Source organism: Streptomyces sp. NPDC111606 (genome assembly GCF_055656945.1).
The window spans coordinates 1-57,551 of the sequence record NZ_JBVKBY010000014.1; the positions used below are offsets into that span (position 1 = coordinate 1).

The window sequence follows — 57,551 nt, forward strand, 5'->3', positions numbered from 1 at the left end:
CTTTGTACTCACCCTCTCGGGCTTTCCTCCGGGCGCTTCCCTTCGGTCTTGCGTTTCCGACTCTATCAGACCTTTTCTCGATCCGATTTCCTCGGCGCTTTCCAGGTTTCCGCTCTCGCGTTTCCCTTTCCGGCGACTCCGACTTTATCAGAAGTTCCGGGCCGGATTGACCAGCCACTCTTTTCCGAAATCATCGGGAGGGGCTTCTCGGGAATCGAAGTTCCACGGAAGCAGATAGATAGTCAATCTGCCCGGCTGGACTCGCATCCACTTCCAGGCAACTGTTCAAATCTACCTCCCCGCCAGCTCCGCGTCAACGGCTCTTGTGGGGCGAAGAGGAGACTAGCAGCTCAGCGGGCGTACCCGCACATCAGGCCGCGGTCGGAACGGCGGCGCTGCGCTCGGCAGCCTCGACGTCGCCCGTCTCCCCGGCACGGGCGGCACGGCCGCCGAGGACATAGACGTATGCGAGGAAGGCCAGCTCAGCGGCGACGCCGATGCTGATGCGCGCCCAAGTGGGCAGGCCGGATGGGGTCACGAAGCCTTCGATGGCGCCGGAGATGAAGAGGACCAGAGCGAGGCCTATTGCCATGCCTATTGCGGCTCGGCCCTCCTCGGCGAGGGCTGAGCGTCGCGTACGAGGGCCTGGATCGATGAGGGTCCAACCGAGGCGTAGGCCGGTGCCTGCGGCGACGAAGACGGCGGTCAGTTCGAGGAGACCGTGCGGCAGGACGAGGCCGAGGAAGGTGTCGAGGCGACCTGCTGAGGACATCAGGCCGAAGCCGACACCGAGGTTGAGCATGTTCTGGAAGAGGATCCAGAGGACCGGAAGGCCGAGGAAGACGCCGAGGATCAGGCAGAGGGCGGCGGCCCAGGCGTTGTTCGTCCAGACCTGGGCTGCGAAGGAGGCCGCGGGGTGGCTGGAGTAGTACGTCTCGTACTGGCCACCGGGGCGAGTGAGCTCGCGTAGTTCGCTGGGGGCGGCAATCGTGGCCTGTACTTCGGGATGGGTGCCGATCCACCAGCCCAGGAGGGTCGCGACCAGGGTGGACAGGAGCGCCGTGGGCACCCACCAGTGGCGCGACCGGTATACGGCGGCCGGGAATCCGTAGGCGAGGAAGCGGGTGACGTCACGCCAGGAGGCGCGTCGAGTGCCTGTCACCGCGCTCCGCGCGCGTGCCACCAGCTGGCTGAGCCGGCCGGTCAGGTGTGGGTCGGGCGCGCTGGACTGGATCAGGGAGAGATGGGTGGCGGTGCGCTGGTAGAGCGCGACGAGTTCGTCGGCCTCGGCGCCGGTGAGACGGCGCTGGCGTCCTAGGAGGGAGTCGAGGCGGTCCCACTCGGCTCGGTGGGCGGTGACGAAGACGTCGAGGTCCATCTGGTTTTCTGCTCCTCGGCTGTTCGTCGGCGACTCGTCGTAGGTGTCAGCTTGTCGTACTGCGGCGTGATGCGCCCTCAGCTTGGCAGACTGGCCATTTCAGGGGCAGATCAGGGGAAGGACGGTCGGCGTGAGTGAGCTGGTGACGGGCGAGGCGGTGGCGCTGGAGTTGCGCCCCGCGAAGCTGCCCAGCAGGGCCTTGGCCGTGCTGCTTGATCTGGCCGTGGCTGTGATCGCCTACATCGTCGTGACCATTGGCGTCGTGGCTGCCACCGCTTCCCTGGACGAGGCGGCGCAGACCGCGCTGTCGATCGCGATGTTCGTTCTGCTGCTGGTCGGCGGGCCGATCGCGGTCGAGACGCTCAGCCATGGGCGCTCGCTCGGGAAGATGGCGTGCGGCTTGAGGGTCGTACGTGACGACGGTGGGCCGATCCGGTTCCGGCACGCGCTGGTGCGTGGCCTCATAGGCGTGATCGAGATTCTGATGACGCTCGGTGTCGTCGCGGTCATCGCCTCGCTGGTGTCCGCGCGCGGGCGGCGGCTCGGTGATGTCTTCGCCGGGACTCTCGTCGTGCGGGAGCGGGTGCCCGTCGCTCGGGCGGGGTTTGTGCCGCCGCCTCCACCGTGGTTGGCCGGGCGGTTCTCGGGGCTTGATCTGTCGGCGGTTCCCGATGGTTTGTGGCTGGCCATTCGCCAGTACCTGACGCGGATGCAGCAACTCGACCCGCAGGTCGGCTGGAGCATGGCGGAGCAGCTGGCCACGGACCTCGCGGCGCGTACGGGCACTCCGGCGCCGCAGGGTGTCCCGCCGGCGGCGTATCTGGCGGCGGTTCTGCAGGAGCGGCAGGCGCGGGAGGCACGGCGGGCCTTCAGTCACGGGGTGTTCGAGGGTGGTGCGCCCACTGTGAGTGATGCGGGGGCTGGGACTGGTGGGGCTGGTGCGTACGGTCCACCGATTGTGGCGACCCCTGCTGCGGCGCCTCCGCCTTCCCCGTACGGCGTGGAAGGGGATGGTTCCTCGGCGCCGCGTGACGCAGTGCGGCAGCCGCCGGCGCCGCAGGATGCGCCGGCGGACGACCGGCCCTCCACGGGCTTTGCCCCGCCGGCCTAGCTCCTTCCAGGCCGGGGGCCGTCGCTCAACTGAACGTCGACGGCGGCGATTCCAGGTCCTCGAGCTCGATGCCGGGGGCTGCGAGGACTACGTCGCCCGTGATGTGCACGGCGTGCTGCTCGCCGGTGTCCAGGGCTGTGACCTGGTACTCGTCCACGGTCAAAGGGCCGTTGTCAGTGGCGTGTGTTTCTCTGTTCACCAGGGCCCAGGACTGGTCCACGGTGCGGGCGGCGAGGACCGGGTCCGTGAAGGCCAGGAGGCGTACGCGAGTTGCCGAGGCGGAAGGGGTGAGGCGCAGGAGACGAGTGGTGGCGATGAGGAACGCGGGGGAGGTTCCGGAGAAGGCATGGGCGCGCACATTGCCTTCTGTGGCCTGAACCCCGGTGGGGTCGGTACGGACCCAGGTGACGCCGTCGATGGCGGCACCGCGTACCTGCCAGCCACCGGCGTGGAGTTCGAGGCGGATGGGGCGGCCGAGTTCGTCCAGGGCGAGGTCGACGGAGCCGCTGTGATCGCCCGCAGGGGTGGTCAGCTGGGAGACGTAGCGCCAGCCGGACGGGCCGGGGGCGCAGTGGAAGTGCTCTTCTGCGAGGGGGGTGTGATCGTGCGGATCGTGGAGCGAATAACGGCCGCGGGGCATCGGGGTCCTGGGTGTTGACGGGCTGGTCCGCCCGGGCGGGCCACGGGGGTCGCGCGGGCTGAGAGGGCCGCACGGGCCAAAGGGGCAGGCCCCCGGCACGGGGGTGCGGGGGCCTGCCTCGGAGGATCTGCTGCCGACGGAGCGCGTCGCCGGCTGAGCAGCCACCCGGTTCGGCAGCGGCTCAGCGGCGGCTCGGCTCAGTAGCGGTAGTGGTCCGGCTTGAACGGGCCCTCGACCTCGACGCCGATGTACGCGGCCTGCTCGGGGCGGAGCGTCGTCAGCTTCACGCCGAGCGAGTCCAGGTGCAGGCGGGCGACCTTCTCGTCCAGGTGCTTGGGCAGCGTGTACACGCCGGTCGGGTAGGCATCCGGCTTGGTGAACAGCTCGATCTGGGCCAGCGTCTGGTCCGCGAAGGAGTTGGACATCACGAAGGACGGGTGACCGGTGGCGTTGCCCAGGTTCAGCAGGCGGCCCTCAGAGAGGACGATCAGCACCTTGCCGTCGGCGAACTTCCAGGTGTGGACCTGCGGCTTGACCTCGTCCTTGACGATGCCCGGGATCTTGGCGAGGCCGGCCATATCGATCTCGTTGTCGAAGTGGCCGATGTTGCCGACGATCGCCTGGTGCTTCATCTTGGCCATGTCCGAGGCCATGATGATGTCCTTGTTGCCGGTCGTGGTGATGAAGATGTCGGCCTTGTCGACGACCTCGTCGAGGGTCGTGACCTGGTAGCCGTCCATCGCCGCCTGCAGGGCGCAGATCGGGTCGATCTCGGTGATGATCACACGGGCGCCCTGGCCGCGCAGGGACTCCGCGCAGCCCTTGCCCACGTCGCCGTAGCCGCAGACGACCGCGGTCTTGCCGCCGATCAGGACGTCGGTGGCGCGGTTGATGCCGTCGATCAGGGAGTGGCGGCAGCCGTACTTGTTGTCGAACTTCGACTTGGTGACGGCGTCGTTCACGTTGATCGCCGGGAACAGGAGGACGCCGTCGCGCTGCATCTCGTACAGGCGGTGGACGCCGGTCGTGGTCTCCTCGGTCACGCCGCGGATCTCGGAGGCGAGCTGGGTCCACTTCTGGGAGCCGTCGGTGATGGTGCGGTTCAGGAGTTCGAGGATGACGCGGTGCTCGTCGTTCTCGGCGGTGTCGACCGAGGGGACCTTGCCGGCCTTCTCGTACTCGACGCCCTTGTGGACGAGGAGGGTGGCGTCACCACCGTCGTCGAGGATCATGTTCGGGCCGCCGGTGGGGGTGTTCGGCCAGGTCAGGGCCTGCTCCGTGCACCACCAGTACTCCTCCAGGGTCTCGCCCTTCCAGGCGAAGACGGGGATGCCCTGCGGGTTCTCAGGCGTGCCGTTCGGGCCGACGGCGATGGCGGCGGCCGCGTGGTCCTGGGTGGAGAAGATGTTGCAGGACACCCAGCGGACCTGGGCGCCGAGGGCGACCAGGGTCTCGATCAGGACGGCAGTCTGCACGGTCATGTGCAGCGAGCCCATGATGCGGGCGCCGGCCAGCGGCTGGGTGGCGGCGAACTCCTTGCGGATCGCCATCAGGCCGGGCATCTCGTGCTCGGCGAGGGTGATCTCCTTGCGGCCGAAGTCGGCCAGGGAGAGGTCGGCGACCTTGAAGTCCTGTCGGTTCTCGACAGTCGTCATTACGAGCTGCTCCTCGGGGTTGGGTCGAGGGTGGGTACGGCTGGTCTGCACGGCGGCGGACACCGGGGTGCCCGAAGAGGACACAGGCATGCCCGCGTACGCGCAGCGCAGTCCGTCGGAGGCCCTCTCTCCCTCGGCCGGTCCGTGTCGGGACCGCCCGACCGCCATCAGCAGCGACGTCTGGCTCTGTCCCAAGCTACACCGGGACGCCCGGGAGCCACAGCGGGAGGCCTGGGCGTTCCCGGTCTGGCTCGTCCGGCTCCGTACGGATCCCGCCATCGAGGCGGCCCGGAGTCGGGAGGGCAGCGGCAAGTTCACCGGTCGGCAGGCGGGGCCGGTGGCCGTCGTGGGTGGGGAGGTGCTGCGCGGGAGCGATAACAGGACACCAACGAACCGTACGCAGGAGGGAGCAAACCGGGGCGAAGAGCCACTTTCGCCACTTTGAGGCTGTGGCGAGGTGGGGCAGGATGCCCGGGAGATCTGAACAACTGATCGATCTTGCGGGCTGTCCGGGACGGTGGTCCGCACGAACAAAGGCGTTAGGAGATCGACGTGACCAGTCCGGCCGGCCCTCCCCCCACGGGCGGCGGCAGCGACGAGCAGAAGCGGTTGAAGCTGCTCGCGGTGACCGCATGCCCGACCGGCATTGCACACACGTACATGGCGGCGGAAAAGCTCGCGCAGGCTGCCGAGAGCCGCGGCATCGACATGAAGGTGGAGACGCAGGGATCCATCGGGGCTGAAAACGTTCTCGATGACAACGATGTCAACACCGCGGACGGCATCATCGTCGCCGCGGACAAGGACGTGGACCTGAGCCGTTTCGCGGGCAAGCGGGTCCTCGCGGTCGGGGTGGCCGAGGGCATACGCCACCCCGAGCGGCTGATCGAGCAGGTGCTGTCGGCGCCCGTCCACGAGGCGGGGGCGGTCACCTCGGCCTCGGGGGCCGGCGGTGGCAAGGAGCGGAGCGTCGGGTACAAGGCGCTGATGAACGGGGTCAGCTACATGATCCCGTTCGTCGTGGTCGGCGGGCTGCTGATCGCGATATCGCTCTCGCTCGGTGGGCACACCGACCCGTCGGGCGGTCTGGTCATCCCGAAGGACTCCTTCTGGATGGACGTGAACAACATCGGTGTCATCGGCTTCACGCTGATGGTGCCGATCCTGTCCGGTTACATCGCGTATGCCATCGGGGATCGGCCCGCGCTCGTGCCGGGCATGATCGGTGGCTGGATCGCCAACACGGGGGAGTTGTACGACTCCAAGGCGGGCGCCGGGTTCATCGGGGCGATCGTGACCGGGTTCCTCGCCGGATATCTGGTGTTGTGGATCAAGAAGATCAAGGTTCCGAAGTTCGCGCAGCCGATCATGCCGATCATCGTCATCCCCATCGTGGCGACGACGGCGCTCGGGCTGTTCTTCATCCATGTCATCGGCAAGCCGATCTCCTGGGTGTTCGAGAGCCTGACCGACTGGCTCAGCGGGATGACGGGCACGAGCGCGATCCTGCTCGGCGCGATTCTCGGGCTGATGATCGCGTTCGACATGGGCGGGCCCGTCAACAAGACGGCGTTCCTGTTCGGCGCCGGGCTCATCGCGACCGGCAACCAGACGGTCATGGGCATGTGCGCGGCGGCGATCCCGGTCATGCCGTTGGGGCAGGGGCTCGCCACGCTGATGCGCAAGCGGCTGTACACCGAGCAGGAGCGGGAGACGGGGCTCGCCTCGCTGTTCATGGGCTGCTTCGGCATCTCCGAGGGCGCGATCCCGTTCGCCGCGGCACGGCCCGCGCAGGTCATCCCGGCCAACATGCTCGGCGGCGCGGTCGCCGGTGCGATCGCCGGAGTCGCCGGCGTGGAGGACGCGGTGCCGCACGGCGGGCCGATCGTGGCGGTGCTGGGCGCGGTGAGCGGCGTACCGATGTTCTTCGTGGCCGTGGCCATCGGCACGGTCGTCACCGCGCTGACGACGGTCGCCCTGGTCGATGTCAGTGAGCGCAGGAGGCGCGGGGAGGCTCTCGTCAGCGCCGGCACGGGTACGGGTACGGCCGGGCTCGAGCCCGCGCTGGTCGGTGCGGGTGCGGGAGTGCCGGGCGCCGGAGCAGCTGCGGTCGTGGCGCAGGCTGCCGTACGTGAGGCGGCGGCGACCGGCTCGAGTGCGTCGCCGACGGGGTCGCTCGCAGCGTCCACGGGTGCCGCGGACGAGCCCGAAGCCGACGATTCCCCTGCCGAGGTTCTTTCCGGTTACCTCACCGAGCAGACCGTGAAGGTGCGGCTCGACGCCGCCGGCAAGGAGTCGGCGATCCGTGAGATGGCCGAGCTGCTGGCGGGGACCGGCAAGGTCGCGGACGTGGACGAGCTGGTGGCGACCGCGCTGCGGCGGGAGGCGCAGGGTACGACCGGGCTAGGTGAGGAGATCGCGATCCCGCATGCCAAGACCGATGCGGTCACCGCGCCGGTCGTCGGTTTCGCGCGGTCCGTGCAGGGCGTCGAGTGGGACTCGCTGGACGGTACGAAGGCGAGGCTGGTGTTCATGATCGCCGTACCGGAGGCGGCCGCGGGCGACGAGCATCTGCGGATTCTGTCGCTGCTGTCGCGGAAGTTGATGGACGCCGGGTTCCGGGAGCGGCTGCTGGCCGCGCCGGACGAGTCGGCCGTCCTCGGGGTGCTGCGCGAGGTCGGGTAGCCGGGACAACTGACAGCGGGGCCCGCCGAGCGACTCGGCGGGCCCCGCTGTCAGTTGTGCGTTGTCCTACGAAACGTCAGTGGTCGGTGCCGTCGGGCGTCGGGCCGCCCGGCGCTGCCTTGCGGTCGGCGCCCTTGGCTGCTTCGGCCTCGCTGTAGATGTCGGGCTCGAGGTAGATCACGCGGGCGATCGGGACCGCCTCGCGGATGCGGGCCTCGGCGGCGTCGATGGCGGAGGCGATCTCGGCGCCCGTGTCGCCCTGCGGGACCGCGATCTTGGCGGCGACCAGGAGCTCCTCGGGGCCGAGGTGGAGCGTGCGCATGTGGATGATGCGGGTGACCACGTCACCGTCGACGATGGCGGCCTCGATCTTCTGCTCGTCCTCGGCGCCCGCGGCCTCACCGAGCAGCAGCGACTTGGTCTCGATGGCCAGGACGACCGCGATCAGGACGAGCAGGACGCCGATGCAGATGGTGCCGATGCCGTCCCAGACGCCGTCGCCGGTGAGCAGGGCGAGGCCGACGCCGCCCAGGGCGAGGATCAGGCCGACCAGCGCGCCGAGGTCTTCCAGGAGGACGACGGGCAGTTCGGGCGCCTTGGCGTGGCGGACGAACTCCTTCCAGGACTTCTTGCCCCGCAGGACGTTGGACTCCTTGATGGCCGTACGGAAGGAGAAAGTCTCGGCGATGATCGCGAAGACGAGAACACCGACCGGCCAGTACCAGTGGTCGATCTCGTGCGGGTGCTTGATCTTCTCGTAGCCCTCGTAGAGGGCGAACATGCCGCCCACGGAGAACAGGATGATCGAGACGAGGAAGGCGTAGATGTAGCGCTCGCGGCCGTAGCCGAAGGGGTGCTGCGGGGTCGCCTCGCGCTTGGCCTTCTTGCCGCCGACCAGCAGCAGGGCCTGGTTGCCGGAGTCGGCGAGCGAGTGCACGCCTTCGGCGAGCATCGACGACGAGCCGCTGAACGCGAACGCGACGAACTTCGCTGCCGCGATCGCGAGGTTGGCGGCGAGTGCCGCCACGATCGCCTTGGTACCGCCTGACGCGCTCATGTGTCGCGTTGTCCCTTCGCCTTCGTCTTCGTACGCCTGTACGCCCGCACGTCTGCACGTCCGTACGCCGTTCAGGGCGTCGCCGAGGGAGGCGTGCGGCCCCCGTTCGGCTTTGCCCGTCCTTTGCCGGTGGGCCATTGTTGCAGCCCGGTCCGACAACGGCGCGCCGGGTCTTCGGATGCCCTCGGTCAGGCGACGACCGTGGCGCGGAAGACCGTACCGGCACCGGACACTTCGGCCTCTTCGCCTGCCGGTACGAAGACGGACCGACCGGGCGTCAGGTCGTGCTCGCCGATGCGGACGGAGCCCGCCGTGCAGAGCAGGATCTGCGGGGTCGCGCGCGTGACGTCGTGGGCGGTGGTGCCCTCCGGGAGGACGTACCGGGACAGCCGGAACTCGTCGATCGGGGTCTCGTAGACCTCCTCGCCGTCCGGGGACGCCTCCGGGCGCAGCACCCCGGGGTCGCCGGCCTCGAAGCGGACGACGCGCAGGAGTTCGGGGACGTCGACGTGCTTGGGGGTCAGGCCGCAGCGCAAGACGTTGTCGGAGTTGGCCATGATCTCGACGCCGAGGCCGCTGAGGTAGGCGTGCGGGATGCCGGCGCCGAGGAACAGAGCCTCGCCGGGCTGGAGGCGGACGTAGTTCAGGAGCATGGCGGCGATGACGCCGGGGTCGCCGGGGTAGTGGTGGGCGAGTTCGGCGTACGGGGCGTAGTCGCCGCCGAGGCGGGCGCAGGCGGCCGCGGCGTCAGCGACCGTGCGGGCCATCTCGTCCGGGTCGGCGGTGAGGACCGCGGTGAGCACCTCGCGCAGGGCCGCGTCCTCGGGGTGGGCGTGCAGCAGGTCGACGTACGGCTTGAGGGAGTCGACGCCGAGGCCGTCCAGCGCATCGGCTGCCGCGATGGGGTCGCGGAAGCCGCACAGGCCGTCGAACTCGGTGAGCGCGCAGATCAGTTCGGGCTTGTGGTTGGCGTCCTTGTAGTTGCGGTGGCCCGCGTCCACCGGGATGCGCCGGCGCTCCTCGTCCTCGTAACCCTCCTTCGCCTGCTCCAGGTTGGGGTGCACCTGGAGGGAGAGCGGGGCGCCGGCGGCGAGGATCTTGAGCAGGAAGGGCAAGCGAGGGCCGAACTTCGCCACGGCCGCCTCGCCCAGCTCACGCTCCGGGTCGGCCTCGATGACCTCGACCAGCGTGCCGCGCTCGGTGCGCGAGGGTGCGCCCGGGTGTGCGCCCATCCACATCTCCGCCTGCGGTTCGCCGGTCGGCTCGGCCCCGAGGAGCTTCGGGATCGCGGTGGTGGAACCCCAGGCGTAGGGGCGGACGGTGTTGTCGAGGCGGTCCATGCGGTTGTCTGCCTGCTCTCTGCGGGTAGGCGGGTTCTCTTCGTGGGGGCCGCCGGTTCGCCTTGTGTACGCCTGCCGGTTTCTGCTGCGTACGGCTGCCAGGGCCCCCTGGGACAGATCAGGCTCCCGAAGCGAGCGCCAGGTAAACGGCGGCGAAATCGGTGATGGCGATCAGTTCCGCGAGGGTCTCCAGCTCGCCGCCTGTTTCCGGCTCGAGTTCGCTGATCGGCGTGTCATGGCTCAGGGCCAGGTCGCGCGCGGCGGGCGCGGCGGTGAGGCCGCCGATCGGGCGGTCGCGCAGCAGCACCACGCGCGCGTGCAGGGCCGGTGTCTCCTCCACGCGGTCGCGGAAGAAGTCGTCGGGGTCGGCGTTCGCCGCGAGTCGGCCGGCGAGCAGGGCGCTGTGGTCGGCGAGTGCCTCGGGCAGTTCGGCGACGAGGGCGGGGTGGCCGGATAGCTCGGCGAGCGCGGCGGCGAAGCGGCGGCCGGCCGGGCCGGCGGAGACGCCCTCGGTCCAGATCAACGGGAGCGAGTCGGCGAGTTCCGCGGCGAGGGTCTTGGCGGGGTTGCTGTAGGTCGCGATGGCGGGCCCGCAGCGTTCGGCGATGTGGTCGAGGCGGTCGGCGACCTTCTCGACGGCGTCGGGCGGAGCGGTGAGCATGCCGGTGCGGTCGAGGAGCGCCAACAGCGGGGTGAGCAGGGCCCACAGGACGCCTGGCGCGGAGGCGGCGAGGACTTCTTCCTCCCCCTCGTCGTACGGGGCGGTCGCCATCGGCACGAACAGGCCGTGGTTGTTGTGCACGGCTTCGGTGAGCGGGGAGCCGGCGGGGGCCACGGCGACGACCGTGAGGCCGCGGCGGTAGGCCTGCTCGGCGAGGAGCGACAGGCCCGGCTCGCTGCCGTCGGGGGTGGTGATCAGCAACAGGTCCACGGAGCCGGCCCAGCCCGGGAGCTCCCAGCGCAGAGCACCCGCGGCGGGGGCGACGCCGGCCGGAGCCAGCCGGGTGACGGGGCTGGTGGCGCCTGCGAGGGTGCCGAGGAGGTCGGCGACGCAGATGGCGGCGGCGCCGGGGCCCGCGATGAGGATGGCGCGGGGGCGGCCGTCGGGTTTGAGGTCGTTGATGCCGGCCTCGGCTGCGTGCCGGGCGGCGGTGCGGACACGGGCACCTGCTTCGGCCGCGCCGCGCAGCAGGGCACGGCGGTCGGCCTCGGCGAGCGCCTCCGGCGTGTCCAGCAACGATTCGTCGAGCATGGGCGGCAGCCTCCGATCGCCGGTTCTTTTGAGGGCGGGGGTCTTGCGCGGGGGCGGGGTGTGCGTCGGGGGGCTTGCTCGGTCCGGGGGGCGCCGGTGGGGGCTTGGTTCCGGGTGGTGCTGGGTTCCGGGCGTCCTGGTGGCGGCATCCGCCGGCGGTCGTCTGCTGGCGGTGGCCGGAGTCCGTGCGCCGCGGGCCGGGACGGTGCGCCGCCGGGGGCGGCAGCGGAGGCCGGACGTCTGTACGGCGGGGGCTGCTTGGTCCCGGACGGTGACCGGTCGTTCCGTCGCCCTTGCGCCAGTGCCGGGGCGGCCCGTTACGCGGGGCGGCGGGCCTCGTCCACGAGCAGGACGGGGATGCCGTCGCGGACGGGGTACGCCAGGCCGCAGCCCTGGCCGGTGCAGATCAGCTCGGCGTCCTGCTCCTTGAGAGGGGCGTGGCAGGCCGGGCAGGCGAGGATCTCCAGGAGGCCGGCTTCCAGCGGCATGAGGTGTCCCTTCTGGGGCGGGTGGGTGCGGTTACGTGCGTGTGTGCGGATGTGCCTGGTCAGCGTACCGCCGGTGGGGGCGGGGTGCCGGGGTTGGGCGGCGGTGGGGGTGGTGGGGGTTGTTTCGCCCCCGCCGCCCCTACCCTTCCCGTCCTTGAAGGGGCTCTGCCCCTTCCACCCGGGTCCCTGGGGGCTGCCGCCCCCAGACCCCCGCTTCGGCCTGAACGGCCTCGTCCTCAAACGCCGACGGGCTGAGTTGCCTGGACCGGCGCCGAGATGGCAGAGCCGGTGTACGTGCGCAACCCTCGCCCCCCCCCGGCGCGCCCCTCAACCTCTGATGATCGCCAACGCCTCGTCCCGCACCTTCGCCATCGTCGCCTCGTCCCGTGCCTCCGCGTTGAGGCGCAGCAGCGGCTCCGTGTTGGACGGGCGGACGTTGAACCACCAGTCGGCGGCCGTGACGGTCAGGCCGTCGAGTTCGTCGAGTTCGACGCCCTCTCGGGCCTCGTAGGCGGACTTGATGGCCGCAAGGCGGCCCGCCTGGTCGGCGACGGTGGAGTTGATCTCGCCGGAGCCGGCGTAGCGGTCGTACTGGGCGACCAGGCCAGACAGGGGGCCGTCCTGGCCGCCGAGGGCAGCAAGGACGTGCAGGGCGGCCAGCATGCCGGTGTCCGCGTTCCAGAAGTCCTTGAAGTAGTAGTGGGCGGAGTGCTCGCCGCCGAAGATCGCGCCGGTCGTGGCCATCTCGGCCTTGATGAAGGAGTGGCCGACGCGGGTACGGACCGGCGTGCCGCCGTTCTCCTTGACGACCTCCGGGACCGACCAGGAGGTGATCAGGTTGTGGATGACCGTGCCCTTGCCGCCGTGCTTGGCGAGCTCACGCGAAGCCACCAGGGCGGTGATGGCGGACGGGGAGACCGGGGCGCCGCGCTCGTCGACGACGAAGCAGCGGTCGGCGTCGCCGTCGAACGCGATGCCCAGGTCGGCGGACTCCTCGCGGACCCGCTTCTGAAGGTCGACGATGTTCGCCGGGTCCAGCGGGTTCGCCTCGTGGTTCGGGAACGTGCCGTCCAGCTCGAAGTACATCGGGACGACGTCCAGCGGGAGGCCGCCGAGCACGGTCGGCACCGTGTGGCCACCCATGCCGTTGCCCGCGTCGACGACGACCTTCAGGGGGCGGATGGAGGTCAGGTCGACGAGGGAGCGCAGGTGGGCCGAGTAGTCCTCCAGCGTGTCCCGCTGCGTGATCGTTCCCGTCTGCGCGGCCGGTTCCGGGGCGCCCGACTCGGACCAGCCCTCGACCAGTTCGCGGATCTCCGTGAGGCCGGTGTCCTGGCCGACCGGGGCCGCGCCCGCGCGGCACATCTTGATGCCGTTGTACTGGGCCGGGTTGTGCGACGCCGTGAACATCGCGCCCGGGAGGTTCAGCGCGCCCGACGCGTAGTACAGCTGGTCGGTGGAGCACAGGCCGATCTCGGTGACGTCGACGCCCTGGGTCGCCGCTCCGCGCGCGAAGGCGCGGGACAGACCGGGGGACGAGGGTCGCATGTCGTGCCCGATCACGATCGCGCTCGCGCCGGTCACCCGCACGAAGGCGGCTCCGAAGAGCTCGGCCAGGGACTCGTCCCATTGGTCCGGGACGACCCCGCGCACGTCGTACGCCTTCACGAGCTGTGACAGATCAGCAGCCACGGCCAACCCTCCTGAAAGTCCTATCGGTCACCCCAAACTACCCGCCCGGACTGACACTGCGCTGGGTGACCGCTGAGTGGACTCCCAGCCGTAACCTCAGGTCAGCGCGGAGGTCAGGGCAGCATCCAGCCCAGCACCGGTGAACTCTGGCCGATCACGATCAGGCACATCACCAGCAGCAGGCCCAGACTCCACGGCAGCACGCGTCGCAGCAGGTCCCCCTCCCGGCCCGCGAGCCCCACGGCGGCGCACGCGATGGTGAGGTTCTGCGGCGAGATCATCTTGCCGAGCACACCACCTGAACTGTTGGCGGCGGCCAGGAGTTCCGGCGACAGCCCCGACTCGCGGGCCGCCGTCACCTGCAGGGCGCCGAACAGCGCGTTGGCCGAGGTGTCCGACCCGGACACGGCCACTCCGAACCAGCCCAGCACCGGCGACAGGAAGGCGAGCCCGGCGCCGGCCGCCGCCACGAAGTAGCCGATGGTGGCCGCCTGTCCGGAGAGGTTCATGACGTAGGCGAGCGCCAGCACGGACGTCACGGTCAGGATGGCGAACCTCAACTCGTGCACGGTCGCGGCCCACTCCCTGACCGCCACGCGCGCGTGCACCCCCAGCACGACCGCAGCGCACACTCCGGCGAGCAGCACGAGCGTGCCGCCGGTGGACACGATCGGCCAGCTGAAGACATTGCCGCTGACCGGCTCCCCGTCCGGATTGGCAACGTTCAGGAAGGGCCAGTCGAACGTCCGGGTCGCCTCGGCCAGCCAGTCCTTGACGACCGGAATCTGCGCGATGGAGAAGATCACGACGATCAACGCGTACGGCGCATAGGCCCGTACGACCTCGCGCCGCGGATCGTCCTCGTCCAACTCCTCGCTCCGCGACCCGGTCAGCACCGACGCGCGTACGGCCTCCGTGGCGGGCACGCGCGCGTGCGGTACGGCGACCAGGGCGCCCGCACCGGCCAAGGCGGCGCCGATGTCGGCGAGTTGTGCGGAGACGTAGTTGGAGGCGGCGAACTGGGCGACGGCGAAGGCGATTCCGCAGACCAGGGCGGGGACCCAGGTCTCCCGCAGCCCGCGCCGTCCGTCCACGAGCCCGACCAGCACCAGCGGAACGACCAAGGCCAGCAAGGGCGTCTGACGCCCCACCACGGAGGCCACGTCATCCAGCGGCAGTCCGGTGACCTGCGCCAGCGTCACCACGGGCGTTCCCATCGCACCGAAGGCCACGGGCGCGGTGTTGGCGACCAGCGCGACGACCGCCGCGCGCACCGGATCGAACCCGAGCGCCACCAGCATGACCGCGCAGATCGCGACGGGCGCCCCGAACCCGGCCAGAGCCTCCAACAGGGCCCCGAAGCAGAAGGCGACGACGAGTGCCTGGATCCGGGGATCGTCGGAGAGCCGCCCGAACGACCGGCGCAGGATGTCGAAATGACGCGTGCGGACGGTCATCCGGTACACCCACAGGGCGTTGACGACGATCCACAGGATGGGGAAGAGCCCGAAGAGCGCTCCCTGGGCGCCGCTGGAGAGCGTCTGACCGAGCGGCATGCCGTACGCGAGCCAGGCGACCAGCACGGCCGCCAGAAGCCCCGTGAGCCCCGCCAGGTGCGCCTTCATCCGGACCCCGCCCAGCAGGACGAGGACGATCACCAGCGGCAGGGCCGCCACCAGCGCGGACAGGCCGAGCGAGCCTGCGACGGGTTCCAGTTCCTGCACGTACACGGGCGCCTCCCCGGATTCCGCCATGCGGAAAGCGATTTCTCGTTCCGACATGCGGAATGGTCGTGTCCGCGCCAACGACACGTCAATGCTTGTGCATCACTCAACGAAACAAGCACACGAGAAACAGGAAATCCGACTGTTTCGACGGTCAGTTGTCGGGCGACCGAAGCACCCGCAGATGCCCACGCCGCGCGACCTCCATCGGGTCGGCACCACGACCGCCGCCCCCGCCGGCCCCGGCCGCCCGCTCCTGCGGACGGGCCGCCTCACGCACGGCGTTGGCAAGCGCTTCCAGGTCATCACCGCTGGGACGGGCCGGAGCCGAACTGTCCAACAGCCGTACGACCTCCCACCCGCGAGGGGCGGTGAGGCGCTCCGAGTGCTCGGCGCACAGGTCGTAACAGTGGGGTTCGGCGTAGGTGGCGAGCGGGCCGAGGACCGCGGTCGAGTCGGCGTAGACGTACGTCAGCGTCGCGACGGCGGGACGGCCGCAAGCGGTGCGCGAACAGCGACGTACAGGGCTCACGACGTTGGACGGTACCGCACTCTTGAGCGGGCCGCGACGACTCTCCCCCGGCTCACTCCACCGTGTCGTGTTGTGAAACACCCCACACGCCCCTTTCACCCCACCTCGCTGACCTGCAGTGAAGCCTCACCCCAAGATCCGGCACACGCTTGAAACCGGTCATCACTCATCCCAAACCCCGTCATTTACCTCGCCATCGACGGTCTCGGAGCATACGGAAACGAGCCCAACCTTGGCTGGAATGGTCATCTGCAGACATGCCGTACGAGCGGCCGGACCTCGCCCTCACCACCCATGGAGATCGGACAGGCACCGCCCACGAGGACTACCCTTCATCAGTGATGGACACCCCCGTACCGCCCCGCGCCGCCGGCCCCGGGCCCCGCCGCCGTGATCGCCACGGTCGGGGCATGCGCGGCCCGATCGCACCGCCTCAGGTCCCCCTCGCCGCGAGCCGCGCCGACGTCTTCGCCGACCTGGTCCAGGACTCCGTGGAGCGCCTAGAACGCCGCTGGCCCCAGCTGGCCGACATGGACTTCCTGGTCCTCGAGGTCCCCCGCCTGGACGGCCCCGGCCGCGCCTGGAACGACGAGGCGGTCCCCCTGGGCGGCACCATCCCCGCCCGCGAGGGCCGCCCGGCACGGGTCGTCATCTACCGCCGCCCAGTAGAGATCCGCACCAAGGGCCGCGACGAGCGAGCAGCCCTGGTCCACGAGGTGGTCGTAGAGCAGGTGGCCGAGCTCCTGGGCCTCACACCGGAGACGGTGGACCCCCGCTACGGCGAGGACTGAAGCCGCCGACGGGGAGGGGCCCAGGCCTGGGCGGTGTTTGGGACAGTGGCCCCACGGACCGCCAGTCGCGTACAGCGCGCAGGGGACGTGCCGGGGGGGTGTCCGCCCGCAGTGGCCGGCGTCAACACGCGGTACCTCTTGGCCTAAGGCGACCGCCGGTCCGAGGACGGACACCCCCCGGCACGTCCCCAACCCACCCACCGAACCCCAGGCGCTACGCGAACCCCCACTCCACAGCCACAGGCCGCCGCAGGCATCCCGCCCCACCGCCGGAGGCATCCCGCCGGCCTACTTCTGCAGGACCGACAAGTCCTCATCCGCCTCCGGCACAGCCACCATCCCCCGATCGTCCGGCAACGTCTGCACCGTGAACCCGGCCACCCCGTCCTCCGTGACCGCCAGCGTCCGGGACGCATACACCGGCCCACCCGACACCGACTCCACAGTCAGCGCGTACGTGCCCTTCAGCCCACTCGGGACCGGCACCTTCACGTCCTGCGTGGTGCCGGCCTTGACCGTGTACGACTTCGACGCCGCAGCACCGCCCTCACTACCCGCAGAAGCCGTCACCTTGACCTCCGCGGCACCGAAGGGCGCCGTCACGGACAACGTCGTCCCCTTCGCCCGGTTGTCCACCGCCGTCGCGCGCGTACCCACCGCCCGGCTCGCCGGGATGAACGCCGTCTCCTGCTTGTCCCCCTTCCCACGGACCACCCGCACCGCCGCAACAACCGGCACCGAACGATCCGTAGGAGTCAGCACCAGCGACCCCGCCTCACCCTGCATGACGTCGCCGAGATCCACCGCACTGGTCATCCCCGCCTTGACGTGCAACGTCTCGTTCCCGGCAGGCGTGATCATCCCGGACGGCGAGGCAAGCCGCACCTTCAGATCCGCGTCGGCGTCCCCCGGCGTGAAGGCGACCAGCCGCACAGAGGTGGCGTCCTTCGGAATGCCGGGCAGCACCAGACTCCCCGCGGGATCGGCGGACGCCGCCAGCCAGTCCCCACCGAGCTTGTCGTCCAGCGCCTGCACCGAGGCACCGACCCGACCGCTGCGCACAGTCACATGCACGGTCACGTTGTCCTGCTTCTCACTGGTGAGCGTGGACAGCAGAATCGGCTCACCTGAGTGCGGCTGGACCGTGATCCCCTCCCCCACCGTGGTCTCGAGCGCACCGTCCTTGCCGTACAGCTCGATGTCGACGACGGCGGCGGCGTCGTCGGGGTTGGTCAGATGCACGTAGTCCGTGCGGTCGGGAGCCGTACTGGCCCCGGGGAACCAGAACTCGGTGTCAGGCGCGGTGCAGTTGACGCCCTGCAGACCACGCCCCGTGCCCACGGCGACCTCGGTGGTCTCCTGCACGGTCCAGCCGGGCGCGAACTTCCCGTCGGCGGTCCCGATGAGCGCGGGCGAGTCGGCCCCGGACGCATCACCGCTGATCGGCGTCCCCGGCTGCTTGCCCTCCAGTACCGGCTTGTCGGCCTTCCCGGCCTTCCCGGCGTCCTCGCCCTTCTCGCCCTTGCCGTCCGCCGCGTCGCCCTTCTCCTGCGCCGCGGACTGCAGTTCGGCCTTCCCGTCACTCGCCGTCCCCTTGGTGACGGGGGTGAACGAGGTGTACGTCGTCTCGGCGAGGTCCGAGATACTCGGCGCCGGACACACCAGGCTCGTACGCTCCACGGGCAGCTCGGCGGCCGCCTTGGCGGTGTTCGCACCGGGCGCGTCCGGCGTCGTGAGCGCCGCGAGCCCGGTGACGGCGGCGAGGGCGGTGACGCCGGCGATCAGGGAGAGGGTGGTGCGGTTCACTGCTGGCTCCCGTCGGGACGCTCACTGCCGTGCTGATGCTGCTGCGCCGGGTCGTCGTACGTGCCGTCGTAACCCTGCTGGTACGTCTGGTCGTACGACGTGTCGTACGCCGCCGTGGAGGACTGCCCGCCGTACGCGTACGGGTCGTACTGGCCGCCCTGATACGGATCCGCCTGATACGCCTGGTCGTAGGCGCCGCCCGCCGGGTACTGCTGCCCGCCGTAGTTGCCGTACTCGGCACCTGCGTAACCGGGCGTGTCCCACTCGCCGTAGGACTGCTGCTGGGGAATCGCCGCAGCCGGCGGCTCCGACGGAGGAGCGGGGAACTCGCCTTGCTGACCGGCCTCTTCGGCGTCGGCCTCGGCCTGGGCGCGCAACCGACGGGCCCGCCGCCCCTCGCCGGCCATGGCCTCGGCCGGGACGACCGGCTCCTCGGGCAGGTCGTCGTCGATGTCGCGGCGACGTCCGGGAAGGGCCATCACGACGAGTACGAGGGCGAGGAAGCCCTGGGCCCACAGCCACGCGCTGTGGCCGATCGGGTCGTCGTAGGTGACGTCCAGCTTGCCGCCGCCGGCGGGCAGTTCGAAGCCCTGGGCCCAGCCGTCGACCGTGGTCGCGGTGAGCGGCTTGCCGTCCAGGGTGGCCGTCCAGCCGTCGTCGGCGCTGTCGGCGAGCCGCAGGACCCGCCCCTCGGCGCCGCTGGGGATCGTGGTGTGGATCTCGACGGGCCCCGCGGCAACGGGCTGCGGCTCACCGGCCCCGGAGCCGCCACCGGCCGCAGACCCGGAATCAGCCCCGGAACCGGACCCGGGCTCGGACTCGGACTCGGACTCGGCTCCGGCGACGATGGCCGCCCGCGACACCTGCCGGTCGATCCGCCACAACGCACTGCCGTTCTGCTCGCTCAGCCGCGAGAGCCCGGGCGTGGCGTCCAGGACGCGCGTGACCTCACGCGGCGCGCCCTTGTGGACGAGGACGTAACGCACGGCGAACGCGCCGAGTTGGTCGGCCTGGTCGGCGCCGGAGCCGGCGACGAGGTTGGCGACGATCTTGTCGAGCTTGGTGTTCTCCCCGTCGGCGGCGGCGAGCTCGGCGTCGCCGAGGCGGGCGCCGGAGCCACGGACGAGCATGTAGCCGACGTGGGCGGAGGATTCGCTGTCCAGGACCAGGGTGCGGGCCTGGTCGCGGGTGCCGCTCTCCTCGGCGACGAACGCGGGCACCTGCACGGGGTCGCGCCGCTCCAGCGGCCCGTCGGCGCCGCGGATCATCCAGCCGGCGGCGACGAGCAGCGGGCCCGCGGCCGCGGCGAAGGCGATCAGCGCGGCGACCGGCTGGCGCCAGCCGAAGCTCTGCTCGGCCACCCGCGCGCGTGCCCCGTCGGCGCCGAGCAGGGCGGCGGCCAGCAGGGCGATGCCGTAGACGAGGGTCGCGGGGCCGGCCCATGTGGAGCTGTTGGACAGGACCGCGAAGACGAGGCCGACGAGGGCGACCGCCCACGCCGTCCGGATCCCGAACTGGCGCTCGGAGCGCATCAGGGCGGCCAGCGCGGCCAGCACGATGCCGATGAGCATCAGCCCGTCGACCGTGCCGGGGCCGCCGGGGCTGGCGCCGAGCAGATCCAGGGCGGACGCGGCGGAGGAGCCGTACTCCAGGCCGGCCTCCTGGAAGAAGCCGAACGGAAGCAGCGACAGCGACCAGGGCGCGAGGACCAGCAGGGGCACACCGAGCTGGGCCAGGAAGCGCAGTCCGTAGGCGGTGATGTCGGCGCGGCGCACCGCCAGCACTCCGAGCCCGAGGAGCAGCGCGATGGGCCACACGATCGGCGTGAAGGCCGTGCTGATCGTCAGCAGCAGCGCGTACGCCCAGGTCGCGCGCCAGCTGCCGCGCGCGCCGGAGCCGTTCGTCAGGCCGCTCGCCGCGATGCCCGCGCGCGCGATGAGCGGCAGCAGGACGGCGAGGACGGCGGTGCCGATGCGACCGCCGGCGAGCGCGCCGGTGGCGGCGGGCAGGACGGCGTAGACGACGGCGCCCCACGCGCGCAGGAGGCGCGACTCGACGAGCGGGCGGGAGGCGAAGTACGCGGTGAAGCCGGCAAGCGGCACCGAGCAGACGAGCAGGACGGTGACCGCGAGTCCGGTCGATCCCAGCAGAATCGAGGCGAGCATCGCCACGAGCGCGAGATACGGCGGCGCGGCCGGGGTGCCGCCCGCGCCCACGGGGTGCCAGGCGTCCACGTAATGCGACCACAGCTCAGCGGAGTCGGCCGGGGCCGGCAGCAGTGCCCCGCCCGCGAGCGCGCCCGCGCCGAGGAGTTGCCGGCAGGCGATCAGAGAGACGAACAGCAGCACCAGGAAGAGCACCGGGCCGGGCTTGCGGGCGACGCGCTTGAGACGGGCGAACTGCTCTATCTCCAGGAAGTCGGCGTCATCGCCGCCGGGTCCGGACTCGATCGCGCTGCCGTGCCGGCCTGCGCCGGAGGTGACCTCGGGGTCGGAGCGGCCGACGAGGCTGCCCGCGACCTGTTCGACGGTGGCCCGCACGGTCGCGCCGGGCGGCGGGAACAGCGCCCGCAGCTCACCCTTGTCGATGACGGGACTCCCGCGCCTGCGCCGCCCGGCGATGATCCGCTCGGGGCGCAGCAGCGTGCCCATGAGGCCGCGGATCTCGTCGAGGGCCTGCCCGGGGACCTTGCCCACGAGGTAGGCGAGGGTGCGCAGGACAGTGCCGAGCAGGAGGCGCAGCAGCACCCAGGGCAGCACGGCCGTGCGTGTGTTGACGAGCAGGGTGTAGACGGCGCCCGCCTTGTCGACCTTGTGCGGGGAGGCGGAGGTGCGGCCCACGCAGTCGACGGTGCGGCGCTCGCGGGAGGAAGCCTCGGCGTGTCGTACGACCGCCTCGGGGGCGACGAGGACGCGGTGGCCGGCGGCCGTGGCGCGCCAGCACAGGTCGACGTCGTCACGCATCAGGGGCAGCCGGCGGTCGAAGCCGCCGAGCTGTTCGAAGATGTCGCGGCGGATCAGCATGCCGGCGGTGGAGACGGACAGCACGGGCCGTACGTGGTCGTGCTGGCCCTGGTCCTGTTCGCGGCGGTCGAGGCCGGTCCAGCGGCGGCCGGAGTTGGCGATGGTGACGCCGACCTCGAGGAGCTGCCGGCGGTCGTACCAGCCGCGCAGCTTGGGGCCCACTACGGCGACGTCGTCGCGGCCCAGCTCGTACTCGTTCTCCACGACGCGCAGCAGCTGGGCCAGGGCGTCGGGTTCGGGGGCGCAGTCGTCGTGCAGGAGCCACAGCCATTGCACCGGCTCCCCGTGGGGGAGTTCGGGCATGTCGTAGGCGTCGTCGCGCCATGTGCGCGTGACGGGGTCCCAGCCGCTCGGCCGCTTCAGATATGCCAGCTCGTCCGGGGTGAGGACGGGGGCGGTGCGGTTGGCCTCCTCGACGGCCTGGCCGAATCCGGTGCGCCGGGCGAGGTGCAGTACGCGGTCGGCGCCGAGGGCGTCGGTGACCAGCTGGGCGGAGTGGTCCCCACTGCCGGTGTCGGCGGCAACGGCGAACTGGACGGGGCGCTCCTGGCCGAGCAGCCCGGCGAGCGCGTCGGGCAGCCAGCGGGCGCCGTCGTGGGAGACGAGGACCGCGGTCACCACATGACGCGGGAACTCAGGTGTGGCAGCGACGTCGTGATGGGCTGCCGTGTGGCTGTGCACGGACATCGAGGTACGGGCCCCGGTTCGATGGACTGCGGTGGACGCCCGTGCCCCGTGGGGGCAGTGCGGCGTCTCGGACGAGCGACCACACTATCGGCTGGGCATCACGGCGGCCCGCCGCCTGTGGATAACCCACCCGCGACGGGCCGTTCGAAACGTATTCGAGACGTATGTGCGTGCGTTGTGTGCGTGCGACGACCGTCGGTCGGGCGGTCGGTGCGACGCTCAGACGGCAGCCTTCTTCAGCCGGCGGCGCTCCCGCTCGGACAGGCCGCCCCAGATGCCGAAGCGCTCGTCATTGGCGAGGGCGTATTCGAGGCACTCGGAGCGGACCTCACAGGCGAGGCAGACCTTCTTGGCCTCGCGGGTGGAACCGCCCTTCTCGGGGAAGAAGGACTCGGGGTCGGTCTGGGCGCACAGCGCGCGCTCCTGCCAGCCGAGTTCCTCGTCCGCGTCGTCGACCAGCAGTTGCTGCACCAGCTCGGTCATGTGCGCCCCTCGTCTGTCTTCGCGTCCCCGTGATGTAGCCGTTACCGATTCCGGCTGAACGACACGAGTGAAATTACAAGTGTGCTGCTCCGGGCGAGTCAAGCCGAGATCTGCTATTGAGCCCCTTATTCACTCTGCGGAACCAAGGCCTAGCGGAAAGTGTTCAAATCGGCATAAACCTTGACAAGCGGACGAGGCTCGGGAGGGCGTCCAGCTCCGCCCAGAGCCTGTACGGAAAAAGACGCCCAGAAGTTCGATCTCGTTGCACACACGCGCAGATGCGAACCGGATCACAGTCGGATCACAGGATCACAACGACGCCGCGCGCCCGGTTGTGCGCCATGTGTCCCGGTCAACTCATGAACAAACCTTTCGCCACGGAGATGAACCGGATGAGGTGAAACATGTCCCACATAACGGGCGTCGAGTTGACACTGAAGGTGCGAACCGATGTCCTTGTGGGCATGCTCGCGAACTCGGCACTCACCTCGACCCGCACCGCCGGGTCCCACGGTGCTGCCCGCGCTCGCTGTAGCTGTTGCTGTCCCAGCTGTTGAGCCACACCTGCTCCAGCTGTAGGCCGAGCCACCCTTTCCTCGGCTCTAGTTCCCTCTGACCTTCCTTCACTGAGGAACCACCGCACCCCATGAACAGCGACAGCGACCTCCAGATCGCCGGCGACATCCTCGAAGTCCCGCACCTCCTCCAGACACCGCGCGAGCACCCGGCCACCGTCGCCGAGTTCGTGGGCCTGGCCCGCTCCATCGCCGCCGACCGCTCCCAGTGGGAGCACCTCGTCCGGTACGACGCCACCACGCGCTGGTACCACCGGCTGAGCACGGGCCCCGGCTACGAGGTGTGGCTGCTGTCCTGGGTCCCAGGACAGGGCAGCGGCCTGCACGACCACGGCCCGTCCTCCGGTGTCCTGACGGTCCTGGACGGCACGCTGACCGAGCGCACGGAACGCGGCACGCGCGTGTTGGAGGCGGGCGCGCAGCGGGTGTTCGCACCGGGATACATGCACGAGGTGGCGAACGACGCGCTGGAGCCGGCGGTGAGCCTGCACGTGTACTACCCGGGCCTGACGGAGATGCCGATGCTCCCCCAGTCCCAGCTTCGTTCGACCGCGGGGACCGCCATGGCTTCGGCCTGCGAGGCGCGTACGGAGCAGCGTCCCGTGACTGCCTGACGCGTTGTCGTACCCGCCTGCAAGACTGCTCCCATGCGCATTGTGGTTCTGGCAGGCGGCATCGGTGGTGCCCGGTTCCTGCGCGGTCTGAAGCAGGCCGCGCCGGACGCGGACGTCACGGTCATCGGCAACACCGGGGACGACATCCACCTCTTCGGGCTGAAGGTCTGCCCGGACCTCGACACGGTGATGTACACGCTGGGCGGCGGCATCAACGAGGAGCAGGGCTGGGGGCGGGCCGACGAGACCTTCCATCTCAAGGAGGAGCTCGCGGCGTACGGCGTCGGGCCGGAGTGGTTCGGGCTCGGCGACCGGGACTTCGCCACGCACATCGTGCGGACGCAGATGATCGGTGCCGGATATCCGCTCAGCGCGGTGACGGAGGCGCTGTGCGACCGCTGGAAGCCGGGAGTCCGGCTCATCCCGATGACCGACGACCGCGTCGAGACGCACGTCGCGATCGAGGTGGACGGCGAACGCAGAGCCGTCCACTTCCAGGAGTACTGGGTGCGGCTGCGGGCCTCGGTGCCGGCGGAGGCGATCGTGCCGGTCGGCGCGGAGCAGGCCAAGCCGGCGCCGGGTGTCCTGGAGGCGATCGCCGACGCGGACGTCATCCTCTTCCCGCCGTCCAACCCGGTCGTCTCGGTCGGCACGATCCTCGCCGTGCCCGGCATCCGCGAGGCGATCGCCGACGCCGGCGTGCCGGTCGTGGGCCTGTCCCCCATCGTCGGTAACGCGCCCGTGCGCGGGATGGCCGACAAGGTGCTCGCGGCGGTAGGCGTCGAGTCGACGGCCTCGGCGGTCGCCGAGCACTACGGCTCGGGGCTCCTGGACGGATGGCTCGTCGACACCGTGGACGCGGGCTCCGTCGAGCAGGTCGAGGCGGCCGGGATCCGCTGCCGGGCCGTACCGCTGATGATGACCGACCTCGACGCGACCACGCAGATGGCACGCGAGGCGCTGACGCTGGCCGAGGAGGTGCGAGCGGCTTGAGCGACGTGTCTGCCGACGGCTACCGCGTCTGGGCCGTCCCCGGGATTCCCGAGATCCAGCAGGGCGACGACCTCGCGAAACTGATCGCCACCGCCGAACCCGGCCTCGCCGACGGGGACGTGCTCCTGGTCACCTCGAAGATCATCTCCAAGGCCGAGGGCCGGATCGTCGAGGCGACCGACCGGGAAGCCGCCATCGACGCGGAGACCGTACGGGTCGTGGCGCGCCGCGGCGCCCTGCGCATCGTCGAGAACCGGCAGGGGCTCGTGATGGCCGCCGCCGGGGTCGACGCGTCCAACACTCCCGCCGGGACCGTGCTGTTGCTGCCCGAGGACCCCGACGCGTCCGCGCGGGCGATCCGGGACGGGCTGCGGGACGCCCTCGGCGTCGATGTCGGGGTCGTCGTCACCGACACCTTCGGCCGTCCCTGGCGCGCGGGGCTCACCGATGTGGCGATCGGCGCCGCCGGCATCCGCGTACTCGACGATCTGCGCGGCGGCACGGACGCGTACGGCAATCCGCTCAGCGCGACCGTCGTGGCGACCGCCGACGAACTCGCCGCCGCCGGTGACCTGGTGAAGGGCAAGGCCTCCGGGCTGCCCGTGGCCGTGGTACGCGGGCTGGCGCACACGTTGGCCGAGGAGCACGGGGAGGGCGCGCGGGCCATGGTGCGCGGCGCTCGTGACGACATGTTCCGGCTGGGCACGTCGGAGGCGGTACGGGAGGCGATGACCCAGCGCCGTACGGTCCGGGCCTTCACGGACGAACCGGTCGACGCCGGGGCCGTACGAAGAGCGGTCGCGGCGGCGGTCACGGCACCGGCGCCGCACCACACCACACCGTGGCGGTTCGTGCTGCTGGAGTCGCAGGAGTCGCGGACGCGGCTGCTCGACGCGATGCGGGACGCCTGGATCGCCGACCTGCGGCGCGACGGCAAGAGCGAGGAGTCCATCGCCAAGCGGGTGCGACGCGGGGACGTCCTGCGCAACGCTCCGTATCTCGTGGTGCCGTGCCTGGTCATGGACGGTTCGCACACCTACGGCGACGTACGGCGTGACGGCGCCGAGCGGGAGATGTTCGTCGTCGCCACCGGGGCCGGGGTACAGAACTTCCTGGTCGCGCTGGCCGGGGAGCGGCTGGGGTCGGCGTGGGTGTCGTCGACGATGTTCTGCCGGGATGTGGTGCGCGAGGTGCTCGGGCTGCCGGAGGACTGGGATCCGATGGGGGCCGTGGCCGTCGGGCATCCGGCGGAGGAGCCGCGGCCTCGGGCGGAGCGGGATGCGGGGGCTTTCATCGCGGTGCGGTAGTGCGCGCCGTACAGCGCCTAGGCTCGTAGGGGTCTCTCCATACCGGTCTTCTTAGGACTTCACTCGTGGCAGGACGCTTCACTCCGCAGTCCACGCGTACGACTGTGCGCGGCGGCCATGTCCCCGTGCCCGCCGGGATACCGCGTCAGGCGCCGGCACCCGGGCGGGTGCGCACCTGGGTGCCACAGTGGCCGCTCGATCTCGGGCTGGTGCTGGGGCCTCTGCGGCGGGGGCCCGGGGATCCGACGTTCCGGGCGATGCCGGACGGGTCGGTGTGGCGGGCCTGTCTCACGCCCGCCGGGCCCGGGACGCTGCGGGTCGGCGTGCGGGGTGCCGAGGTGCGGGGCGAGGCCTGGGGGCCGGGGGCCGAGTGGCTGCTGGAGCAGTTGCCCGAGCTGCTCGGGGCCGCCGATGATCCGTCCGCCTTCGTGCCGCGGCATCGGCTGGTGGCGCTCGCTCGGCATCGGCGGCCGGGGCTGCGGTTGACGCGGACCGGGCTGGTGCTGGAGTCGTTGATTCCGTCGATTCTGGAGCAGAAGGTCACGACCGATGAGGCGTATCGGGCGTGGCGGTTGCTGGTCCGGAAGTACGGCGTGGCGGCGCCGGGGCCCGCGCCCGGGCGGATGTGTGTCATGCCGGACGCGGCGACCTGGCGGATGATTCCGTCCTGGGAGTGGCATCGGGCCGGGGTCGACAACAAGCGGGCGTCGACGATTCTGCGGGCCGTACGGGTCGCTGCGCGGCTGGAGGAGGCGGTGCGGATGGCTCCGGCTCAGGCGCAGGCTCGGTTGGAGGTCGTGCCGGGGATCGGGCCGTGGACGTCTTCGGAGGTTGTGCAGCGCAGTCATGGGGCGGCGGACGCGGTGACCGTGGGGGATCTGCATCTGCCGGGGATTGTGGGGTTTGCGCTTGCCGGGGATCGGGATGCGGATGACTCCGTGATGCTGGAGTTGCTGGAGCCGTATGCGGGGCAGCGGCATCGGGCGGCTCGGTTGATTCTGTTGAGCGGGCGGGTGCCGGGGCGGCGGGCTCCGCGGATGCCGGTGGGGGATATCGGGCGGTTGTAGGGGGCGGGTTTTTCGCCCCCGCCGCCCCTAACCTTCCCGTCCTTGAAGGGGCGCTGCCCCTTCTACCCCGGACCTGGGGGCTGCCGCCCCCAGACCCCCGCTGTCGGCCTGAACGGCCTCGTCCTCAAACGCCGGACGGGCTGAAATAACAGGGCCGGCGCCGAGATGCACCGTCGGCAGGGCGCGCAGCCCCCAGCGGGTGGGTGGGGGTTAGGGATGGTGCAGGCCCCGCCCTCAAACACCAGACGGGCCGCAATGCCCGGACCGGCGCCGAGAGACACCGGCCGCAGACCCCCAACCCCCAGCGGGTGGATGGGGGTTAGGGATGATGCAGGCCCCGCCCTCGAACACCGGACGGGGCTTAGATGTCTGGACCGGCGCCGAGGGGAACTGTCGACCTCCGTGAGCAGTCCCCCACCGGGTGGGTTGGATGCCGGGTCGGCACCGGGAAGGGGCCGTCGGTCCTCGGCGGTGCTACAGGTCCGGTGAGAAGCGCACCGACCCCGCCGGGATGCGAGCGTCGCACCACACCCGTACCCCGTCCCTGAGCTCGTTGTCGGCGCCGATCACCGCGCCGTCGCCGATGACCGTGCCGGTGAGGACCGAGCGTTGGCCTACGCGGGCGCGGGTGCCGATGAGGGAGTCGGTGATGATGGCGCCGGGTTCGATGACGGCGCCGGGAAGGATCGTGCTGCCGAAGACGCGCGCGCCCTCGGCCACGAAGGCGCCCTCGCCCACCACCGTGCCGCCGGTCAGCTTGGCGTCGGGGGCGACACTGGCCGTGGGGAGGATCAGGCGGTCGCCGCAGCGGCCGGGGACCGCGGGGGACGGGGCCCGGCCCAGGACGAGGTCCGCCGAACCGCGGACGAAGGCCGCGGGCGTGCCCAGGTCGAGCCAGTACGTCGAGTCGACCATGCCCTGGAGGTGGGCGCCGGCCGACAGCAGGTCGGGGAACGTCTCGCGTTCGACCGAGACGGGCCGGCCCGCCGGGATCGTGTCGATGACCGAGCGGCGGAAGACGTACGCCCCCGCGTTGATCTGGTCGGTGACGATCTCCTCGGGAGTCTGCGGCTTCTCCAGGAACGCCGTCACCCGGCCCGTGTCGTCCGTCGGGACCAGGCCGTACGCCCTCGGGTCCGTCACCTGTGTGAGGTGGAGGGAGACGTCCGCGCCCGTCGTCTCGTGCGTACGGACCAGGGCCCTGATGTCCAGGCCCGTCAGGATGTCGCCGTTGAAGATGAGCACCGGGTCGTCGGGTGCGGAGTGGAGCCGGGAGGCCACGTTGCGGATCGCGCCGCCCGTGCCGAGGGGCTCCTCCTCCGTCACGTACTCCAGGTGGAGACCGAGCGCCGAGCCGTCCCCGAAGTACGGCTCGAAGACCTCGGCCAGGTACGACGTCGCCAGGACGATGTGTTCTACGCCCGCCGCTCTCGCTCTCGCCAACTGGTGCGTGAGGAACGGGACCCCGGCCGCCGGGACCATGGGCTTCGGCGTGTGCACGGTGAGTGGACGCAGCCGAGTGCCCTTGCCACCGACCAGGAGGATCGCTTCTGTCACCTGTCGTCTCTGCTTCCTGCCGGGACCGGCCGAACTGTCTTTCGGCCGGCCAGTGTATGCAGACCGTTGTGCGACGCCCTCGACGGCAGTGCGGCAGTGCGGCAGTCCGCCTCATGCCCCCCGACGGCGGTGAATGCGACCCCATGCCCCCATGAGTCCAGCTACGAGCGCTACGGGTTCTGCCCCGCCCCCCTCAACTCCGCGCCCTTTCAGCGCCCCTGGTAGCGGGCCGCCGAAGCGCGGGCGGAGCCGAGCTTGCTGTAGAGCTGCTTGCCGGGGCACTCCGTGGAGAAGCCGTCCCGGTGGCCGGAGATCACATTCAGTCGTACGTTCTTTCCCTTTCGGTACAGATTGCCACCGCCGGACTTCAGATATGTCTTTCCGCGCGGATTGGCACCGTAGAGCCCCAGTTTCCAGGCCGTGAGCCGCGCCACGGCTTTCACCGAGGCGGCGGTCGGCTTGGTGACGCCGTAGCTGCCGAGGACGGCGATCCCCATGCTGTTGGTGTTGAAACCGCGAGTATGGGCACCCAGGACCGGCTTCGCCACTCCCCCGGCACGCCCCTCGTAGATGTTTCCGCACTTGTCGACGAGGAAGTTGTAGCCGACGTCACGCCAGCCCATGCTCACCACGTGGTAGCGGTAGATACCGCGAATGAGCGAGGGGACCTGCGAGCAGGAGTACTTGCTGCCGGAGGCCGTGTGGTGCACGAAGGCCGCCTTCACCTTCTTCGTGTAGACGAAACTCCGCTCCCGCCAGCTCTCGTTCGCGCCCCAGCCGCGCCGCGTGACGATGCGCGGCCGCGGCCCGATGTACGGCTTCGCGCGCTGTTCCTGCGTCAACTCGGTACCGCGCAGCGCCAACAGCTCCCGCTCGGTGGCGGCCCGGCCGAGCTCGGGGATCGCGGCGGCACCGACGGGCGCGAGGTCGACGTTGGCGGCGGAGGCGGCCAGGGACTCGGCGGTCTCGACGGTCTCGGGGTTGAGCGTCCCTGGGCGGGGGGCGCCGGCGGTGTCGCCGCCCTGCGCGGGGGCGGGGTCGCCGGGGTCGACGAGTTCGAGGCGAAGGCCGTCGGGCAACGTCGAGGCGGCCTCGGGGCGGGCTGTCGTGTCGTCACCACTGCCGCTCACGCCGTCCTCGGGCTCCTCGGAGGCGTTCTCGGGTTCCCCGGTCGGCCGAGGCCCGGCGGCGGACCCGGTGGGCTCCGGGGTGACCCGTACCTCCACGCCGTCCGACTCCCCGACCCACAACGGCGCCGTGGAGCCGCGGACCCGGCCCGAGGCGGGTTCGTCGGTGCCCGGGTCGGCCGCGTGATCGGCGTTGTGGGTCTCGATGTCCTGCCAGCCGGACCAGGTGCCCGTGCCGACGGCGCGGGTGCGGACCTGGACGCGGCCGTGCAGTTCGGCGTCCGGGTCGTCCCAGATCACGCCGACAAGGGAGAAGTGCCGTACGCCGCGGGGGGTCAGGCCCTGTTCGGCGGGGGCACCGCTGACTCGGTCACCGTCGAGGGGGGCGAGGGGCAGCGACTGGGTACTGCCGGGGACGTACGACTCGTCGCCAGGCTGACGTACCGCCGGCCCGGCCACCGTCCCTGCGCTCGTGGCGGCTTCCGCTCCGAGCGCCGGTCTCGCGGTCGCCGCGACGGCAGGTGGGGTGAGCGGGAGGGCCAGAGCGGCCGCGCACGTGACACCGATTGAGGAAGCAAGAAATCCACGCATAGCAACGATGTTGGACATAGTCATACAGACCTGTCCATCGGGGAGCTGACGGGGCGTCGGCATCCGATTCGTCCGAACCGGTGGCGGTCGGATGGCCCCGGCGGGGGGTGTGCGGGTGCGTGTCCGCGTACGCTTGCGCGGGTGAATGCCACCGATCGCACCCCTGCCGACCTGCTGCGTTCCGCGCTGGCCGCGGATCCGAGCCGTCCCCTGGTGACCTTCTACGACGACGCCACCGGGGAACGCGTCGAATTGTCCGTGGCCACGTTCGCCAATTGGGTGGCCAAGACCGCGAATCTGCTCCAGGGAGACCTGGGGGCCGGTCCCGGGGACCGCGTCACGCTCTTGCTCCCCACCCACTGGCAGACCGCGGTCTGGCTGCTGGCCTGCTCGTCGGTCGGCACGATCGCGGACGTGGGCGGGGATCCGGCGGCGGCCGACGTGGTGGTGAGCGGGCCGGACGGACTGGAGGCGGCGCGGGCGTGCCGGGGGGAGCGGGTCGCGTTGGCGCTACGGCCACTGGGGGGCCGTTTTCCGCAGCCGCCGGCCGGCTTCGCCGACTACGCGGTGGAGGTGCCGAGTCAGGGTGACCGTTTCGCGCCGTACGCGCCGGTGGATCCCGAGGATCCCGCGTTGATCGTGGCCGGGCGGGAGTTCAGCGGTGCCGAGGTCGTGGAGCGGGCGCAGGCCGAGGCGACGGGGCTGGGGCTCACGGGGCCGGGGTCGCGGATTCTCTCCGCTCTTCCCTACGACACCTGGGAGGGGCTCAATGCCGGGCTGTACGCGGCGCTGGCGACCGGGGGGTCCGTGGTGCTGTGCCGGCACATCGAATCCCTGGGCGAGGACGCCCTTGCCAAGCGCATCGAGGCCGAACGGGTGACGGCGACCGCGCGGTAGCCTCCGGCAATTCCGGGAGTCTCGTCATCCGGCCCTGCGACGAACCCCCTCCTTCCTCAACCCCGCCAGGGGGCTCCGCCCCCTGCACCCCCATCGGCCTGAACGGCCTCGTCCTCAAACGCCGGACGGGCTGAAATACCTGGGCCGACGCCGAGAAGTGCCATCGGCACGGTGCACAGCCACCCGCGGGCGGGTGGATGGGGCTAGGGATGGCGCGACCTCGCCCCCCAAACGCCGGACGGGCTGAAATGCCCGGACCGGCGCCGAGCGGGACCGACTGCGCGGGGGCGGGGTTGGGATGGCACAGCCCCGCCCCACCACCGGACGGGATGGAATGCCGGGACCGGCGTCGCGCGGTGGCCGTGGTGGCGTACCCCCGTTGGCGCCGCACCCGCCCACGGCGGCAAGGGGACGTGCCGGGGGGTGTCCGCCCGCAGTGACCGGCGTCAAGAAACGGCACCCACCCTGCCCAACCCCCACCGCCGGTCCGAGGACGGACACCCCCCGGCACGGCCCCGACCCACCACACCCCCGCAGGCGCCACGCGCACCCCCACCAAACAACAACAGGCCGCCGCAGGCACCCCCGCGGCACCCCCACCCACCAGCCACAGGCCGCCGCAGGCATCCCGCCCCACCGCCGGAGGCCCCGTCACCCATTCAGCCCCCCACCACCCACCCCCCACCCCCCATCCACGCCACGGTGGTAGCAGCAGCCCACACCGCACGCACTACGCACTGAGGGGTGGACCCAGCCGTGACCGACTCCGCACGTGCGCGCCCCGGGGCGTCGGGCAGTAAGGCGGGCAGGGACAAGAGGTCCGTGCGGCGGTGGGTGCGACGAGGGGTCCTGGGGCTCGGGCTGGTGGTCATTGCCGCCGGTGGGGCCGGGTGGGCCGTGTACGCGAAGCTCAACTCCAACATCACACCCGACGAGGCCGCCGCGGCCGAATTGGCCCGGTATGAGAGGGAGCGCCCCACCGCACGCGTCAGCGGCGCCCAGAACATCCTGCTCATCGGGTCGGACTCGAGGGCGGGCCAGGGAAACCGCCGCTACGGACGCGACTCCGGTACCGAGCGCTCCGACACCACCATCCTGCTGCACCTCTCCGGCAAGCGCCGCAGCGCCACCGCCGTCTCGATACCCCGCGACCTGATGGTCGACGTCCCCGGGTGCCGGAAGTCCAACGGCTCCCGCAGCGAGCCCATGTTCGCGATGTTCAACTACGCCTTCCAGATGGGTGGTTCGGCCTGCACCATCCGCACCGTGGAGCGGATGACCAACATCCGGATCGACCACCACATGGTCGTCGACTTCCACGGCTTCAAGGAAATGGTCGACGCCGTCGACGGCGTGGAGATCTGCCTCAGCAAGCCCATCAACGACAAGGCCGCCAAGCTGAGACTCCCGGCCGGCAAGGTCACCCTCAACGGCGAGCAGGCCCTCGGCTACGTCCGCGCCCGCAAGACCCTCGGCGACGGCAGCGACACCGACCGCATGGACCGCCAGCAGCGCTTCCTCGCCGCACTCGTGCACAAGGTGCAGAGCAACGACGTACTGCTGAACCCGGTCCGTCTCTATCCGGTCCTGGACGCCGCCACTTCCTCCCTCACCACGGACCCGGCCCTGGCCAGCTTGCGCGGTTTGTACGAACTTGCGCGTGAGGTGCGCGACATCCCCACCGAACGCGTGCAATTCCTCACGGTCCCGAGGGAGTCGTACATCTACAACGCCAATCGCGACCAACTCGTGGAACCCGAAGCGGAGCGGCTCTTCGAGCGGCTCCGCGTCGACGCCCCGGTGGAAGTCGTGAATTCGTCCGAAACGTCCCAGGGCCCCGAGCCCTCGGATACCGCTTCCCCGGCGCCCACGTTCCGCGGCAACACCGCCGCCCAGAACCCCTGCGGGTAAAGCGCTCACCAAGTCGACGAACCCCAGTTCAAAGAAATGCGCCGGATTGCCCAGTTGTAGGGACGTGGAATTTGTCACCGTCGTCGCTCGACGCTGAACTGGGCGGATAGTGTGAGCGATCCGGTGCACCCGGCCGTAGTTAGGCTTGCGCACTGTTTGACCGAGACCCGAGCGCCTTGGAGGGGGTAGGCGCCGCGTGGCCCCGACGGAGGATTCAGACAACCGTGGACGCGCAAGGCCGTGGGCGGGCGGACGACATCGATCCCGCAGACCAGTGGGTGCTCAATCCGAACACCGGCGAATACGAACTGCGACTGGCTCCTTCCGCTCCGCAGTCATCGGTACCCGGACCCCGTAGATCCGCCTCCCGGGCAGGAGCGGCTTCCCGTGCCGGCGGCACGACTGCCGGGGGGACCGGCGCCGGAGGTGCGGGCAGCGGCGCGGGCGCCGGGGGTGCCGTGCGCAATCGCACCGCCGCCCCCGCACGCGAGACGCGTCCCGCGCCGGGCCGTGAGGTGCCGTCGCAGCGCAGGCGCAAGGGGGCGCCCGAGGAGCCGCCGGGCCGGCGTGGCCGGCGGCCGGTGAAGAAGAACAAGGCGAAGCGGGCCCTGCTCTGGACCGGCGGAATCACCGCGTTCGTGGTGGTCGCCGCTGCCGCGGGCGCGTATCTCTACATCGAGCACCTCAACGACAACATCCAGTCCGTCTCCGACGACGGCGCGAGCACCGGTGGCTTCTCGAAGGACAAGGCCATCAACATCCTGCTCATCGGCACGGACAAGCGCACGGGCGCGGGCAACGACAAGTACGGCGATTCGGGCAGCGCCGGGCACGCCGACACCACGATCCTGCTGCACGTCTCCAAGGACCGCTCGAACGCGACCGCGCTGAGCATCCCGCGTGACCTGATCGTCGACATCCCGGACTGCCCGACCACGCAGGAGGACGGCTCCTCGAAGGTCATCGCGGGCGAGACCGACGTCCGTTTCAACACCAGCCTCGGGCAGGAGGGCCGCACGCCCAGCTGCACCGTGCGGACGGTCACCGAGCTGACCGGAATCCAGGCGGACAACTTCATGGTGGCCGACTTCAACGCCGTGAAGACGCTGACGTCGGCGGTCGGCGGCGTCGAGGTGTGCCTCGCCAAGGACATCAACGACCCCGACTCCAAGCTCGACCTCCCCAAGGGCGAGCATGTGATCGAGGGCGAGCAGGCGCTGGCCTTCGTCCGCACCCGGCATGCCGTCGGCACCGGCGGCGACCTGAGCCGGATCGGGCTCCAGCAGCAGTTCCTCAGCGCGCTGATGCGCAAGCTGAAGTCGAACGACACCCTCACCAGCCCGTCGAAGATGATCAAGCTGGCCGAGGCGGGCACGAAGGCGCTCACCGTCGACTCGGCGCTCGACACCATCGACAAGCTGAAGGACCTCGGCCTGGAGCTCGGCAAGCTCAACACCAAGAACCTGACCTTCACGACGGTTCCGGTGATAGACAACCCCACGGAGAAGGTCCGGGCGACGGTCGTCCCCAACCCGACCACTGCTCCCCAGGTCTTCCAGGCGATCCAGAACGACGTCTCCTTCACCGCGGTCAAGGAGCAGAAGAAGAAGGAAGCCGCCGCCGTGGCCGCCCGGCTCAAGGGCACCAAGGCCGACCCCGCCGATGTGCGGGTGCAGGTCTACAACGGCGGAGCCCCCGCGGGCAGCGCCCAGGAGACCCTCACCTGGCTGCAGACCGAGGAGGGCGTGGAGAAGTCCGAGAACGCGGGCAACGCCCCGGAGCCGCTGTCGAAGACGACGCTGGAGTACGCCCCGGACCAGGCGGACCAGGCACGCCGGCTCGCCGCGATCATGGGGCTGTCGGGGTCCGCGTTGAAGCCCGGCAAGAGCGTGACCAACTCCCAGGGCCTGCCCACGATGACGCTGACGCTGGGCAAGGACTTCAAGGGTGCGGGCGTTTCGCTCACGGCTCCGAGCAAGGCGCCCGACGTGGAAAAGTCCACGGCCGACAAGGTGGAGTGCGCGAAGTAGTCACTCAACGGGCCCGTCCCACCGCCTGCTTGGCGTGCGGCGGGCCTGTTCCGCTCGAAGGCCTCGGCAGGGCATCCGTGCCCGCGTCCGCGGTGCGGCACCGCGGCACGGAATCTCCGGTACGGAAACTCCGGCGAGGAACGCAACTGTGGCCGACTCTCGTTGGTCTGACACAAGACACGGTTGTGTCAGGCGGCGTTGACCCGGCACACCAAGCGGCCGTGCCGGGCGTGAATTTTGCCGACGCGTGGCCAACCGGGCTCGGACCCACAGGGGTCTGACAGGTTGCGAACCGGCGTCGGACAGGGTGGTCCGACATGGTTCGCTCCACACCGGACAGGGAGGTCCGGCGCGGGGCGGAGCCGTGTCGGGCAAAGGGTGGGGAAGGGCAGACAGTTGGCGCAGAGCAGTGTGCGAGGGGATGCCCCCGCGGTGGAGGACACCATGTCCCTCACCCCGCAGGCCGACCAGGACACGCCGGCCGACCAGGGCGGACGGCACGGTGGCGGGGGTTCCGGAGGCAGCCGTGGGACCGACGGCAGACCCCGCAAACGGCGGGTGCTGCGCTGGTCGGCGACGGTTCTGGCGGTGGTGATACTGGGCACCGCGGGTGCCGGGTATCTCTACTACCAGCACCTCAACGGCAACCTGAAGAAGGACGACCTCAACATCGGCGACGCCAAGGACCGCGCCGCCCGGACCGAGGCGAACGCGGCCGGTCAGACGCCGCTGAACATCCTGCTGATCGGCTCGGACGCCCGGGACAGCAAGGAGAACCAGAAGCTCGGCGGCGCCAAGGAGACCTTCGGCGGCACCCCCCTCGCCGATGTCCAGATGCTGCTGCACGTCTCGGCCGACCGCACCAACATGTCCGTGGTGAGCATGCCCCGCGACACACTGGTGGACATCCCCAAGTGCACGGACCCGGACAGCGGGGACGTCTACCAGGCCCGCCAACGCGCGATGACGAACCAGTCGCTCGGCCGCGGCGGCCCGGGGTGCACGGTGGCGACGTGGGAGAAGCTCACCGACATCCACATCGACCACTTCATGATGATCGACTTCTCGGGCGTGGTGTCGATGGCGGACGCCATCGGCGGCGTCCCGGTCTGTGTGAAAGCCAACATCCACTCCAAGGACAGCCAGGGCCACGGCTCCGGGCTGAAGCTGGAGAAGGGCACGACGTACGTCAAGGGCGAGCAGGCCCTGCAGTGGCTGCGCACCCGGTACGGCTTCGAGGACGGCAGCGACCTGGCCCGCGCCAAGGCGCAGCACCAGTACATGAACTCGATGGTCCGCGAGTTGCGCAAGAACGCCAAGCTGAGCAACCCGGGCAAGCTCCGCGCCCTCGCCGAGGCGGCCACCAACGCGCTGACCGTCGACCCGGGACTGGGCACGGTGGCCAAGCTCTACGACCTGGCCGGCGAGCTCAAGAAGGTGCCGACCTCACGCATCACCATGACGACGATGCCCAACCGCTATGTCGGTTCGCGCGTCGAGCCCACCGAGGACGCGACCAAGCTGTTCCGGCTGGTGCGCGAGGACATCGCCCTGGACGGCAAGGACAAGAAGAAGGCCACCGAGGAGAAGACCTCCACCGATCCGGCCGCGGCTGACGACGAGATCGCCGTGCAGGTGCAGAACGGCACCCGCACCGACGTCCTCGCCCCGGCCCAGGGCCGCGCGACCACCGTCGCCGGGCTGCTCGTGGACAAGGGCTTCACCCAGGCCGTCGCGGACGCCTCGGCCACGCCCATGGCGGACACGACCCTCGTCCGTTACCCGAGCGCCGACCTGGAGGGCGACGCCCAGCGGCTCGCCAAGGCCCTCGGCATCCCGGCCGACGCCGTCGAGAGGTCGACGGACGTCTCCGGTGTCACCCTCGTCGTCGGCGCGGACTGGCGGGAGGGGACGGCGTACAAGGCCCCGAAGCAGGACGACAGGACCCCGGACACGGCGGAGGCGCTGAACGCCTCCGACACCAAGGCCTGTATGAAGGTCGACCCGGACTTCACGTGGTGACGGGCGCCCCGCCCGGCGGGCTCAGCCGGCGCTGTCGACGCTGAGCACGGCCGGGCGGCGGGAGGCGATGACCTTCCTCGCCAGGGCCCGCGGGCTGGTCAGGAAGCCGTAGCCCCAGGACATGTGCATGGTGGCGAGGGCGACGGGGATCTGGAGGCGTGCCTTCAGCGGGAGGCCCTTGCCGGCCGGGAGCGAGCCGGCGGTGATGGCCGCGAGGTAGCCGCCGGGGACGACCAGCGCCCACGGGGTGACCAGGGCGCCCAGCACGAGGCCCGCCGCGATCGCGCACACCGCCGTCGGCGGGGCGAGGTAGCGCAGGTTGATGGAGCCGGCGTGGTAGCGGGCGACGACGTGACGCCAGCGGCCGTAGTCCTTGTACTGCTTGGCGAGTGCCTTCACCGACGGCCTCGGGCGGTACGACACCTTCAGCTCGGGCGAGAACCAGATCAGCCCACCGGCTTCCCGGATCCGGAAGTTGAGCTCCCAGTCCTGGGCGCGGATGAACTCCTCGTTGTAGCCGCCCTGTTGCTCCAGTGCCTCGCGCCGGAAGACGCCGAGGTACACGGTCTCGGCCTGCTGGGCCTCGCCGCCGGTGTGGAAGGCGGCGTTGCCGACGCCGATCTTCGACGTCATCGCGGCGGCGACGGCGTGCTCCCAGTCGTTCTCGCCCTCGGCGTGCATGATGCCGCCGACGTTCTGCGCGCCGGTCTCCTCCAGGAGGCGTACGGCGGTGGTGATGTAGTTCGGCGAGAGCATGCCGTGGCCGTCGACGCGGACGACGATCGGGTGGCGGGAGGCCTTGATCGCGGCGTTCAGCGCGGCCGGCGTGCGGCCGGTCGGGTTCGGGACGGTGTGGACGCGAGGATCGTCCCGTACGAGCTCGGCGGCGATCTCGTCCGTGCGGTCCGTGGACGGACCGAGGGCGATCACGACCTCCATCTCGCCGGCGTACTCCTGCGCGAGGATCGCTTGGACTGCTCCGCGCAGATGCCGCTCCTCGTTGAGGACGGGCATGATCACGGACACGGCGGGGAGCTGCACGTCGGGATTGGCGTTCATAGGGGGCTCACGTTACCGCGAACGGGGGACAGCGATGCGCCCCGCCGGGGCCGGTGCTCCGGGCAGCAGATCGTATGGGCCTACGGTGCTCACGGATCCCACGTACGGCCCCCAGGGCAACCCCAGCGGAGGTATCCCCCCATGCCCACGCCGCCCCGCCGCTCTTCCGCCCCGCCGCAGCGCAGCCCGCGGCCGCCCCGTGGCGGGGCGCGGCCGGCCGCGCCTCGACGGCGGAGGCGGCCGCGGTGGGCCATGCGGGCGGTGACCACGCTGTCCGTCGTGGTCCTCGCGTCCGCCGGGATCGGTCACGCGGTGGTCACCAGTCTGGACGCGAAGATCGCGCGGGTGGACCCGTTCAAGGACATGAAGAACCGGCCGCAGGCCGGGCACGGGATGAACGTCCTGCTCGTCGGCACGGACGGCCGCGACCGCATCAGCGAGGAGGAGCGGCGCAGGTACCGGCTCGGTGGCGCCCCGTGCCACTGCACGGACACGATCATGATCGTGCACATCTCGGAGGACCGGGAGCGGGCGAGCGTGGTGAGCCTGCCTCGCGACTCGTACGCCGAGGTGCCCGCGGGTGAGGGGCGCAAGGCCCATCCCATCAAGATCAACGCGGCGTACGCGGAGGGCGGGCCGAACCTCACCGTGCGCACGGTCGAGCACATGACGCACGTGAAGATCGACCACTATCTGGAGGTCGACTTCACCAGCTTCATGAAGACGGTCGACGTGGTCGGCGGCGTGCGGATCTGCACGGCCGAGCCGCTGAAGGACTCCTACACCGGGCTGGACCTGCCGGCCGGCACGCATCGGCTGATGGGCGGGGAGGCGTTGCAGTACGTCCGCGCCCGGCACGTCGACAGCGACTCGGATCTCGGCCGGGTGCACCGTCAGCAGCGGTTCATGGCGGCGCTGATCGAGCGGGCGACGTCGTCCGGGATCCTGCTGAACCCGATGCGGTTCCGGGACGTGACGCGGGCGGTGCTGGGGTCGGTGCGCGCGGACAAGGGGTTCGGCACGGGCGAACTGCTCGACCTCGGGCGGGCGATGCGTAACTTCTCGCCGTCGTCGTCGGAGTTCACGACCGTGCCGATCGGGCAGCTGGCATACGAGGTGAAGGGCCTCGGCTCCACCGTGAAGTGGAACACCTCACAGGCCGAACGCCTCTTCCGGGCCCTGCGCGAGGACAAGCCGCTGGCCGCGCAACGGCCGAAGAGGAGGGCCGTCCCGGTGGAGGTCGCCCCGCAGCAGATCCGCGTCCAGGTGGAGAACGGCACGACGAGGGCGGACCTCGGCAAGCGCGTCGACGCTGCGCTCGCGACGGCCGGGTTCCGTACGACGGGCCGTCCGGCGAACGCGGCGGACCGCTCCGTGAAGCGCACGGTCGTCGCCCACGACCCCGGCTGGGACCGCTCGGCGAAGTCCCTGGCAGCCGCACTCCCGGGCAGCGAACTACGCCCCGTGAAGGGGCTGGGTCCCACTCTGAAGGTGATCGCCGGGACGGACTTCAAGAAGGTGCGCAAGGTACGGGCCGAGGACCCGACCCAGGGCCAGGCGACGGTGGTACGGGGCGACGAGGCGGGGTGCTCCTAGTTCGGCGGATGCCCCGCCCGGCAACCCTCGGCAGCACCCTCAGTCCTCGTACCCCTCGGCCGCCCTCTTCTCGCGGAGCTCCTTGATGGCTCGCCGGCGGGCCAGACGGTGGGTGCGGCGGATCTGGGCCTCCTGGTTGCGGCGCTTGTCGCGCTCGGTCTCCGGGAGCACCTCGGGGACGCGTCGTGGCTTGCCGTCGGCGTCGACCGCCGCGAAGACCAGGTAGGCCGAGCCCACCTGGGTGGCCGGCGCGGACTCGTTCCAGCGTTCCGCAAGGACCCTTACGCCGACCTCCATTGAGGTCCGGCCGGTCCAGTTGACCTGGGCCTTCACATGGACGAGGTCGCCGACGCGGACCGGCTCGAGGAAGACCATCTCGTCCATGGACGCGGTGACGGCGGGGCCGCCACTGTGCCGGCCGGCCACCGCGCCCGCGGCGTCGTCGACGAGTTTCATGATCACACCGCCGTGCACCGTCCCGAGGAGGTTGGTGTCGTTGTGGGTCATGATGTGGCTGAGCGTGGTGCGGGATGCGGAGGTCGGCTTGCCCGGGATCTCCGGAGTGCCCGACTCTGCGGCGGTGACCTGGTCTGTCATGGCCTCTACCTTATGCCGCGTCGACATTCGCGGACTTTGTGTTGGGTTCGCAACAGCCGTGCCTCTATTTTCCGCCGAACCTTGTAAGTGACCTGGCCATGCCCTGCACACTGGGGCGCATGAATGACTGGCCCCAGGCACCCGACGACAACCGCGGCAACCGCTACGGACGCGGCAGCGCGAGCGCACAGCCGGAGAGCGCGCGCGTGATGCGGCAGGTCCGCCGTGGCCAGGCGGCGCCCCCCGGCCAGGGCTACGGCGGGGTCCCGCAGCAGCAGTCGTACGTGAACGGCCAGGGCCACGGCGGCTACGGCGACGACGGGTACGACAGCGGTTACAACACCGGCCAGGTGTACGGCGGTGGCGGGGGCGGCCGCGACGGCGGGGGGATGCGCGAGCCGCGGCCCGCGCCGAACTGGCGGCGCCGTATCAAGGTGACAACCATCACACTGGTGACGGTGCTGGTGGTGACGTCCGTCGCGACCTATTTCTGGGCCGACTCCAAGCTCAACCGCGAGGTCGACCTGTCCATGGTCATCGACCGGCCGGAGGCGGGCGAGGGAACGAACTACCTCATCGTCGGCTCCGACAGCCGTGAAGGACTGTCCGACGACCAGAAGAAGAACCTGCACACCGGGTCCGCCGACGGCAAGCGCACGGACTCGATGATGATCCTGCACGTCGGCAGCAACGGCGACACCCTGATCTCGCTCCCCCGCGACTCGAACGTCACGATCCCGTCGTACAAGGGCTCGGACTCCGGGAAGCTCTACCAGAGCACCGGCCGTCAGGTGAAGCTGAACGCGGCGTACGCCGAGGACGGACCCGAACTGCTGGTCCGTACCGTCGAGTCCAACACCGGTCTGCACATCGACCACTACGTCGAGATCGGCTTCGCGGGCTTCGCCAACATCGTGGACGCCGTCGGCGGTGTCGAGATCGACATCCCGCAGGACATCAAGGACTCCAAGTCCGGCGCGGACTTCAAGAAGGGCAAGCAGACCCTGAACGGCCAGGACGCGCTCGCCTTCGTCCGCACCCGTTACGCGCTGGCCGGATCCGACCTGGACCGTACGAAGAACCAGCAGAAGTTCCTCTCGGCCCTGGCCAACCAGGTCGCCACCCCGAGCACCGTCCTGAACCCCTTCAAGCTGTACCCGACGATGGGCGCCGGCCTGGACACCCTGATCGTCGACAAGGACATGGGCCTGTACGACCTGGCGTCCATGTTCTGGGCGATGAAGGGCGTCAGCGGCGGTGACGGCAAGTCCATGAACATGCCGATCTCGGGCAACTCCGCGAACGGCAACCTCCAGTGGGACACCGCGAAGGTGAAGACGCTGGTGGAGCAGCTGAAGAACGACGAGAAGGTCACCGTCTCGGGCAACTGAGGCACCGCCTGACAGCAGTCGAGGGCACCCCGGCCGGGGTGCCCTCGACTGCTGTCAGGCGGTTGTCACATCGTGGCGCCCGCCATCGCGCGGCAGGTCGTGGCACAGCGGCGACACGCCTCTGCGCAGCGCATCATCTGAGGATCGTCCGGCATGGACATACACGCCTCCGCACACATCTCGCAGGCCTTGGCGCACATCGCGCACATCTCCGCCGACATGGGCGAGCGGCGCATCATCATGTCCGCGCACATACGGGTCGTCTCGGCGCAGTCCATCAGCGCCCGCATGATCTGCATCTGAGCCTGGCCGCCCATCTGCATGCAGGAGCTCATGGTCTCCTCGCAGATGCTGTGGCAGTTCAGGCACGCGTCGACGCAGTCCTGCATCTCCTTGCTCATCGCGGGCATCGTCTGGGGCTGGGTCATGGCTCCTCCTGGGGGGTGCGGGAGCCCTGGGGCGGGCCCCGTGCCCTTCCGTCCTACGCCCGCCCGCCGCGCCGCGCCATCGGGCGGACGTGAACAATTCCGACCAGATGCCGCACAGGGCACGGTCGCCCGTGTTCCTCGCAAGGCGGTGAAACAGGTCCAAATGAGTGAAGGGTGCCCGGAGATCCGGACACCCTTCACCATCAAATCCCGTGGCGTTACGGCAGGTTGCGCGCCATGACGATGCGCTGGACCTGGTTCGTGCCCTCGTAGATCTGCGTGATCTTGGCGTCGCGCATCATGCGCTCGACCGGGTAGTCACGGGTGTAGCCGTAACCGCCGAGGAGCTGGACCGCGTCCGTGGTGACCTCCATCGCCACGTCCGAGGCGAAGCACTTGGCGGCGGCGCCCAGGTAGGTCAGGTCGGCGTCGCCGCGCTCGGAGGCGGCGGCGGCCTGGTAGGTCAGGGCGCGGGCGGCCGAGATCTTCATGGCCATGTCGGCGAGCATGAACTGGATGCCCTGGAAGTCGGCGATCGGCTTGCCGAACTGCTTGCGCTCCTGGACATAGCCCTTGGCGTAGTCCAGGGCGCCCTGGCCGATGCCGAGGGCCTGCGCGGCGATGGTGATGCGGGTGTGGTCCAGCGTCTTCATCGCGGTGGCGAAGCCGGTGCCCTCCTCGCCGATCATGCGGTCCGCCGGTATGCGAACGTTGTCCAGGTAGACCTCGCGGGTCGGGGAGCCCTTGATGCCGAGTTTCTTCTCGGGGGCGCCGAAGGAGACGCCCTCGTCGGACTTCTCGACGACGAAGGCGCTGATGCCCTTGGAGCGCTTCGTCGGGTCGGTGACCGCCATCACCGTGTAGTACTCGGACTCGCCGGCATTGGTGATCCAGCGCTTCACGCCGTTCAGCACATAGTCGTCGCCGTCGCGGACGGCCTTCGTCTTCATGCCTGCCGCGTCGGAGCCGGCGTCGGGCTCGGAAAGGCAGTACGAGAACATGCCCTCGCCCTTGGCGAGCGGGGTCATGTACCGCTTCTTCAGGTCCTCGGAGCCGGAGAGGATCACCGGGAGCGAGCCCAGCTTGTTCACCGCCGGGATGAGGGAGGAGCTCGCGCAGACGCGGGACACCTCCTCGATGACGATCACCGTGGCAAGCGCGTCCGCGCCCGCGCCGCCGTATTCCTCGGGCACGTGGACGGCGTGCAGGTCGTTGGCCACCAGCGCGTCCAGCGCCTCCCGCGGGAAGCGGGCCTCCTCGTCCACGGCGGCGGCGTACGGCGCGATCTTCGCCTCGGCCAGCGAGCGGATGGCGTCACGGAGCATGTCGTGCTCCTCGGACGGGCGGTACAGGTCGAAGTCAGCCGATCCGGCCAAGGTCTCTCACGCTCCAAGGACGCTATGTGGTCAGTGCGAAGCTGGCGCTAATTACCGTTAAGTAACTCAAATTTTAGGGGGCGGCCCACGGGAGTGATACGTGAGCTTGGCGACAGCTGGGAAGTTGCCCGTCAGACCCTCCGACTATGCTCGGGGCCGCATGTCCCCGTCCTTCTCCCTGGAGTCCGCATGGCCCTCAAGATCACGGTGATCGGCACCGGTTACCTCGGCGCGACGCACGCCGCGGCCATGGCCGAGCTCGGCTTCGAGGTGCTGGGACTCGACGTGGTGCCCGAGAAGATCGAGATGCTCGGCGAGGGCCGGGTCCCGATGTTCGAGCCGGGCCTGGAGGAGCTGCTGCGCAAGCACGTCGCCGGTATCGAGGGCTCCACCGGGCGGCTGCGCTTCACGATGGACTGGGCGGAGGTCGCCGAGTTCGGCGATGTGCACTTCGTCTGTGTGAACACCCCGCAGAAGCACGGCGAGTACGCCTGTGACATGAGCTACGTGGACGCGGCCGTCGAGTCGCTCGCCAAGCACCTGCGCGGGCCCAGCCTCGTCGTCGGCAAGTCGACCGTGCCGGTCGGCAGCGCGGACCGGCTCGCGGCCCGCATTCTGGAGCTCGCGCCGGGCGGCGGCGAGGTCGAACTCGCCTGGAACCCCGAGTTCCTGCGTGAGGGCTTCGCCGTCCAGGACACGCTGCACCCGGACCGGATCGTGGTCGGCGTGCGCAGCGAGCGGGCCGAGAAGCTGCTGCGCGAGGTGTACGCGACGCCGATCGCGGCCGGCTCCCCCTTCGTCGTCACCGACTTTCCCACCGCCGAGCTGGTGAAGACCTCCGCCAACTCCTTCCTCGCCACCAAGATCTCCTTCATCAACGCCATGGCGGAGGTGTGCGAGGCCGCCGGCGGCGATGTGGCCAAGCTCGCGGAGGCCATCGGCCACGACGACCGGATCGGCAAGAAGTTCCTGCGGGCCGGTATCGGGTTCGGCGGCGGCTGCCTGCCCAAGGACATCCGTGCCTTCATGGCCCGCGCCGGTGAGCTGGGCGCCGACCAGGCGCTGACCTTCCTGCGCGAGATCGACTCGATCAACATGCGTCAGCGCGGGCAGATGGTGGAGCTCGCCCGGCAGGCGCTGGGCGGCGGCCCCTTCCTGGGCAAGCGCGTCGCCGTGCTCGGCGCCACCTTCAAGCCCGACTCGGACGACGTCCGGGACTCACCCGCGCTGAACGTCGCCGGTCAGATCCACCTCCAGGGCGGCCAGGTCACGGTGTACGACCCCAAGGGCATGGACAACGCCCGCCGCCTCTTCCCGACCCTCGGTTACGCCGACACCGCGATGGACGCGGTGCGCGGCGCCGACGTCGTACTGCATCTGACCGAGTGGCGGGAGTTCCGCGAGCTGGACCCGGCGGCGCTCGGCGAGGCCGCGGCGGCGCGGGTCATCCTGGACGGACGCAATGCGCTCGACCCGGAGGTGTGGCGCAAGGCCGGCTGGAACTACCGGGCGATGGGCCGACCGACGGCCTAGCCCACGGGCCACACGGCCGGCCGCCCGGGCCACGCGACGCGAGGCGAGGCGGGTTGTGCAGCCTCGGGCCACGTCGTGGAGCCGGCCCAGGCCACGCGACGCGAGGCGAGGCGACCGGACCTCTCCGCCGCACAGAGCCGGAGAGCCGTCGGCCACGGGGCTGGAATGCCCTGAGCCACGAGGCCGAAGCACCATCAGCCACGGAGGCAGAGCACCATCAGCCACGGAGGCAGAGCACCGTCAGCCACAGGGCCGGAGCACCATCAGCCACGCCCTGAGCCATAGGGCCGAAGCACCATCAGCCACAGCCCGGAGCGCCCTGAGCCACGTGGCCGGAAGGTCCTGAGCCACACGGCCGGAAGCTCGTGATCCACGGGCCGGACGCCCCTGATCCACCTCGCCGCACCGCCTCACCCCGGCGCCGCAATGACCCGCCACCGAGACGCACGACGCCGTTTCGGCCGAGGCTCAGTCGGCCGAAACGGCGTCTTGTCGCATTCTGCCCCACACGGACCACCCGGCGCCGAGCGGTCGCTCAACCCCACCGAGAAAGGGCTTACTTCGCCCGATACCTCCGCATCTTCGCCCGCGCACCGCACACCTGCATCGAGCACCACCGGCCTCGCCCCGCCGGACTGCGGTCGTAGTACGCCCAGTGGCAGTCGACCGCCTCGCACGCCTTCAGCCGGGCCCAGGTCCCGTCACCGAGGGCCTGGGCGATCGCCACCGCCACCCGGGACAGCAGCGAGCCCCCGTCCGCGGCGAGCAGATCGGCGGAGCCGTCGGCCGCATCGACCGTGACGACCAGCGGACCCGCCGCCAGCAGTTCACCGAGCGGAGTCGCCGAGCGGTGCGGCGGATGTCCCGCGTGGGCAAGGAGGGCCACGCGCAGGGACTCCCGCAACTCCCGCGCGCCGGGTATGTCCTCCTCGGCCAGCCCGAAGCGCGCCCGGCCCTCGGCGGTGTCCAGCGAGTCCGCGCCCGACTCGAGGTCCAGGGTGTTGACCAGGGACTCAACCAGCCCCAAACCCCCGGGCGCAGGCGATCTCTCACTCATGGCAGCACGCTACCTCCCGAATCCCCTTGCGACGTTACCGCCAATACGGGACTATGCGGTAACGATGTTACCTGTTGATGCCAGACACAGGTAACCACCGCTTCGAGGAGGAAACCATGGCCATCGCAGAACTGGGCGCCGTCGTCCTGGACTGTCCCGACCCCCGCGCCCTCGCCGACTTCTATGCGCGGCTGCTCGGCGGCAGCATCGAGGACCAGGAGGACTGGGTGGACGTGAAGGTGCCCGGCGGCCCGACGCTGGCGTTCCAGGCCGCCCCCGGTTACGTACCGCCGCAGTGGCCGTCGCCCGAGCACTCGCAGCAGTTCCATCTGGACCTGACCGTCGAGGACCTGGACGCCGCCGAGAAGGAGGTGCTGGCCCTGGGTGCGAAGCCGCTGGACACCGAGGACCGCTCGCGGACCTTCCGGGTTTACGCGGATCCGGCGGGGCACCCCTTCTGTCTGTGCGCCTGCTGAGTGCCGAGCACCCTGTGACCCTCGGGAGGAAGCCATGGCCCGCGTGACCCGTCTGCGTTCCGTCGTCATCGACTGCCCCGACCCGCGCGCCCTCGCCCGCTTCTACGCCGGCGTCGGCGGCGGCACGGTCGAGGACGAGGACCCCGAGTGGGTCGTGCTGCGGCTCCCCGACGGACCCCGGCTCGCCTTTCAGCCGGCGCCCGGGTACACCCCGCCGGAGTGGCCGCGGGCCGACCGCAACTCCCAGCAGTTCCACCTGGACTTCGACGCGGGGTCCACCTGGGAGGAGGTCGAGGCGGCCCAGGAGAAGGTGCTGGAGCTGGGCGCCCGGTTGCTGCACGCGGAGGACAAGGAGGACTTCCGGGTGTACGCCGATCCGGCGGGGCATCCGTTCTGCCTCTGCCGGATCGAGGAGCCCTGACGGATCGAGGAGGCCTGAGCCCGCCGGCCCTCCCCGTCTCCCCCGCTATCCGTCCAGCTCGGAGATCTTCATCGTCGACGGCGCCCGGCGCCGCTGTGCCTCCCGGGCGGTGAAGTCGGCCTCGCGCAGGACGCGCTGGACATTGCCCCAGGTCAGCAGCGCGATGTCGGACTCGGACCAGCCCCTGCGCAGCAGCTCGGCGACGAGGTGCGGGAAGCAAGAGGCGTCGGTGAGGTCCTGCGGGTGGGCGGTGCCGGCGTCGTAGGTGCCGGACAGGCCGACGGACTCCGCGCCGGCGACCTTACGGACGTGGTCGAGATGGTCGGCGACGTCCCGGACGGACGGCCCGGTCTGCTCGGCGGTGAGCGGCACCATGCACAGGCCGCCCCCGGCGCCCAGCTCGGCGAGCAGGTCGTCGGGGAGGTTGGCCGGATGGGGGCGCAGGGCGCGGGCGGCGGAGCGGGCACACAGAACCGGCGCCTTGGACACCGCGCACGCCCGGCGCACGGTGTCCGGGGAGGCGCCGGAGAGGTCGGCCAGCACACCGAGGCGGTTCATCTCGCGCAGCACCTCCTCACCGAACCGGGTCAGCCCCGCCTCGCTCGCCCAGGCCACGCCGGACAGCGTGAGCGCGCGCAGCCCCAGCCCGTGCAGGGAACGCAGGATCCCGAGCGAGTCACCGAGGGCGGCGGCCCCGGCCGGGCCCGGCAGGACGGCGATGCGGCCGCAGTGGCGGACGTCGGTGATCGGGCCCGGGTTGTCGGCCAGGCGCAGGCCCTCCGGGTGGGCCCGTACGACGGTCTTCACCAGGTCCAGCTGGTCCAGCGTGGCGCCGACGGCCCGGTCGCCGGTCAGCCCGTCGGGCAGGTGCAGCGCCCAGAACAGCGCACCGACATGTCCCTCGCGCATCCGCGGTACGTCGGTGTCGACGGCGCTCTCGCCCAGCTCCAGGTCGAACCAGGGCAGGCGGCGCAGCGCCCACGGCAGCCCGCTGTAGCCGTCGGCGACGGGGTGGGCGGCGAGGAGGGCGTGGGCACGGTCGAGGAGGTCCGCGTCGGTGCCTTCGCCCGGGCCGGTGACGGATTCGGTCGGCTCCTCGGGCAGCGGGGCGGGCAGGTCATCGAGTTCGCCGACCTCGGGGCTGGTGTCCGCGTCGTACTTGAGGTCTGCCATGGCGGTCTCCGTACGTGATCGGCGTGATGATCCGCAGTACGGTCACCGTCGCACGGACCCGGACGGGCTTCCTGGTGGACGAGCCGTTCGGGGGTACCGCGAGCCGACCGGCATGGAACGGGCTGTGCGGGGGTAGCGCGCGTCAGCTCTCCCGCGCCGCCTCGATCACCTCGTCCAGGGTGTCGCGGATGGGGGTCCCCCCGCTCGAGCGAAGCCGAGAGTGGGGGAGGACCAGGTCGGCGATCATGCCGTCGATGCGGTCGCGCTCGGCGGTGAGGTCCTCGACCAGACGGGGCGTGGCGATCACGGAGGGGCCGCCGTCGGTGTCCCGCATGCAGGGCAGCAGCTGCGCGATCCTGCTGCTGTGCAGCCCGGCGGCGAACAGCTCCTGGATCCGGACGACCCGGTCGACGGCCGCCTCGGGAAAGTCACGGTGCCCGCCGGGGGTGCGCTCGGCGCGCAGCAGCCCCTGGGCCTCGTAGTAGCGCAGCGACCGCTCACTCACGCCGGTGCGCCGGGCCAACTCACCGATCCCTATGCCGCGCCCCCCGGTTCCGTGGCCCGTCCGGGCTTGAATCTGACACTGATGTCAACTTCTACGGTACGGCCATGACGCGCACGACGGACAAGACGGCAGCCGTACGTCCCCTCCTCGCCCCGGCCCGCCTGGGCCCCCTGCACCTGCCGAACCACCTGGTCATGGCCCCGCTGACCAGGAACCGCGCGGCGGCGGACGGCACTCCGACGCCGCTGATGGCCACCTTCCCCCAAACTCTCGACTTCGCTCGAGCCCGGGGGGACCCCCATCGCACAGCGCGCGACGGCCGGGCTGATCATCGCCGAGGCCTCGACGCCGAACGCGGTCGGGCAGACGTATCCGAACATCACCGCGATCCACACCTCGTCGCACGTGGCCGGCTGGCGACGGGTCACGGACGCCGTGCGGGCCGCGGGCGGTGGGCCGATGTTTCTCCAGCTCCAGCACGGTGGCCGGGTCGGGCACCCGGCCACGAGCGGACTGACCCCCGTCTCGCCCTCGCCCGTGGCGCTCCCGGAGACGATCTTCACACCGGACGGGCACCGCCCCGCCGTCGTCCCGCGGGAGATGACCGCCGACGACATCCGCGCCACCGTCGCCGACTTCGCGAGGGCCGCCCGCAACGCCGTGGCCGCCGGTTTCGAGGGCGTCGAGGTGCACTCCGCCAACGGCCATCTGCTGCACCAGTTCCTGGCCGGCAACACCAACCGCCGCACGGACGAGTACGGCGGCTCGGTGGCCGGGCGGATCCGGTTCGTGCGGGAGGTGGTCGAGGCGGCGGCCGCCGCGATCGGGCCGGAGCGGGTGGGCGTACGGGTCTCTCCCCGCAACACCGTCAACGGCATCGACGAGACCGACAGCGACGCGCTCCACCCGGCGCTCGTCGAGGCGCTCGGCGGGCTCGGATTGGCGTATCTGCACCTCGTGTACGCCGACCCGGCGGACCCGCTGTTCGGCCGGATCCGCGCCGCCTGGCCGGGGACCCTGATCGCCAACCCGGTGCTCCCGGAGCTGTCCGCCGAGGCGATCGGCGACGCGTCGGCCCGGCTCCTCGACGCCGGTGCCGATCTGATCGCCCTCGGCCGCCCGTTCCTGGCCAACCCCGACCTGGTGCGCCGGCTCGCGCTCGGGGCGCCGCTCAACCCGGTGCGGGACAGGTATCTGATGTACACGGGCGGGGCGACCGGCTACACCGACTACCCCGCCCTCGACGATCAGCCGTCCAGGGCCTCGAGGGTCGCGTTGGACGGGCCGCGCGTGGCCTGAAGGTCACGGGCCACGTCCTCCGCCGCGCCCAGCACCCGTACCGCGTTCTGCCAGGTCAGCTTGGCCAGGTCGGGCTTCGACCAGCCACGGTCCAGCAGTTCGGCGATCAGGTTCGGGTAGCCGGAGACGTCGTTCAGACCGTCCGGGGTGAAGGCGGTGCCGTCGTAGTCGCCGCCGATGCCGAGGTGGTCGATGCCGGTGACCTCGCGCATGTGGTCCAGGTGGTCGGCGACCGTGGACACCGTGGCGATCGGGCGCGGGTTGCTCTCCTCGAAGGCGCGGTGCACCTTCATCGCCTCGGCGGTCGTGTCGAGGTGGTGGAAGCCGTGCGCGCGCATGTTCGCGTCGGCCTCGGCCGTCCAGTCGACCGCCGCCTGGAGCACGAACTTCGGCACGAACGTCACCATCGCGACGCCGCCGTTGCCGGGCAGGCGCTCCAGGACGTCGTCGGGGATGTTGCGCGGGTGGTCGCAGACCGCGCGGGAGGAGGAGTGGGAGAAGATCACCGGGGCCGTGGAGGTGTCGAGCGCGTCGCGCATCGTCGTCGCCGCGACGTGCGAGAGGTCGACGAGCATGCCCTCGCGGTTCATCTCCCGCACGACCTCGCGGCCGAAGGCCGACAGACCGCCCACCCCGGGCTCGTCCGTCGCCGAGTCGGCCCACGCGATGTTGTCGTTGTGGGTGAGGGTCATGTAGCGCACGCCGAGCGCGTACAACGCCCGCAGCGTGGCGAGGGAGTTGGCGATGGAGTGGCCGCCCTCGGCGCCCATCAGGGAGGCGATACGGCCCTCGGCGCGGGCCGCCTCCATGTCCGCCGCCGTCAGCGCGGGGCGCAGGTCGGCCGGGTGGCGGGCCAGCAACTGCCGTACGCAGTCGATCTGTTCGAGGGTGGCGCTGACCGCCCTGTCACCTGCGTAGTCGGAGCGCACGTACACCGACCAGTACTGCGCGCCCACGCCGCCCTCGCGCAGCCGGGGGATGTCGGTGTGCAGGTGGGCGCCCTGGTGGGCGGCGATGTCGCGGGCGTCGAGGTCGTAGCGGACCTGTTCGCGCAGGGCCCACGGCAGGTCGTTGTGGCCGTCCACGACCGGGAACTCCCGCAGGAGTTCCCGGGCTGCCTCCAGGGAGGTCATCGGCGTCACTTCCCCGAGCCGAAGCCGAAGCCGCTCGCGCCCTCTACCTTGGCGCGCAGGCGCTTGCCCTTCTCGGTGGCCTGGTCGTTCAGCTCCTGCTGGAACTCCCGCATCCGCTGGAGCAGGTCCTCGTCGTGGGTGGCGAGGATGCGGGCGGCGAGCAGACCGGCGTTGCGCGCGCCGGCGACGGAGACCGTGGCCACGGGCACGCCGGCCGGCATCTGCACGATGGAGAGCAGGGAGTCCATGCCGTCCAGGTACTTCAGCGGGACCGGGACGCCGATGACGGGCAGCGGCGTGACCGAGGCGAGCATGCCGGGGAGGTGGGCGGCGCCGCCGGCCCCGGCGATGATCGCCTTCAGACCGCGCTCGGCCGCCTGCTCGCCGTAGGTGACCATCTCGCGCGGCATCCGGTGCGCGGAGACGACATCGACCTCGTACTCGATCTCGAACTCGTCGAGGGCCTGCGCGGCGGCCTCCATGACGGGCCAGTCGGAGTCCGACCCCATGACGATGCCTACAACGGGGCTCATTCGGTGATGGTCCCTCTCAGGTAGCCGGCAGCGTGACGGGCGCGCTCCAGCACGTCGTCGAGGTCGTCGCCGTAGGTGTTGACGTGACCGACCTTGCGGCCGGGCTTCACGTCCTTGCCGTACATGTGGATCTTGAGCTGGGGGTCGCGGGCCATGCAGTGCAGGTACGCGGAGTACATGTCGGGGTAGTCGCCGCCGAGGACGTTGACCATGACCGTCCACCTGGCGCGCGGGCGCGGGTCGCCGAGGGGGAGGTCCAGGACGGCCCGGACGTGGTTGGCGAACTGGGACGTGATGGCGCCGTCCTGGGTCCAGTGGCCCGAGTTGTGCGGGCGCATCGCCAGCTCGTTGACGAGGATGCGGCCGTCGCGGGTCTGGAACAGCTCCACGGCGAGGTGGCCGACGACGTCCAGTTCCTTGGCGATCGTCAGGGCGAGTTCCTCGGCCTTGAGCGCGAGGACCTCGTCGAGGTCGGGGGCGGGCGCGATGACCGTGTCGCAGACGCCGCCCACCTGCTGGGACTCCACCACGGGGTACGCGACCGCCTGGCCGTGCGGGGAGCGGACGACGTTCGCCGCGAGCTCGCGGACGTAGTCGACCTTCTCCTCGGCGAGGACGGGGACGCCGGCGCGGAAGGGGTCCGCGGCCTCCTCGGGCGAGTCGACGACCCAGACACCCTTGCCGTCGTAGCCGCCGCGGACGGTCTTGAGGACGACCGGGAAGCCGTCGCCCTCGGCCGCGAAGGCGACCACGTCCTGTGGATCGGTCACGATGCGGTGCCGTGGGCACGGCACACCGATCGCGTCGAGCTTCGCCCGCATCACGCCCTTGTCCTGGGCGTGCTGCAGCGCGTCGGGGCCCGGGCGGACGGGGATGCCGTCCGCCTCCAGAGCCCTGAGGTGCTCGGTGGGTACATGTTCGTGATCGAAAGTGATCACATCGCAGCCCCTCGCGAAGTCGCGCAGCGTGTCGAGGTCGCGATAGTCGCCGATGACGACATCACTGACGACCTGCGCCGCGGAATCCTGAGGGGTGTCACTGAGGAGCTTGAACCTGATGCCCAACGGGATGCCCGCCTCGTGTGTCATACGAGCAAGCTGACCCCCGCCGACCATGCCGACTACCGGGAACGTCACGCCCCTAGGGTATCGGCCACTGCGCGACGGCCGGTTTCCGTCCCTCGCCATCGGCCCTCGCCGGTCTTCTTACCCGAGTTTTCCGGGTCTCTTCCCCGCCTATGAGCTTGCGCACAGGCAATCGTCGAGGGGGGTGGTTAGCATGGCTGGGTTGACGAAACCAACCGACAAACCGACCGACAGGAGCCTTTACGACCATGGGACGTGGTTCCTCGGGGCTTCATACGGCGCCTCCGGCACCCCGCAGTGCCGTGCGGCAACGCTTCGACCGGCTGGTGCGTGAGGTCGCCAAGTTCGGTGCGGTGGGTGGTGCAGGACTCCTGGTCAACCTGCTCGTGTTCAACCTGGTACGGCATGTGACCGACCTGCAGGTGGTGCGCGCGAGCGTCATCGCGACGGTGGTCGCGATCATCTTCAACTACCTCGGCTTCCGGTACTTCACCTACCGGGATCGCGACAAGGGCCGCCGTACGAAGGAACTGGGCCTGTTCCTGCTGTTCAGCGCGGTCGGCCTGGTGATCGAGAACGGTGTCCTGTACGCGGCGACGTACGGCTTCGGCTGGGACAGCCCGCTGCAGAGCAACATCTTCAAGTTCCTCGGCATCGGCATCGCGACGCTGTTCCGCTTCTGGTCCTACCGGACGTGGGTGTTCCGCGCGCTTCCCTCGAAGGAGGCGGTGGCCGGAGCGGAATCGTTCCTGGAGACGCCTCGGCGGGGTGCACGGGGTGCGGACAAGCCGGAGAAGCCGCGGGTGCGGGTGGGCTGACGCTGACGCGTCATCGGCGTTCGCCTGAGGTATCCCCTGGGGGCCTGCGGCCCCGGGACCAAACGGGCTGGAATACCTGGACCGGCACCGAGCAGCTCTCGCGCTCGTGCTCAGCACCCACCCGGCGGCGTCACGCTGTCACCTGACCGTCGGCCCCGATTCCTGTCCCTGCTTCGTCGAGGGGGGCGTGCGGGAGAGGAACAGGGCCAGTACCGGGGGCTTGGTCTGGAGCATTTCCAGGCGGCCGCCGTCCGCCTCGGCCAGGTCGCGGGCCACCGCGAGGCCGATGCCGGTGGAGTTGCGGCCGCTGATCGCGCGCTCGAAGATGCGGGCGCCCAGGTCCGCCGGGATTCCGGGGCCCTCGTCCGTGACCTCGATGACCGCCTGGTTGCCGGTGACGCGGGTGCGCAGCGCCACCGTGCCGCCGCCGTGCATGAGGGAGTTCTCGATCAGGGCTGCCAAGACCTGCGCCACCGCGCCCGGCGTGCCGACGGCCTCCAGGTGCCGCTTGCCCGAGCTGACGATCGCCCGGCCCGCGCTGCGGTAGGCGGGGCGCCACTCCGCCAGCTGCTGCTGGATGACCTCGTCGAGGTCGAAGGTGACGGCCGAGCCGGTGCGGGGGTCACGGGAGTTGGTGAGGAGGCGTTCCACGACGTCCGTGAGGCGCTCCACCTGCGCCAGGGCGATCGTGGCCTCCTCCTTCACCGTGTCGGGATCGTCGGTGAGGGTGATCTCCTCCAGGCGCATCGACAGGGCCGTGAGCGGGGTGCGGAGCTGGTGGGAGGCGTCCGCGGCGAGGCGGCGTTCCGCCGTCAGCATGCGCCCGATGCGCTCGGCGGAGGCGTCGAGGACGTCCGCCACCCGGTCCAGCTCATGGACGCCGTACCGCTTGTGCCGGGGCCGCGGGTCGCCGGAGCCGAGACGTTCCGCCGTCTCCGCGAGGTCGGTGAGCGGCGAGGCCAGCCGGTTCGCCTGGCGCACCGCCAGCAGAACGGCCGCGATCACCGCCAGCAGGGCGACGGCCCCGATGATCAGCAACGTACGGCCGACCTCGCGCGTCACCGACGAGCGCGGCTCCTGCACGGTGACCGTCTCGCCCTCCTCGCCCGTCTCGCTGGCGCTGATGACGTCACCGGTCGGCCGCTCGCCCACCTCGATCAGGGGCTTGCCCGGGATGCGGATCCGGGCGTACCGATCCCCCTGGATCTGGTCCGCCAGCACCGCCGCGTTCACGGTCTCGTCGCCGAGCAGCCGGCTGTCCACGATGCTGACCAGCCGCACCGCCTCGGTGTCCACCCGCTCCTGGGCGGTGCTGGTGATGGTCCGTGTCTCGACGATGACGAGTGACACGCCGAAGACGGCGATCACCACGAGAACCACGGCGAGGGTGGACTGGATCAGTCGGCGGCGCATGTCCTCTTACTTACCTGTGTGCCATGCCGGTGCGGCAGTGGCTCAGCTCTTCTCGAAGCGGAAGCCCACGCCCCGCACGGTCGCGATGTAGCGGGGGTTCGCCGCGTCGTCGCCGAGCTTCTTGCGCAGCCAGGAGATGTGCATGTCGAGCGTCTTGGTCGAGGACCACCAGGTGGTGTCCCAGACCTCCCGCATCAGCTGGTCCCGGGTGACGACGCGTCCCGCGTCGCGCACCAGCACCCGCAGCAGGTCGAACTCCTTGGCGGTGAGCTGGAGTTCCTCGTCGCCCATCCACGCGCGGTGCGACTCGACGTCGATGCGCACCCCGTGCGTGGCGGGCGGCTGCTGCGGCTCGGCGGCGCCGCGCCGGAGCAGGGCCCGGACCCGCGCGAGCAGTTCGGCGAGCCGGAACGGCTTGGTGACGTAGTCGTCGGCGCCCGCGTCCAGGCCCACGACGGTGTCCACCTCGTCGGCACGCGCGGTGAGGATCAGGATCGGCACGGCGTGGGCGTCGGCACGCAGCCGGCGGGCCACCTCCAGGCCGTCCATGCCGGGCAGGCCGAGGTCCAGCACGACCAGGTCGATCCCGCCCTGCAGTCCTGCGTCGAGTGCGGTGGGGCCGTCCTCCCGCACCTCGACCTCGTACCCTTCCCGGCGCAGTGCGCGGGCCAGCGGCTCCGAAATGGACGCGTCGTCCTCGGCGAGCAGTACACGGGTCATGAGCTGATGGTAGTCCGCCCATGACAAGAGCCGGGGTGTGATCGGACGCCTTGGTTCTTACCCGGCTCGGGTGAATCTCTTACCTTCGGCCGCAGTGGTACAGACCATGTCTGCGAAGTGCGATCCTGGGAAGGACCTTCGAAAGGGCGGCTGCGGTTCCCTCGACACCTGTGATCCGCATCTCAAGTCCTTCCATTTCAGGCGGTGTCCTGACGTATGGTGACTCTACGCCTGTAGCACTGCGGGGACCTTCGGCGCATTTGACGCCGAGGGTCTCTTTTATGTGCGCACTGCATAAGGAATGACCTGTGGCCGGGCCCCCGAAGGCGGGGGCGTGGATCCCGACGGTCGCCGTCTTCCGCTCCGAGACCCGGAGCGGACTGCCCCCTGGCGTGGGGCGGACGGCCGTGTCCGCCGGTGCCGGCCGCCCCCCACCGGGCGCGTGACCGCTCTATGTCGCCGCGCGTCCCGACCAGCAAGGAACGACCATGGCGTCCAGCCTGACGAAGGACTCGGCCCGCCCGGGCACCCCCGGCACCGAGAAGACCTTCTTCGGCCACCCCCGCGGACTGGCCACTCTCTTCATGACCGAGATGTGGGAGCGTTTCTCCTACTACGGCATGAGGGCTCTGCTCCCGCTGTACCTGGTCGCTCCGGGCGGCCTGCACCTCGACGCGGCGACGGCGACCGCGATCTACTCCGTGTACGTGTCGCTGGTGTACCTGCTCGCCATGCCCGGCGGCTGGTTCGGCGACCGCGTCTGGGGGCCGCGCAAGACCGTCGCCATCGCCGGCGGAATCATCATGCTGGGCCACCTCACGCTGGCCCTGCCCTCCTCCGGCACCTTCTACGGCGGTCTCGGCCTGGTCGCGATCGGCTCGGGTCTGCTGAAGGCCAACATCTCCACGATGGTCGGCCACCTCTACGACGGACCGGACGACCCGCGCCGCGACGGCGGCTTCACCGTCTTCTACATGGGCATCAACCTCGGTGCCTTCGCCGCCCCGCTGATCATCGGAACCATCGGTGAGAGCGTCAACTGGCACCTGGGCTTCGCGCTCGCCGCACTCGGCATGGCGCTGGGTCTCGCGCAGTTCCTGATCGGCTCCCGCCACCTGGCCGAGCGCTCCAGCGTCGTCCCGACGCCGCTGTCCGCCGAGGAGAAGACGTCCACGCTGCGCAAGGCGGGGATCTGGGCCGGTATCGCGGTCGTCTTCTACGCGATCGTCGGCTTCTCCGGCAACTACACGCTGAACTGGCTCCTCGTCCCGCTGACCCTCCTCGGCGTGATCATCCCGACCCTGGTGCTGGTCCGCATCAAGCGCGACAAGGACCTGGACCGTCCCGAGCAGTCGAAGATGTCCGCGTACATCTGGTTCTTCGTCGCCGCGGCCGTGTTCTGGATGATCTACGACCAGGGCGGCTCGACCCTGTCGATCTTCGCCGACTCCTCCGCCGAGAACAGCGTCTTCGGCTGGGGCTTCCCGGTCTCCTGGTACCAGTCGGTCAACCCGGTCCTGATCATGGCGCTGGCCCCGGTCTTCGCCTGGTTCTGGCTCGCGCTTAACCGGCGTGGCAAGGAGCCGAGCACGATCGTGAAGTTCGCCTCCGGTCTGGTGCTGGTCGGCGCGTCCTTCTTCCTCTTCCTGGCCCCGCTGTCGATCGCCGAGGGCGGTCACAAGGCGGCCGCGATGTGGCTGGTGGCGATCTACTTCACGCAGACCGTTGGTGAGTTGCTGCTCTCCCCGGTGGGTCTGTCGGTGACGACGAAGATGGCTCCCGCGAAGTACGCCTCGCAGATGATGGGCGTCTGGTTCCTGGCCGTCACCGCGGGTGACGCAACGACCGGCCTGCTCTCCATCGCCGGGGTGGACCTGAACAAGACGAGCGTCGTCGCCCTGGA

At 70.6% G+C, this 57,551-nt stretch carries 45 protein-coding genes and 1 pseudogene (1 of these 46 running past the window's edge); 19 read left to right on the plus strand and 27 right to left on the minus strand.

The window, feature by feature from the left end; genetic code table 11:
* Positions 1-370: 370 nt before the first annotated feature.
* Positions 371-1,378 carry a stage II sporulation protein M gene (locus tag ACZ7M7_RS37920; RefSeq protein WP_472125105.1) on the minus strand — a complete coding sequence of 336 codons (1,008 nt, stop codon included), beginning with the start codon at positions 1,376-1,378 and terminating at the stop codon, positions 371-373.
* A gap of 130 nt (positions 1,379-1,508) precedes the next feature.
* On the opposite strand from ACZ7M7_RS37920, the gene ACZ7M7_RS37925 reads away from it, so the two are divergent.
* On the plus strand, positions 1,509-2,489 hold the full coding sequence (locus tag ACZ7M7_RS37925) for an RDD family protein (RefSeq protein WP_472125108.1): 981 nt from the start codon (positions 1,509-1,511) through the stop codon (positions 2,487-2,489).
* 25 nt (positions 2,490-2,514) lie between these two features.
* Here ACZ7M7_RS37925 and ACZ7M7_RS37930 read toward each other — a convergent pair whose 3' ends face one another.
* Together ACZ7M7_RS37930 and ahcY are read right to left on the minus strand one after the other, a co-directional pair.
* Complete coding sequence (locus ACZ7M7_RS37930; protein ID WP_472125110.1) at positions 2,515-3,129, minus strand: hypothetical protein; 615 nt, start codon at positions 3,127-3,129, stop codon at positions 2,515-2,517.
* 197 nt (positions 3,130-3,326) lie between these two features.
* Positions 3,327-4,784 carry an adenosylhomocysteinase gene (ahcY, locus tag ACZ7M7_RS37935; RefSeq protein ID WP_383633466.1) on the minus strand — a complete coding sequence of 486 codons (1,458 nt, stop codon included), beginning with the start codon at positions 4,782-4,784 and terminating at the stop codon, positions 3,327-3,329.
* A gap of 552 nt (positions 4,785-5,336) precedes the next feature.
* Between ahcY and ACZ7M7_RS37940 the strand changes: the two genes are divergently transcribed.
* Positions 5,337-7,469, plus strand: a complete 2,133-nt coding sequence (locus tag ACZ7M7_RS37940; RefSeq protein WP_472125113.1) for a fructose-specific PTS transporter subunit EIIC — start codon at positions 5,337-5,339, stop codon at positions 7,467-7,469.
* 76 nt (positions 7,470-7,545) lie between these two features.
* On the opposite strand, the gene ACZ7M7_RS37945 is transcribed toward ACZ7M7_RS37940, so the two are convergent.
* The 7 genes from ACZ7M7_RS37945 to ACZ7M7_RS37975 form a co-directional block, all read right to left on the minus strand.
* Positions 7,546-8,526, minus strand: a complete 981-nt coding sequence (locus tag ACZ7M7_RS37945; protein WP_427840836.1) for a cation diffusion facilitator family transporter — start codon at positions 8,524-8,526, stop codon at positions 7,546-7,548.
* A gap of 188 nt (positions 8,527-8,714) precedes the next feature.
* The gene (manA, locus tag ACZ7M7_RS37950) at positions 8,715-9,866 is read right to left on the minus strand and encodes a mannose-6-phosphate isomerase, class I (RefSeq protein ID WP_472125116.1); all 1,152 of its coding nucleotides are present in this window, start codon (positions 9,864-9,866) and stop codon (positions 8,715-8,717) included.
* A 118-nt stretch (positions 9,867-9,984) separates the two neighbouring features.
* The gene (locus tag ACZ7M7_RS37955; protein ID WP_383615960.1) at positions 9,985-11,118 is read right to left on the minus strand and encodes an SIS domain-containing protein; all 1,134 of its coding nucleotides are present in this window, start codon (positions 11,116-11,118) and stop codon (positions 9,985-9,987) included.
* A 317-nt stretch (positions 11,119-11,435) separates the two neighbouring features.
* Positions 11,436-11,606 carry a Trm112 family protein gene (locus ACZ7M7_RS37960; RefSeq protein ID WP_086725970.1) on the minus strand — a complete coding sequence of 57 codons (171 nt, stop codon included), beginning with the start codon at positions 11,604-11,606 and terminating at the stop codon, positions 11,436-11,438.
* Between the two features lie 327 nt (positions 11,607-11,933).
* On the minus strand, positions 11,934-13,298 hold the full coding sequence (locus ACZ7M7_RS37965) for a phosphomannomutase/phosphoglucomutase (RefSeq protein ID WP_383633454.1): 1,365 nt from the start codon (positions 13,296-13,298) through the stop codon (positions 11,934-11,936).
* Positions 13,299-13,411: 113 nt separating this feature from the next.
* A complete protein-coding gene (locus ACZ7M7_RS37970; RefSeq protein WP_383633451.1) occupies positions 13,412-15,028 on the minus strand; it encodes an L-lactate permease in 1,617 nt (538 codons plus the stop codon).
* 148 nt (positions 15,029-15,176) lie between these two features.
* On the minus strand, positions 15,177-15,554 hold the full coding sequence (locus ACZ7M7_RS37975) for a DUF3499 domain-containing protein (RefSeq protein ID WP_053748143.1): 378 nt from the start codon (positions 15,552-15,554) through the stop codon (positions 15,177-15,179).
* 341 nt (positions 15,555-15,895) lie between these two features.
* Here ACZ7M7_RS37975 and ACZ7M7_RS37980 point away from each other — a divergent pair, with 341 nt between their 5' ends.
* A complete protein-coding gene (locus tag ACZ7M7_RS37980; protein WP_369276208.1) occupies positions 15,896-16,345 on the plus strand; it encodes a metallopeptidase family protein in 450 nt (149 codons plus the stop codon).
* A gap of 288 nt (positions 16,346-16,633) precedes the next feature.
* Here the strand turns inward: ACZ7M7_RS37980 and ACZ7M7_RS37985 are convergent, their stop codons facing one another.
* From ACZ7M7_RS37985 to ACZ7M7_RS37995, 3 genes are all read right to left on the minus strand, one after another.
* Positions 16,634-18,151, minus strand: coding sequence for a DUF5719 family protein (locus ACZ7M7_RS37985; protein WP_472125121.1), 1,518 nt, complete (start codon positions 18,149-18,151; stop codon positions 16,634-16,636).
* A complete protein-coding gene (locus ACZ7M7_RS37990) occupies positions 18,148-21,861 on the minus strand; it encodes a glycosyltransferase family 2 protein (protein ID WP_472125123.1) in 3,714 nt (1,237 codons plus the stop codon). Before ACZ7M7_RS37990 ends, ACZ7M7_RS37985 begins: the two co-directional genes overlap by 4 nt.
* Positions 21,862-22,080: 219 nt before the next feature.
* Positions 22,081-22,344, minus strand: a complete 264-nt coding sequence (locus ACZ7M7_RS37995) for a WhiB family transcriptional regulator (RefSeq protein ID WP_003975777.1) — start codon at positions 22,342-22,344, stop codon at positions 22,081-22,083.
* 646 nt (positions 22,345-22,990) lie between these two features.
* Between ACZ7M7_RS37995 and ACZ7M7_RS38000 the strand changes: the two genes are divergently transcribed.
* From ACZ7M7_RS38000 to ACZ7M7_RS38015, 4 genes are all read left to right on the plus strand, one after another.
* On the plus strand, positions 22,991-23,533 hold the full coding sequence (locus ACZ7M7_RS38000) for a cysteine dioxygenase (protein ID WP_383615975.1): 543 nt from the start codon (positions 22,991-22,993) through the stop codon (positions 23,531-23,533).
* A 33-nt stretch (positions 23,534-23,566) separates the two neighbouring features.
* On the plus strand, positions 23,567-24,526 hold the full coding sequence (gene cofD, locus ACZ7M7_RS38005) for a 2-phospho-L-lactate transferase (RefSeq protein ID WP_383615978.1): 960 nt from the start codon (positions 23,567-23,569) through the stop codon (positions 24,524-24,526).
* A complete protein-coding gene (locus ACZ7M7_RS38010; RefSeq protein WP_472125125.1) occupies positions 24,523-25,833 on the plus strand; it encodes a coenzyme F420-0:L-glutamate ligase in 1,311 nt (436 codons plus the stop codon). The genes cofD and ACZ7M7_RS38010 overlap by 4 nt, the downstream gene beginning before the upstream one ends.
* Before the next feature lie 65 nt (positions 25,834-25,898).
* Positions 25,899-26,900, plus strand: coding sequence for a DNA-3-methyladenine glycosylase family protein (locus ACZ7M7_RS38015; protein WP_472125128.1), 1,002 nt, complete (start codon positions 25,899-25,901; stop codon positions 26,898-26,900).
* Between the two features lie 474 nt (positions 26,901-27,374).
* Here ACZ7M7_RS38015 and manB read toward each other — a convergent pair whose 3' ends face one another.
* Together manB and ACZ7M7_RS38025 are read right to left on the minus strand one after the other, a co-directional pair.
* Positions 27,375-28,457 carry a mannose-1-phosphate guanylyltransferase gene (manB, locus tag ACZ7M7_RS38020; RefSeq protein WP_369271473.1) on the minus strand — a complete coding sequence of 361 codons (1,083 nt, stop codon included), beginning with the start codon at positions 28,455-28,457 and terminating at the stop codon, positions 27,375-27,377.
* Positions 28,458-28,666: 209 nt separating this feature from the next.
* The gene (locus ACZ7M7_RS38025; RefSeq protein ID WP_383615986.1) at positions 28,667-30,175 is read right to left on the minus strand and encodes an N-acetylmuramoyl-L-alanine amidase; all 1,509 of its coding nucleotides are present in this window, start codon (positions 30,173-30,175) and stop codon (positions 28,667-28,669) included.
* A gap of 141 nt (positions 30,176-30,316) precedes the next feature.
* Between ACZ7M7_RS38025 and ACZ7M7_RS38030 the strand changes: the two genes are divergently transcribed.
* From ACZ7M7_RS38030 to ACZ7M7_RS38045, 4 genes are all read left to right on the plus strand, one after another.
* Positions 30,317-31,072, plus strand: coding sequence for a TIGR03089 family protein (locus ACZ7M7_RS38030; RefSeq protein WP_472125131.1), 756 nt, complete (start codon positions 30,317-30,319; stop codon positions 31,070-31,072).
* Positions 31,073-31,828: 756 nt separating this feature from the next.
* Positions 31,829-32,983: an LCP family protein gene (locus ACZ7M7_RS38035; RefSeq protein WP_383633434.1), complete on the plus strand. Its 1,155-nt coding sequence runs from the start codon at positions 31,829-31,831 to the stop codon at positions 32,981-32,983.
* Positions 32,984-33,207: 224 nt separating this feature from the next.
* Positions 33,208-35,013: an LCP family protein gene (locus ACZ7M7_RS38040; protein ID WP_383615994.1), complete on the plus strand. Its 1,806-nt coding sequence runs from the start codon at positions 33,208-33,210 to the stop codon at positions 35,011-35,013.
* 444 nt (positions 35,014-35,457) lie between these two features.
* Entirely contained in the window at positions 35,458-37,035 is a 1,578-nt protein-coding gene (locus ACZ7M7_RS38045; protein ID WP_472125134.1) for an LCP family protein, read from the plus strand.
* A 21-nt stretch (positions 37,036-37,056) separates the two neighbouring features.
* Here the strand turns inward: ACZ7M7_RS38045 and ACZ7M7_RS38050 are convergent, their stop codons facing one another.
* Positions 37,057-38,094, minus strand: a complete 1,038-nt coding sequence (locus tag ACZ7M7_RS38050) for a glycosyltransferase family 2 protein (protein ID WP_383616000.1) — start codon at positions 38,092-38,094, stop codon at positions 37,057-37,059.
* A 141-nt stretch (positions 38,095-38,235) separates the two neighbouring features.
* Between ACZ7M7_RS38050 and ACZ7M7_RS38055 the strand changes: the two genes are divergently transcribed.
* Positions 38,236-39,690 carry an LCP family protein gene (locus tag ACZ7M7_RS38055; protein WP_472125137.1) on the plus strand — a complete coding sequence of 485 codons (1,455 nt, stop codon included), beginning with the start codon at positions 38,236-38,238 and terminating at the stop codon, positions 39,688-39,690.
* A 39-nt stretch (positions 39,691-39,729) separates the two neighbouring features.
* On the opposite strand, the gene ACZ7M7_RS38060 is transcribed toward ACZ7M7_RS38055, so the two are convergent.
* Positions 39,730-40,287, minus strand: coding sequence for an acyl-CoA thioesterase (locus tag ACZ7M7_RS38060; protein ID WP_427840850.1), 558 nt, complete (start codon positions 40,285-40,287; stop codon positions 39,730-39,732).
* A 119-nt stretch (positions 40,288-40,406) separates the two neighbouring features.
* Here ACZ7M7_RS38060 and ACZ7M7_RS38065 point away from each other — a divergent pair, with 119 nt between their 5' ends.
* Positions 40,407-41,678: an LCP family protein gene (locus tag ACZ7M7_RS38065; protein ID WP_451181022.1), complete on the plus strand. Its 1,272-nt coding sequence runs from the start codon at positions 40,407-40,409 to the stop codon at positions 41,676-41,678.
* 65 nt (positions 41,679-41,743) lie between these two features.
* Here the strand turns inward: ACZ7M7_RS38065 and ACZ7M7_RS38070 are convergent, their stop codons facing one another.
* Positions 41,744-42,106: a four-helix bundle copper-binding protein gene (locus ACZ7M7_RS38070; RefSeq protein ID WP_328427218.1), complete on the minus strand. Its 363-nt coding sequence runs from the start codon at positions 42,104-42,106 to the stop codon at positions 41,744-41,746.
* A 218-nt stretch (positions 42,107-42,324) separates the two neighbouring features.
* Positions 42,325-43,482 (minus strand): acyl-CoA dehydrogenase family protein, encoded by a 1,158-nt coding sequence (locus ACZ7M7_RS38075; protein WP_383613359.1) that lies wholly within the window; start codon positions 43,480-43,482, stop codon positions 42,325-42,327.
* 189 nt (positions 43,483-43,671) lie between these two features.
* Between ACZ7M7_RS38075 and ACZ7M7_RS38080 the strand changes: the two genes are divergently transcribed.
* Complete coding sequence (locus tag ACZ7M7_RS38080; protein ID WP_472125141.1) at positions 43,672-45,015, plus strand: UDP-glucose dehydrogenase family protein; 1,344 nt, start codon at positions 43,672-43,674, stop codon at positions 45,013-45,015.
* A 556-nt stretch (positions 45,016-45,571) separates the two neighbouring features.
* On the opposite strand, the gene ACZ7M7_RS38085 is transcribed toward ACZ7M7_RS38080, so the two are convergent.
* Complete coding sequence (locus ACZ7M7_RS38085; RefSeq protein ID WP_383626435.1) at positions 45,572-46,072, minus strand: CGNR zinc finger domain-containing protein; 501 nt, start codon at positions 46,070-46,072, stop codon at positions 45,572-45,574.
* Positions 46,073-46,188: 116 nt separating this feature from the next.
* On the opposite strand from ACZ7M7_RS38085, the gene ACZ7M7_RS38090 reads away from it, so the two are divergent.
* Complete coding sequence (locus tag ACZ7M7_RS38090) at positions 46,189-46,548, plus strand: VOC family protein (RefSeq protein WP_383613367.1); 360 nt, start codon at positions 46,189-46,191, stop codon at positions 46,546-46,548.
* 34 nt (positions 46,549-46,582) lie between these two features.
* Positions 46,583-46,969, plus strand: coding sequence for a VOC family protein (locus tag ACZ7M7_RS38095; RefSeq protein ID WP_383626440.1), 387 nt, complete (start codon positions 46,583-46,585; stop codon positions 46,967-46,969).
* A gap of 45 nt (positions 46,970-47,014) precedes the next feature.
* On the opposite strand, the gene ACZ7M7_RS38100 is transcribed toward ACZ7M7_RS38095, so the two are convergent.
* Both ACZ7M7_RS38100 and ACZ7M7_RS38105 read right to left on the minus strand, forming a co-directional pair.
* Complete coding sequence (locus ACZ7M7_RS38100; protein WP_383613373.1) at positions 47,015-48,142, minus strand: dipeptidase; 1,128 nt, start codon at positions 48,140-48,142, stop codon at positions 47,015-47,017.
* A 142-nt stretch (positions 48,143-48,284) separates the two neighbouring features.
* Entirely contained in the window at positions 48,285-48,680 is a 396-nt protein-coding gene (locus ACZ7M7_RS38105; protein ID WP_472125483.1) for a MerR family transcriptional regulator, read from the minus strand.
* 71 nt (positions 48,681-48,751) lie between these two features.
* Here ACZ7M7_RS38105 and ACZ7M7_RS38110 point away from each other — a divergent pair.
* A pseudogene (locus tag ACZ7M7_RS38110) lies at positions 48,752-49,946 on the plus strand (oxidoreductase).
* On the opposite strand, the gene ACZ7M7_RS38115 reads toward ACZ7M7_RS38110, so the two are convergent.
* From ACZ7M7_RS38115 to ACZ7M7_RS38125, 3 genes are read right to left on the minus strand one after another with little or no spacing between them, the layout of a single operon-like run.
* Positions 49,895-51,079 carry a dipeptidase gene (locus ACZ7M7_RS38115; protein WP_383613379.1) on the minus strand — a complete coding sequence of 395 codons (1,185 nt, stop codon included), beginning with the start codon at positions 51,077-51,079 and terminating at the stop codon, positions 49,895-49,897. The pseudogene ACZ7M7_RS38110 and the gene ACZ7M7_RS38115 sit on opposite strands and share 52 nt — an antisense overlap.
* A 5-nt stretch (positions 51,080-51,084) precedes the next feature.
* Positions 51,085-51,612, minus strand: coding sequence for a 5-(carboxyamino)imidazole ribonucleotide mutase (gene purE, locus ACZ7M7_RS38120; protein ID WP_383613382.1), 528 nt, complete (start codon positions 51,610-51,612; stop codon positions 51,085-51,087).
* Complete coding sequence (locus ACZ7M7_RS38125) at positions 51,609-52,748, minus strand: 5-(carboxyamino)imidazole ribonucleotide synthase (RefSeq protein ID WP_472125147.1); 1,140 nt, start codon at positions 52,746-52,748, stop codon at positions 51,609-51,611. Before ACZ7M7_RS38125 ends, purE begins: the two co-directional genes overlap by 4 nt.
* 197 nt (positions 52,749-52,945) lie before the next feature.
* Here ACZ7M7_RS38125 and ACZ7M7_RS38130 point away from each other — a divergent pair, with 197 nt between their 5' ends.
* Positions 52,946-53,515, plus strand: a complete 570-nt coding sequence (locus ACZ7M7_RS38130; RefSeq protein ID WP_472125150.1) for a GtrA family protein — start codon at positions 52,946-52,948, stop codon at positions 53,513-53,515.
* Positions 53,516-53,653: 138 nt separating this feature from the next.
* Here ACZ7M7_RS38130 and ACZ7M7_RS38135 read toward each other — a convergent pair whose 3' ends face one another.
* Entirely contained in the window at positions 53,654-54,928 is a 1,275-nt protein-coding gene (locus ACZ7M7_RS38135; RefSeq protein WP_453825319.1) for an ATP-binding protein, read from the minus strand.
* A gap of 42 nt (positions 54,929-54,970) precedes the next feature.
* Complete coding sequence (locus tag ACZ7M7_RS38140; RefSeq protein ID WP_369271495.1) at positions 54,971-55,648, minus strand: response regulator transcription factor; 678 nt, start codon at positions 55,646-55,648, stop codon at positions 54,971-54,973.
* Positions 55,649-56,136: 488 nt separating this feature from the next.
* Between ACZ7M7_RS38140 and ACZ7M7_RS38145 the strand changes: the two genes are divergently transcribed.
* On the plus strand, positions 56,137-57,551 hold the 5' portion of the coding sequence (locus tag ACZ7M7_RS38145; RefSeq protein WP_383613394.1) for an oligopeptide:H+ symporter. Its footprint extends 82 nt past the window's final position; only the first 1,415 of its 1,497 coding nucleotides appear in the window; its start codon is at positions 56,137-56,139; the stop codon falls past the right edge of the window.

What these genes read in the sequence shown, in the direction of transcription:
- ACZ7M7_RS37920 (WP_472125105.1), bottom strand. Translation starts at nt 1,378, where the DNA reads ATGGACCTCGACGTCTTCGTCACCGCCCACCGAGCCGAGTGGGACCGC.
- ACZ7M7_RS37930 (WP_472125110.1), bottom strand. Translation starts at nt 3,129, where the DNA reads ATGCCCCGCGGCCGTTATTCGCTCCACGATCCGCACGATCACACCCCC.
- ahcY (WP_383633466.1), bottom strand. Translation starts at nt 4,784, where the DNA reads ATGACGACTGTCGAGAACCGACAGGACTTCAAGGTCGCCGACCTCTCC.
- ACZ7M7_RS37945 (WP_427840836.1), bottom strand. Translation starts at nt 8,526, where the DNA reads ATGAGCGCGTCAGGCGGTACCAAGGCGATCGTGGCGGCACTCGCCGCC.
- manA (WP_472125116.1), bottom strand. Translation starts at nt 9,866, where the DNA reads ATGGACCGCCTCGACAACACCGTCCGCCCCTACGCCTGGGGTTCCACC.
- ACZ7M7_RS37955 (WP_383615960.1), bottom strand. Translation starts at nt 11,118, where the DNA reads ATGCTCGACGAATCGTTGCTGGACACGCCGGAGGCGCTCGCCGAGGCC.
- ACZ7M7_RS37960 (WP_086725970.1), bottom strand. Translation starts at nt 11,606, where the DNA reads ATGCCGCTGGAAGCCGGCCTCCTGGAGATCCTCGCCTGCCCGGCCTGC.
- ACZ7M7_RS37980 (WP_369276208.1), top strand. Translation starts at nt 15,896, where the DNA reads ATGGACACCCCCGTACCGCCCCGCGCCGCCGGCCCCGGGCCCCGCCGC.
- ACZ7M7_RS37990 (WP_472125123.1), bottom strand. Translation starts at nt 21,861, where the DNA reads ATGTCCGTGCACAGCCACACGGCAGCCCATCACGACGTCGCTGCCACA.
- ACZ7M7_RS37995 (WP_003975777.1), bottom strand. Translation starts at nt 22,344, where the DNA reads ATGACCGAGCTGGTGCAGCAACTGCTGGTCGACGACGCGGACGAGGAA.
- ACZ7M7_RS38000 (WP_383615975.1), top strand. Translation starts at nt 22,991, where the DNA reads ATGAACAGCGACAGCGACCTCCAGATCGCCGGCGACATCCTCGAAGTC.
- cofD (WP_383615978.1), top strand. Translation starts at nt 23,567, where the DNA reads ATGCGCATTGTGGTTCTGGCAGGCGGCATCGGTGGTGCCCGGTTCCTG.
- ACZ7M7_RS38025 (WP_383615986.1), bottom strand. Translation starts at nt 30,175, where the DNA reads ATGCGTGGATTTCTTGCTTCCTCAATCGGTGTCACGTGCGCGGCCGCT.
- ACZ7M7_RS38045 (WP_472125134.1), top strand. Translation starts at nt 35,458, where the DNA reads ATGTCCCTCACCCCGCAGGCCGACCAGGACACGCCGGCCGACCAGGGC.
- ACZ7M7_RS38050 (WP_383616000.1), bottom strand. Translation starts at nt 38,094, where the DNA reads ATGAACGCCAATCCCGACGTGCAGCTCCCCGCCGTGTCCGTGATCATG.
- ACZ7M7_RS38055 (WP_472125137.1), top strand. Translation starts at nt 38,236, where the DNA reads ATGCCCACGCCGCCCCGCCGCTCTTCCGCCCCGCCGCAGCGCAGCCCG.
- ACZ7M7_RS38060 (WP_427840850.1), bottom strand. Translation starts at nt 40,287, where the DNA reads ATGACAGACCAGGTCACCGCCGCAGAGTCGGGCACTCCGGAGATCCCG.
- ACZ7M7_RS38065 (WP_451181022.1), top strand. Translation starts at nt 40,407, where the DNA reads ATGAATGACTGGCCCCAGGCACCCGACGACAACCGCGGCAACCGCTAC.
- ACZ7M7_RS38070 (WP_328427218.1), bottom strand. Translation starts at nt 42,106, where the DNA reads ATGACCCAGCCCCAGACGATGCCCGCGATGAGCAAGGAGATGCAGGAC.
- ACZ7M7_RS38080 (WP_472125141.1), top strand. Translation starts at nt 43,672, where the DNA reads ATGGCCCTCAAGATCACGGTGATCGGCACCGGTTACCTCGGCGCGACG.
- ACZ7M7_RS38085 (WP_383626435.1), bottom strand. Translation starts at nt 46,072, where the DNA reads ATGAGTGAGAGATCGCCTGCGCCCGGGGGTTTGGGGCTGGTTGAGTCC.
- ACZ7M7_RS38090 (WP_383613367.1), top strand. Translation starts at nt 46,189, where the DNA reads ATGGCCATCGCAGAACTGGGCGCCGTCGTCCTGGACTGTCCCGACCCC.
- ACZ7M7_RS38095 (WP_383626440.1), top strand. Translation starts at nt 46,583, where the DNA reads ATGGCCCGCGTGACCCGTCTGCGTTCCGTCGTCATCGACTGCCCCGAC.
- ACZ7M7_RS38100 (WP_383613373.1), bottom strand. Translation starts at nt 48,142, where the DNA reads ATGGCAGACCTCAAGTACGACGCGGACACCAGCCCCGAGGTCGGCGAA.
- ACZ7M7_RS38115 (WP_383613379.1), bottom strand. Translation starts at nt 51,079, where the DNA reads ATGACCTCCCTGGAGGCAGCCCGGGAACTCCTGCGGGAGTTCCCGGTC.
- purE (WP_383613382.1), bottom strand. Translation starts at nt 51,612, where the DNA reads ATGAGCCCCGTTGTAGGCATCGTCATGGGGTCGGACTCCGACTGGCCC.
- ACZ7M7_RS38130 (WP_472125150.1), top strand. Translation starts at nt 52,946, where the DNA reads ATGGGACGTGGTTCCTCGGGGCTTCATACGGCGCCTCCGGCACCCCGC.
- ACZ7M7_RS38135 (WP_453825319.1), bottom strand. Translation starts at nt 54,928, where the DNA reads ATGCGCCGCCGACTGATCCAGTCCACCCTCGCCGTGGTTCTCGTGGTG.
- ACZ7M7_RS38140 (WP_369271495.1), bottom strand. Translation starts at nt 55,648, where the DNA reads ATGACCCGTGTACTGCTCGCCGAGGACGACGCGTCCATTTCGGAGCCG.